The 57,671-nt window shown below is 44.5% G+C and carries 60 protein-coding genes and 1 pseudogene (2 of these 61 only partly in view); 35 read left to right on the top strand and 26 right to left on the bottom strand.

Going from position 1 to position 57,671, the window contains the following annotated elements; translation table 11 throughout:
• Positions 1-361 carry the 5' portion of an SLBB domain-containing protein gene (locus MC24_RS08235; protein ID WP_038054455.1) on the bottom strand. 2,618 nt of this gene lie to the left of the window's left edge, so 361 of the gene's 2,979 nt are visible here — the first part of the coding sequence; the start codon lies at positions 359-361; its stop codon lies beyond the left edge, outside the window.
• Between the two features lie 202 nt (positions 362-563).
• Between MC24_RS08235 and MC24_RS08240 the strand changes: the two genes are divergently transcribed.
• The 18 genes and pseudogenes from MC24_RS08240 to MC24_RS08320 all read left to right on the top strand — a co-directional run bounded on the left by MC24_RS08240 (position 564) and on the right by MC24_RS08320 (position 15,903).
• On the top strand, positions 564-758 hold the full coding sequence (locus tag MC24_RS08240) for a DUF1659 domain-containing protein (protein ID WP_038054457.1): 195 nt from the start codon (positions 564-566) through the stop codon (positions 756-758).
• A 14-nt stretch (positions 759-772) separates the two neighbouring features.
• Positions 773-982, top strand: a complete 210-nt coding sequence (locus MC24_RS08245; RefSeq protein ID WP_038054459.1) for a DUF2922 domain-containing protein — start codon at positions 773-775, stop codon at positions 980-982.
• An 18-nt stretch (positions 983-1,000) separates the two neighbouring features.
• Positions 1,001-1,234, top strand: coding sequence for a hypothetical protein (locus MC24_RS08250; protein WP_038054460.1), 234 nt, complete (start codon positions 1,001-1,003; stop codon positions 1,232-1,234).
• Positions 1,227-1,598: a sigma factor gene (locus MC24_RS08255; RefSeq protein WP_038054462.1), complete on the top strand. Its 372-nt coding sequence runs from the start codon at positions 1,227-1,229 to the stop codon at positions 1,596-1,598. The genes MC24_RS08250 and MC24_RS08255 overlap by 8 nt, the downstream gene beginning before the upstream one ends.
• A gap of 46 nt (positions 1,599-1,644) precedes the next feature.
• Positions 1,645-2,052 (top strand): glycoside hydrolase family 73 protein, encoded by a 408-nt coding sequence (locus tag MC24_RS08260; protein WP_038054464.1) that lies wholly within the window; start codon positions 1,645-1,647, stop codon positions 2,050-2,052.
• Between the two features lie 24 nt (positions 2,053-2,076).
• Positions 2,077-3,303, top strand: a complete 1,227-nt coding sequence (locus tag MC24_RS08265) for a sugar transferase (RefSeq protein ID WP_156105122.1) — start codon at positions 2,077-2,079, stop codon at positions 3,301-3,303.
• A complete protein-coding gene (locus MC24_RS08270; protein WP_038054470.1) occupies positions 3,300-4,445 on the top strand; it encodes a glycosyltransferase family 4 protein in 1,146 nt (381 codons plus the stop codon). The genes MC24_RS08265 and MC24_RS08270 overlap by 4 nt, the downstream gene beginning before the upstream one ends.
• A 28-nt stretch (positions 4,446-4,473) precedes the next feature.
• Positions 4,474-5,640: an EpsG family protein gene (locus MC24_RS08275; protein WP_235280357.1), complete on the top strand. Its 1,167-nt coding sequence runs from the start codon at positions 4,474-4,476 to the stop codon at positions 5,638-5,640.
• Between the two features lie 28 nt (positions 5,641-5,668).
• Complete coding sequence (locus MC24_RS08280; RefSeq protein WP_008192527.1) at positions 5,669-6,775, top strand: glycosyltransferase family 4 protein; 1,107 nt, start codon at positions 5,669-5,671, stop codon at positions 6,773-6,775.
• 30 nt (positions 6,776-6,805) lie between these two features.
• Positions 6,806-7,858, top strand: coding sequence for a CgeB family protein (locus MC24_RS08285; RefSeq protein WP_008192524.1), 1,053 nt, complete (start codon positions 6,806-6,808; stop codon positions 7,856-7,858).
• 9 nt (positions 7,859-7,867) lie between these two features.
• Positions 7,868-9,073 (top strand): glycosyltransferase family 4 protein, encoded by a 1,206-nt coding sequence (locus MC24_RS08290; RefSeq protein WP_038050726.1) that lies wholly within the window; start codon positions 7,868-7,870, stop codon positions 9,071-9,073.
• Between the two features lie 99 nt (positions 9,074-9,172).
• Positions 9,173-10,376, top strand: a pseudogene (locus MC24_RS08295) (glycosyltransferase family 4 protein).
• A gap of 205 nt (positions 10,377-10,581) precedes the next feature.
• Positions 10,582-11,028, top strand: coding sequence for a glycosyltransferase (locus MC24_RS09750; protein ID WP_081501877.1), 447 nt, complete (start codon positions 10,582-10,584; stop codon positions 11,026-11,028).
• A 29-nt stretch (positions 11,029-11,057) separates the two neighbouring features.
• On the top strand, positions 11,058-11,180 hold the full coding sequence (locus MC24_RS09995) for a hypothetical protein (protein ID WP_268745487.1): 123 nt from the start codon (positions 11,058-11,060) through the stop codon (positions 11,178-11,180).
• Between the two features lie 23 nt (positions 11,181-11,203).
• Complete coding sequence (locus MC24_RS08305; protein WP_038054474.1) at positions 11,204-12,055, top strand: glycosyltransferase; 852 nt, start codon at positions 11,204-11,206, stop codon at positions 12,053-12,055.
• Between the two features lie 12 nt (positions 12,056-12,067).
• Entirely contained in the window at positions 12,068-13,282 is a 1,215-nt protein-coding gene (locus tag MC24_RS08310; protein WP_038054476.1) for a polysaccharide pyruvyl transferase family protein, read from the top strand.
• The gene (locus tag MC24_RS08315) at positions 13,279-14,478 is read left to right on the top strand and encodes a Coenzyme F420 hydrogenase/dehydrogenase, beta subunit C-terminal domain (RefSeq protein WP_081953075.1); all 1,200 of its coding nucleotides are present in this window, start codon (positions 13,279-13,281) and stop codon (positions 14,476-14,478) included. Before MC24_RS08310 ends, MC24_RS08315 begins: the two co-directional genes overlap by 4 nt.
• Positions 14,479-14,484: 6 nt before the next feature.
• On the top strand, positions 14,485-15,903 hold the full coding sequence (locus MC24_RS08320) for a lipopolysaccharide biosynthesis protein (RefSeq protein ID WP_038054477.1): 1,419 nt from the start codon (positions 14,485-14,487) through the stop codon (positions 15,901-15,903).
• A 522-nt stretch (positions 15,904-16,425) separates the two neighbouring features.
• Here the strand turns inward: MC24_RS08320 and MC24_RS08325 are convergent.
• The gene (locus MC24_RS08325; protein ID WP_235280358.1) at positions 16,426-16,587 is read right to left on the bottom strand and encodes a DUF2922 family protein; all 162 of its coding nucleotides are present in this window, start codon (positions 16,585-16,587) and stop codon (positions 16,426-16,428) included.
• A gap of 483 nt (positions 16,588-17,070) precedes the next feature.
• On the opposite strand from MC24_RS08325, the gene MC24_RS08330 reads away from it, so the two are divergent.
• The 3 genes from MC24_RS08330 (at position 17,071) to MC24_RS08340 (ending at position 21,143) form a co-directional block, all read left to right on the top strand.
• Entirely contained in the window at positions 17,071-18,246 is a 1,176-nt protein-coding gene (locus MC24_RS08330; RefSeq protein WP_038054485.1) for a glycosyltransferase family 4 protein, read from the top strand.
• A gap of 1 nt (position 18,247) precedes the next feature.
• Complete coding sequence (locus MC24_RS08335) at positions 18,248-19,651, top strand: oligosaccharide flippase family protein (RefSeq protein WP_038054486.1); 1,404 nt, start codon at positions 18,248-18,250, stop codon at positions 19,649-19,651.
• 334 nt (positions 19,652-19,985) lie between these two features.
• A complete protein-coding gene (locus MC24_RS08340; RefSeq protein WP_038054487.1) occupies positions 19,986-21,143 on the top strand; it encodes an AAA family ATPase in 1,158 nt (385 codons plus the stop codon).
• 54 nt (positions 21,144-21,197) lie between these two features.
• Here MC24_RS08340 and MC24_RS08345 read toward each other — a convergent pair whose 3' ends face one another.
• Both MC24_RS08345 and MC24_RS08350 read right to left on the bottom strand, forming a co-directional pair.
• A complete protein-coding gene (locus tag MC24_RS08345) occupies positions 21,198-21,548 on the bottom strand; it encodes a nucleotidyltransferase family protein (protein ID WP_004081204.1) in 351 nt (116 codons plus the stop codon).
• Positions 21,499-21,759 carry a HEPN domain-containing protein gene (locus MC24_RS08350; RefSeq protein ID WP_012644930.1) on the bottom strand — a complete coding sequence of 87 codons (261 nt, stop codon included), beginning with the start codon at positions 21,757-21,759 and terminating at the stop codon, positions 21,499-21,501. The genes MC24_RS08345 and MC24_RS08350 overlap by 50 nt, the downstream gene beginning before the upstream one ends.
• Positions 21,760-22,286: 527 nt before the next feature.
• Between MC24_RS08350 and MC24_RS08355 the strand changes: the two genes are divergently transcribed.
• The 3 genes from MC24_RS08355 to MC24_RS08365 all read left to right on the top strand — a co-directional run bounded on the left by MC24_RS08355 (position 22,287) and on the right by MC24_RS08365 (position 24,776).
• The gene (locus MC24_RS08355) at positions 22,287-22,679 is read left to right on the top strand and encodes a hypothetical protein (RefSeq protein ID WP_156105123.1); all 393 of its coding nucleotides are present in this window, start codon (positions 22,287-22,289) and stop codon (positions 22,677-22,679) included.
• A 351-nt stretch (positions 22,680-23,030) separates the two neighbouring features.
• Positions 23,031-24,248 carry an AAA family ATPase gene (locus MC24_RS08360; RefSeq protein WP_038054488.1) on the top strand — a complete coding sequence of 406 codons (1,218 nt, stop codon included), beginning with the start codon at positions 23,031-23,033 and terminating at the stop codon, positions 24,246-24,248.
• A 9-nt stretch (positions 24,249-24,257) separates the two neighbouring features.
• Entirely contained in the window at positions 24,258-24,776 is a 519-nt protein-coding gene (locus MC24_RS08365) for a DUF4276 family protein (RefSeq protein ID WP_012644934.1), read from the top strand.
• A gap of 351 nt (positions 24,777-25,127) precedes the next feature.
• On the opposite strand, the gene MC24_RS09330 is transcribed toward MC24_RS08365, so the two are convergent.
• Genes MC24_RS09330 through MC24_RS08390 form a run of 5 tightly spaced genes read right to left on the bottom strand, consistent with a single transcriptional unit; the run spans position 25,128 to position 30,336 of the window.
• Entirely contained in the window at positions 25,128-26,528 is a 1,401-nt protein-coding gene (locus MC24_RS09330; RefSeq protein ID WP_052125272.1) for a glycosyltransferase, read from the bottom strand.
• Entirely contained in the window at positions 26,513-27,577 is a 1,065-nt protein-coding gene (gene wecB / locus MC24_RS08375) for a non-hydrolyzing UDP-N-acetylglucosamine 2-epimerase (RefSeq protein WP_038054491.1), read from the bottom strand. Before wecB ends, MC24_RS09330 begins: the two co-directional genes overlap by 16 nt.
• A 4-nt stretch (positions 27,578-27,581) precedes the next feature.
• Entirely contained in the window at positions 27,582-28,739 is a 1,158-nt protein-coding gene (locus tag MC24_RS08380; RefSeq protein ID WP_038054494.1) for a glycosyltransferase, read from the bottom strand.
• Positions 28,736-29,461: a queuosine precursor transporter gene (locus MC24_RS08385; protein ID WP_038054497.1), complete on the bottom strand. Its 726-nt coding sequence runs from the start codon at positions 29,459-29,461 to the stop codon at positions 28,736-28,738. Before MC24_RS08385 ends, MC24_RS08380 begins: the two co-directional genes overlap by 4 nt.
• Positions 29,461-30,336 (bottom strand): MBL fold metallo-hydrolase, encoded by an 876-nt coding sequence (locus tag MC24_RS08390; RefSeq protein ID WP_038033748.1) that lies wholly within the window; start codon positions 30,334-30,336, stop codon positions 29,461-29,463. The genes MC24_RS08385 and MC24_RS08390 overlap by 1 nt, the downstream gene beginning before the upstream one ends.
• Positions 30,337-30,453: 117 nt before the next feature.
• Here MC24_RS08390 and MC24_RS08395 point away from each other — a divergent pair, with 117 nt between their 5' ends.
• The gene (locus MC24_RS08395; protein ID WP_011942977.1) at positions 30,454-30,801 is read left to right on the top strand and encodes a hypothetical protein; all 348 of its coding nucleotides are present in this window, start codon (positions 30,454-30,456) and stop codon (positions 30,799-30,801) included.
• 25 nt (positions 30,802-30,826) lie between these two features.
• Here the strand turns inward: MC24_RS08395 and rpsR are convergent, their stop codons facing one another.
• From rpsR to MC24_RS08415, 4 genes are all read right to left on the bottom strand, one after another.
• Entirely contained in the window at positions 30,827-31,054 is a 228-nt protein-coding gene (gene rpsR / locus MC24_RS08400; RefSeq protein WP_011942978.1) for a 30S ribosomal protein S18, read from the bottom strand.
• 14 nt (positions 31,055-31,068) lie between these two features.
• Entirely contained in the window at positions 31,069-31,494 is a 426-nt protein-coding gene (locus MC24_RS08405; RefSeq protein ID WP_011942979.1) for a single-stranded DNA-binding protein, read from the bottom strand.
• Positions 31,494-31,880, bottom strand: a complete 387-nt coding sequence (rpsF, locus tag MC24_RS08410) for a 30S ribosomal protein S6 (RefSeq protein ID WP_011942980.1) — start codon at positions 31,878-31,880, stop codon at positions 31,494-31,496. Before rpsF ends, MC24_RS08405 begins: the two co-directional genes overlap by 1 nt.
• 76 nt (positions 31,881-31,956) lie before the next feature.
• A complete protein-coding gene (locus MC24_RS08415; protein ID WP_038054500.1) occupies positions 31,957-32,412 on the bottom strand; it encodes a metal-dependent transcriptional regulator in 456 nt (151 codons plus the stop codon).
• Between the two features lie 83 nt (positions 32,413-32,495).
• On the opposite strand from MC24_RS08415, the gene MC24_RS09705 reads away from it, so the two are divergent.
• Positions 32,496-32,804 carry a hypothetical protein gene (locus MC24_RS09705; protein ID WP_038054503.1) on the top strand — a complete coding sequence of 103 codons (309 nt, stop codon included), beginning with the start codon at positions 32,496-32,498 and terminating at the stop codon, positions 32,802-32,804.
• Here MC24_RS09705 and MC24_RS08425 read toward each other — a convergent pair.
• Genes MC24_RS08425 through MC24_RS08440 form a run of 4 tightly spaced genes read right to left on the bottom strand, consistent with a single transcriptional unit; the run spans position 32,792 to position 39,170 of the window.
• Positions 32,792-34,135, bottom strand: a complete 1,344-nt coding sequence (locus tag MC24_RS08425; protein ID WP_038054506.1) for an NAD(P)/FAD-dependent oxidoreductase — start codon at positions 34,133-34,135, stop codon at positions 32,792-32,794. The genes MC24_RS09705 and MC24_RS08425 overlap by 13 nt on opposite strands.
• Before the next feature lie 3 nt (positions 34,136-34,138).
• The gene (locus tag MC24_RS08430) at positions 34,139-35,779 is read right to left on the bottom strand and encodes a CehA/McbA family metallohydrolase (protein ID WP_038054509.1); all 1,641 of its coding nucleotides are present in this window, start codon (positions 35,777-35,779) and stop codon (positions 34,139-34,141) included.
• Between the two features lie 13 nt (positions 35,780-35,792).
• Positions 35,793-37,898, bottom strand: a complete 2,106-nt coding sequence (locus MC24_RS09710; RefSeq protein WP_038054512.1) for a carbohydrate ABC transporter permease — start codon at positions 37,896-37,898, stop codon at positions 35,793-35,795.
• Between the two features lie 9 nt (positions 37,899-37,907).
• Positions 37,908-39,170 (bottom strand): carbohydrate ABC transporter permease, encoded by a 1,263-nt coding sequence (locus MC24_RS08440; RefSeq protein ID WP_038054515.1) that lies wholly within the window; start codon positions 39,168-39,170, stop codon positions 37,908-37,910.
• Positions 39,171-39,264: 94 nt separating this feature from the next.
• Between MC24_RS08440 and MC24_RS08445 the strand changes: the two genes are divergently transcribed.
• The 5 genes from MC24_RS08445 (at position 39,265) to MC24_RS08465 (ending at position 44,133) form a co-directional block, all read left to right on the top strand.
• Positions 39,265-40,524, top strand: coding sequence for an ABC transporter substrate-binding protein (locus MC24_RS08445; RefSeq protein WP_038054518.1), 1,260 nt, complete (start codon positions 39,265-39,267; stop codon positions 40,522-40,524).
• A 123-nt stretch (positions 40,525-40,647) separates the two neighbouring features.
• Positions 40,648-41,964, top strand: a complete 1,317-nt coding sequence (locus tag MC24_RS08450; RefSeq protein WP_038054521.1) for an NCS2 family permease — start codon at positions 40,648-40,650, stop codon at positions 41,962-41,964.
• A gap of 38 nt (positions 41,965-42,002) precedes the next feature.
• Positions 42,003-42,743, top strand: coding sequence for a basic amino acid ABC transporter substrate-binding protein (locus tag MC24_RS08455; RefSeq protein WP_038054524.1), 741 nt, complete (start codon positions 42,003-42,005; stop codon positions 42,741-42,743).
• A 14-nt stretch (positions 42,744-42,757) separates the two neighbouring features.
• Positions 42,758-43,408: an amino acid ABC transporter permease gene (locus MC24_RS08460; RefSeq protein ID WP_038054528.1), complete on the top strand. Its 651-nt coding sequence runs from the start codon at positions 42,758-42,760 to the stop codon at positions 43,406-43,408.
• Positions 43,405-44,133 carry an amino acid ABC transporter ATP-binding protein gene (locus tag MC24_RS08465; protein ID WP_038054531.1) on the top strand — a complete coding sequence of 243 codons (729 nt, stop codon included), beginning with the start codon at positions 43,405-43,407 and terminating at the stop codon, positions 44,131-44,133. Before MC24_RS08460 ends, MC24_RS08465 begins: the two co-directional genes overlap by 4 nt.
• Here the strand turns inward: MC24_RS08465 and MC24_RS08470 are convergent.
• The 4 genes from MC24_RS08470 to MC24_RS08485 are packed head-to-tail and all read right to left on the bottom strand — an operon-like array spanning position 44,078 to position 47,722.
• A complete protein-coding gene (locus tag MC24_RS08470) occupies positions 44,078-45,751 on the bottom strand; it encodes a penicillin-binding transpeptidase domain-containing protein (RefSeq protein ID WP_038054534.1) in 1,674 nt (557 codons plus the stop codon). The two genes, MC24_RS08465 and MC24_RS08470, sit on opposite strands and share 56 nt — an antisense overlap.
• Positions 45,748-46,092 carry a hypothetical protein gene (locus MC24_RS09715; protein ID WP_038054537.1) on the bottom strand — a complete coding sequence of 115 codons (345 nt, stop codon included), beginning with the start codon at positions 46,090-46,092 and terminating at the stop codon, positions 45,748-45,750. The genes MC24_RS08470 and MC24_RS09715 overlap by 4 nt, the downstream gene beginning before the upstream one ends.
• Complete coding sequence (locus MC24_RS09720; protein WP_038054540.1) at positions 46,089-46,712, bottom strand: hypothetical protein; 624 nt, start codon at positions 46,710-46,712, stop codon at positions 46,089-46,091. Before MC24_RS09720 ends, MC24_RS09715 begins: the two co-directional genes overlap by 4 nt.
• The gene (locus MC24_RS08485; protein ID WP_038054543.1) at positions 46,712-47,722 is read right to left on the bottom strand and encodes a rod shape-determining protein; all 1,011 of its coding nucleotides are present in this window, start codon (positions 47,720-47,722) and stop codon (positions 46,712-46,714) included. Before MC24_RS08485 ends, MC24_RS09720 begins: the two co-directional genes overlap by 1 nt.
• 81 nt (positions 47,723-47,803) lie before the next feature.
• Between MC24_RS08485 and MC24_RS08490 the strand changes: the two genes are divergently transcribed.
• The 4 genes from MC24_RS08490 to MC24_RS08505 are packed head-to-tail and all read left to right on the top strand — an operon-like array spanning position 47,804 to position 52,059.
• Complete coding sequence (locus MC24_RS08490; protein ID WP_038054546.1) at positions 47,804-49,441, top strand: putative manganese-dependent inorganic diphosphatase; 1,638 nt, start codon at positions 47,804-47,806, stop codon at positions 49,439-49,441.
• Positions 49,438-50,343: a DMT family transporter gene (locus MC24_RS08495; RefSeq protein ID WP_038054549.1), complete on the top strand. Its 906-nt coding sequence runs from the start codon at positions 49,438-49,440 to the stop codon at positions 50,341-50,343. The genes MC24_RS08490 and MC24_RS08495 overlap by 4 nt, the downstream gene beginning before the upstream one ends.
• Positions 50,273-51,352: a Gfo/Idh/MocA family protein gene (locus MC24_RS08500; protein ID WP_038054552.1), complete on the top strand. Its 1,080-nt coding sequence runs from the start codon at positions 50,273-50,275 to the stop codon at positions 51,350-51,352. The genes MC24_RS08495 and MC24_RS08500 overlap by 71 nt, the downstream gene beginning before the upstream one ends.
• A complete protein-coding gene (locus MC24_RS08505; RefSeq protein ID WP_038054554.1) occupies positions 51,352-52,059 on the top strand; it encodes a rhomboid family intramembrane serine protease in 708 nt (235 codons plus the stop codon). The genes MC24_RS08500 and MC24_RS08505 overlap by 1 nt, the downstream gene beginning before the upstream one ends.
• Here MC24_RS08505 and MC24_RS08510 read toward each other — a convergent pair.
• The 5 genes in view from MC24_RS08510 to tilS are tightly spaced (each overlapping or abutting the next) and all read right to left on the bottom strand, a layout consistent with a single transcriptional unit that may run on beyond the window.
• On the bottom strand, positions 52,046-53,350 hold the full coding sequence (locus tag MC24_RS08510) for a nucleotide sugar dehydrogenase (protein WP_004081274.1): 1,305 nt from the start codon (positions 53,348-53,350) through the stop codon (positions 52,046-52,048). The genes MC24_RS08505 and MC24_RS08510 overlap by 14 nt on opposite strands.
• Positions 53,344-54,804: a B12-binding domain-containing radical SAM protein gene (locus MC24_RS08515; protein WP_038054557.1), complete on the bottom strand. Its 1,461-nt coding sequence runs from the start codon at positions 54,802-54,804 to the stop codon at positions 53,344-53,346. Before MC24_RS08515 ends, MC24_RS08510 begins: the two co-directional genes overlap by 7 nt.
• Positions 54,764-55,189 carry a thioesterase family protein gene (locus MC24_RS08520; RefSeq protein WP_038054560.1) on the bottom strand — a complete coding sequence of 142 codons (426 nt, stop codon included), beginning with the start codon at positions 55,187-55,189 and terminating at the stop codon, positions 54,764-54,766. Before MC24_RS08520 ends, MC24_RS08515 begins: the two co-directional genes overlap by 41 nt.
• The gene (gene ftsH / locus MC24_RS08525) at positions 55,186-57,018 is read right to left on the bottom strand and encodes an ATP-dependent zinc metalloprotease FtsH (protein WP_038054563.1); all 1,833 of its coding nucleotides are present in this window, start codon (positions 57,016-57,018) and stop codon (positions 55,186-55,188) included. The genes MC24_RS08520 and ftsH overlap by 4 nt, the downstream gene beginning before the upstream one ends.
• Positions 57,005-57,671, bottom strand: partial view of a tRNA lysidine(34) synthetase TilS gene (gene tilS, locus MC24_RS08530; protein WP_235280360.1) — the 3' portion only. Its footprint extends 593 nt past the window's final position; 667 of the gene's 1,260 nt are visible here — the last part of the coding sequence; its start codon lies off the right edge, out of view; the stop codon is at positions 57,005-57,007. The genes ftsH and tilS overlap by 14 nt, the downstream gene beginning before the upstream one ends.

Consider the following 57,671-nt stretch of genomic DNA (forward strand, 5'->3'; position numbering starts at 1 on the left):
GAGAGAGAAGCTCCGAAACGCTGAGATCTTCCATCCCCATGTCTACCACTCTGTTCACAACACCGGAGACATAAACATTCCTCGGTGCGATCTGCTGAAGAGACACGATCACCTCAGGTTCAGAAAAACTCTTGGAGAGCCTTTCTTTGAGAAGTTCTGTCACCTGATCCACACTGAGACCTTCCACCTTCACGCGCCCCACGTAAGGGAAGGTGATTGCACCTTCTATGTCCACCATGCAATTCCTTGTTAGATCTGGATATCCCACTATCTCGATCATTAGGACGTCTCCCTTCCTTATGGTATAGGACAGAGAAAACACCGTAGCTAAGAGAAACAGAAAGATCAGCGTTCTTTTCATCTCGAACCCTCCTCTTCACCTTATTCTGCTGAAAATTATACCTTATGTCCAGAAAAAATCGAATCAGAACTGATTCGCTAACCGTCTTTTATTCACTAATATGTTGAATATACAAAATTTTATAAGTTATTTAACATTTCTGTCAGGACTTATTTATTGGAGGGACTGCGCAGCCCACCAAAAATTCACAGGAGGTGTTATCATGGAAAAGGCCCTCAGGATCGTGTGGGCAACGGGTGAAGTGGACGAAAACGGAAGTCCCGTGACTAAAAGGCAGACCATCTCTATTAGTCCAAACGCGACAGTGCAGGATCTTGTAAACGCGGTGAACATTCTCGACTCCCTTTCGAGTTATACCTACGTTTCCGCTCAGCTCGTCACGTACGAAACCATTTGAGGAGGTGAAGTGGTATGAAGAGACTGTACATGGATTTTTACAACGAGGCAGAGGGAAAGAGAAGAAGAATCGTCGTGAACAGTCCAGCTGACGGACTCACAGCAGATCAAGTTCAAGAAGCCATGCAGACGCTTCTGGACTCAAAAGTCCTGGAAGGCTACGTGATCGACAGAGCAGTGATAGTTGAAACGAACTCCAATGAATTCTTCGATCTCATTCAGTGACGAAGGGAGGGCGTCTGTATGATGACAATACTTCCATTTCTCAAAGACGTCCTCCTGCTCGCCGTCTCCCTGGTCGAAAGGCCGGGGGACGGTGAGTCCAAGAAGGAGGAAGTGAAAGAGATCGTTTTCAGTCTCTTCAACAGCTTCGGAATCGACCTTCCTTTCGACGACGATATCCTGGATCACATCCTGGACTACGCCATAGACTTCGTGGTGGACTTCCTCAACGATCGGGTGTGGAACAATGCTTAATCACACCAGAAGAAAACTCGAGAACACAAAGGACGAAGACCTCTCCATTGATGAACTCTTCGAAAAATACCAGAACGAGATAAGAAAGAAGGCAGGATTCTTCTTCAAAAAGTTCAAGGAAAAGATCTCTTCTTTCGAAGATCTTTACCAAGCGATATGTTGTATCTTTTGCTATGCTCGTAAAACATGGAACAAGAACAAAGGTACCTTCGCCGCTCATTTGAAGTCCACCATAAACAGAAAAGTGATCGATCTCATTCAAGGGATTCCCCTTCCGGGATGCAGCAACGCTCCGTTCGACATTTTGAAAACAGAGTACAAATCTCGATGCAAACTGGAAGATTTCGAAGAGAAAGATCGTTGAACGAAAGCGGGGCCATCCTTGCTTTCTTTTTTCCGGAGGTGATAAAATGAAAGAAGAGTTTCTCGAAAGATTCAGCGAAACTGCTTTCCTTCTTGGAAAGCTCACCGGGATGGATCCAAAGATACTCCTTGCCCAGTCCGCCCTCGAAACCGGCTGGGGAAGACACATGGTGGGAAACAACCTTTTTGGCATAAAAAAACTTTCCTGGCTTGAAGGAGGAATTGAAGCGGAAACGAAAGAGTTCGATGGAGTGAAAATGATCGATATGTTTCAAACTTTTGTCAGCCCAGAAAACAGTATGATCGCCTATCTTATTCTTATGAAAGAGTGTTATAATAAGCCCTGGGAGTATAGAAGGGAACCAGAGAAATACTTCAAACTTCTCCAAAAACTCGGGTACGCTACGGATCCATCGTACGCGGAAAAGTGCATAGGAGTGTACAGGTGTTTCTAAAAACAGTGTTGAGGGGGAGGCAGATTGAACGGATTAATCCTCATAGATTTCCTGATGGTTTTCTCATTCAACCTCCTCTTTTTTAACTGGCTTTCAGCGCTTCTGTTCGCCACAAGTTTGACCCTCTCTTTTTTTGCCTTTAGACTCTACGATACGGAAAGCCTTCAAAGTTACAACGAACAGCTGATAAGAACCACAGTGGGAACGATAGCAAGTTTCATTATCGTGTTGATGTGCTATTCCTTGCTTGAAAACGAAATTAACAGATACCATTTCTTCGGGAACTTCCTGTTCTCCGTGGCAGGGGTTCCCGTTTTGAACGTTCTGGTGCACAGACTGTTCACAAAGAAACTACCCGTGAAGAAATATCTCGTTCTGGGAAGAAGAGAAGAGATCGAACCCGTCCTGAAAGAAGTCGAGGAGAAATCTCTTGGAAGATACAGGTTCGTTGAGTACATCAATCCTTCCGTCGAGACGGTGAAAGCAAAGCAAAAACTCTACGACGCAGTTCTCCTCGCAGATCCCCAGTTCGAACACATCCTGGAGAAAGTCCGCGTTGAGAACCTGGAATACCTTCCAAACCTGGTGGAAAAGACCCTCAAGAGAATTCCCCTCGTGGTCATGGAAAAGTTCAGAGAGTACTACGAAGTCGCGTTCAACAACGTGAAAGACGACTCACCCGCAAAGAGAATCCTCGATGTAGTTGTCTCACTTGTCGCCCTCGCTGTCTTCTCGCCGATCATGCTGATCGTTGCTATAATAATATATCTGGAAGATGGACTGCCGGTGGTTTTCAAGCAGGAGAGGGTGGGGAAAGACGGAAAGATCTTCACGATGATAAAGTTTCGAAGCATGAGAAACGAGAAAAAAGACTCACCAAAATTCGTGGATCAGGAAAAAGACAGGATACTGAAAGTCGGAAAATTCATCAGACCCTTCAGACTCGATGAGGTGCTTCAGTTTGTGAATGTGCTCAGAGGAGAAATGAGCGTTGTAGGACCTAGACCGGAACAGGTAGAATTTGTTAAAATATTTGAAGGGCAAATTCCTTTCTATCAACTGAGACACAAGGTGAAACCCGGTATCACAGGATGGGCTCAGCTCATGTTCAAGTACTCTTCCAATCTGGCTGAAACCAAAAAGAAACTCAGCTACGACCTCTGGTATGTGAAGAACAGAAACATCTTTCTTGATCTGAGGATCATCCTTCAAACACTGGAGGCTGTGCTGTGGAGGAGAGGGGCTAAATGAAGAAAAGAATTCTGCATATCATCACACGTTCAGACTGGGCTGGAGGTCAGAAGGTTCTTTACACCATCGTATACGGTCTTAAAAAGAACTATTCAGATAAATTCGAGGTTGAAGTTGCCGCTGGTAGAGAAAATGGAATGCTATTCGAAGAGCTTGATAAGATAGGTGTCAAGTATCATGTGGTAGAAAATCTTGTCCGTGAAATAGATCCGATAAAAGATCTGAAAGCGTATTTTGAGATAAAAAGACTCATAAAGCAGGGAAATTACGATATAGTCCATGCTCATTCTTCAAAAGCGGGGTTTCTAGCTCGAATTGCAGCAAAAAAGTGTGGAGTGAAAAAGGTTATCTACACATACCACGGTTTTTGGGGAATAGAGCAGTACAGGGGATTTAAGAAGCAACTTCTTATCTGGGCGGAGCGATTTGCAGCAAGATACTCAGATCATCTTGTGTTTCTTTGTAACAGAGAAAAAGAAAAAGCTGAAAGATACAGGATTGGAAAACCTTCCAAGTATGTGATAATTCCAAATGCGATTCTACCGATTGGTAACATCCAGAAGGGAAAACTCAGAAGAGAACTTGGCATACCAGAAAACGTAAAAATAGTAGGAAATGTGGCAAGACTTGATAGGCCGAAAAATCCTGTGCGATTTCTTCAAGTTGCAGAAAGAGTTGTCCAGGAAATGGATGATGTGATTTTTGTATGGATAGGTGGAAGTATAGTTGAAGACTTCTACGCCAAGCAAGTTCAGCAGTATCTTGATGAAAGACCCTGGTTGAAGGAAAAAGTCAAAATTCTTGGCTTCAGAAAAGATGCTATAGAACTAATGGCAGATTTTGATGTGTTTTTGTTGACATCGGACGAGGAAGGTTTTGGATTGGTCATCTTGGAAGCTATGTCCCTTGGGAAGATAGTTGTCTCAACTAGATGCGGAGGTCCTGAAGACATAATCGAAGATAAAATCAATGGTTTTCTCACAGGATTTGATTATAAGGAAATTGCCACAAAGATAAATTTTATACTGGAAAATTTCGAGTCAATAAAACAAAAAATCGGGCAAGCAGCTGTTGAGAGAGCAAAAGATTTTAAAATTGACAATCAAGTGGAAGGTTATGTGAGACTATACAAGAAGGGTTGAGAAAAAGGTTATGGGATTAATAGGTCTATTGCCATACCTTTTCATACTCGTCATAACTCTTGCAGTGACAGTGCTTGGAAGAAGGAGTCGTCTGCTGATATACTTTTACTCTCTTCTCCTAAGCATTTTTACCGGCTTTTCTGGTGAAGTTTCACCAGATAGGCACAGATATGCTTTAGCACATTCAAATCAAATTTATGTTTATGAACCTATGTTTAACATACTTTCAAAATTTTGTCATGTGCTATCTTTAGATGAACGTTTTCTATTTTGGTTATTCTCTCTATTAACCTTTACATTTATTTTACTTTCACTTGAGACTGTTGAGTCTGTTTGCAAGACTAAAAGATTTGTTTATGTACTTACCTTCGCTTTGTATATTGTAACTCCCGGGTTGTACTTTTCTCAATTCATAACTATTAGACAATCCTTGGCAATTTCATTTTCAGTATATGCTTCGATTCTGTTTCTTACACTAAAAGGGAAAAAACGAGGTCTTTCATTTATCTTCTTTGCTCTCGCTTTCATAACCCACTACAGCAGCATACTGTACTTTCTGGTTTTTATTTCTATCGTAAATATTTCTAAGAAGTTCTTCTCCAAAAGATTTTATCTTTTGGTTTTCTCCCTAATCACCCTACTGGGATTCACACCCATATTTAAAAACATAACTGAACAAATCCTTTTGATCGTCCTTAGTAATATTGACATATACGAAAGATACGCTTATTATGTATCCTTAAGCTCACAGTTTGGATTCAAAGAAGCCTTATCTGTGCTTGCAAAAGGAGGATATTATTTAATTCTGTTGCTGTTTCAAATTATTTTCCCAATCCGTATTGAAGATGAGTCAGTACGAAAGTTTTATAATTCATCGTTCAATATGTTCTATTTTGGGCAAATTTTTAGAAGTATTTTTGCGTTCAATCCAAGTCTCATCAGATTCACAAACTATTTCGTTTTCTTTGGCCTCATATCGTTTTCCATATGGTTTTTCGAGAGAGTAAAATCACTAAAATCGATAAAAGTGCATGGTTTTGGAGAACTGGAATTTAGATATCTTGTCTATTACTTCCTCATAATCTCAATTGTCATATTGTACATCTACAATGTTTCCATTTATGTTGGAGAAACTGATACGAGAATCTTTGTTGAACACGGAAAGAAAATCATGGAATTACTTTTTGGTCTTTAATGGAAGACGAATTTCAGGAGGTGTCCGAATGAAAACAATCTTCATAGATGGAACTTCATTGTGCTTTCCAGTTTTGAAGAGCATTGCAAATATATTAGAAAACACTTTGCCACTACTGTCAAAAACTTACAAAATAGTTCTGATCTTACCAAAAGAGATAGACAAAAGCTATATACAGCAATTAGGAATCTCAGATGTGGTTTTTAATTCAGGATTAAACAGTGATAATTTTTCTATCGTAGACTTTATTTTCAGATACCTTCCAGGAACCAGGCAAATCATAAGAAAATACAATCCTGATTTTTTTTGGAATCCATTAAGCTATTATCCCTTTCAACGAATAAATAGCAAAACAAAATTTATAACTATGATTCATGATTTGTTTACTCTACATCCAGTAAGCAAGAGATCTTTCTTAAAAAAGATAATTTTCAAAAAACTTATAGGTGATACTTTGAAAAATGTTGATGGAGTCATTGTTCCCTCAGCTTTTACACTAGCTTCATTAGAATTATTTTTTCCAAAAGAGATCAAAAAAACACGGGTAAAAGTTATATACAATGGCATTTCTCTCCCCTCTCATAGTTCATCTTATGCTGAATATCAAAAACCACAGGATGATTATATATTATTCATCGGAAGACTTTCTTATTGGAAAGGAACGGATATTTTGCTTGATTTGTATGATAGATACAACTACAACAGATACAAGCTTGTCTTAGCTGGTGTTATAGACGATAGGGCTATAGAAATCAAATTAAAAAAAGTCCTGCAAACAAACCCCAATGTTATTTACAAGGGATTTATATCGGATAGTGAAAAAGAAATGTTATACAAAAATGCCAGACTTTTTATTTACCCTTCACGTTATGACGGTTTCGGTTTACCGCCACTTGAAGCAGCCATTCGGAAGACACCGGTAATTATGAGTAACATACCTGTTCTTTATGAAATAACACATGGAAAGGGTTTGTACTTTGATGTAAGAACCGGGGTAAGTGATTTATTACAAATTCTGGAAAGTGTAGATGACACTACTTTAAAAAAAACAGCAGAAGAGCTTTATAAAGTTGCAAGGGGGTATAGCTGGAAGACGTTTGTTGAAAATTTTGTAGACTTTACAAATAGAATTTGATCATGAATTTGCTGATCAGGAGGTGGAAATTTGAAGGTAGCAGTAGTCGGTAAATTTACTACCGAAGAGATGGGATATCACATTCTTTATACGTTAAGAAAAATAGGGTACGATGCTTATGGTATAGAATTTGGCCCTAAGGTTCATGCAGATAGAAATTTCATGAGAATGTTTAGAACTTATCGAAGAAAATTATTTGAAATTGGAATTAACACTATTAGGACAGTAAGAAAGGTTCTTTTAAAACATATTCTGAACCATATATCGGAATTAAAAGAGATCGATTTGATAATAAGTACGTATGATTATTTTACATACGAAGAAATAAGGGAAATAAAGAAAACAACGAAAGCCACTATTGTTTTATGGTTTCCAGATGCCGTTTCTAATTTTGGAAGGGGCTATTTTATGACTGCGGGGTATGATTTTATGTTTTTTAAAGATCCATATGTAGTAAGATATTTGCGTGAATTTTATGGATTCAAAAACGTTTTCTACCTCCCGGAAGCGTTTAATCCAGATTTACATAAGGTTCCAAAGTACGATCCAAAAGATGAAGAGAGTTACGGCTGCGATATATCCGTTGTGGCGAATTTGCACTCTTTTAGAGTTCCTATTCTGGAAAAGCTGGTTTCAACGGGAAAGTATTCTATAAAGATTTATGGATCCCCTCCACCATATTATGTAAACACAAGCAATCAACTCTTGGGCATTTATACAGGTCGTTATCTTGCAAACGAGGAAAAAGCAAAAGCCTGGAGGTATGCTAAAATATCCCTCAACACCCTTCATCCGGGAGAAATAGAAAGTGTGAATGTTCGCGTTTTCGAAATCACGGGTGCTGGAGGTTTTCTGTTAACGCCTTATCGAAAGTGTCTTGAAGATCTCTTTGTAATAGGTGAAGAAATAGAGGTGTACTACTCTTTGAATGATATGATTGATAAGATAGACCACTATCTGAAAAATTCAGAAAAGCGTGAAAAAATCCGAGAGAAAGGACAAAAGAGAGCTCTCATGGAGCATACATACGAACAGAGATTAAGAACAATGCTTGAAATTATAGAAAAAGGAGGGCATGAGTAAGATAAAATTATGAGATTATTGGTTGTTTCAACAATTCCTCCGTTGAGGAACGTGGCTCCTTGGATCTACGTTTCAGGAGTTATTGAAAATATGCAAAAAGCTCTAAAAAATCTTGGCTACAATCCAGAAATTTCAGTTTGGTTCTCACTAAATAATGATGTTAACATTGAAGAAAAGCCTAGTTATGATAGTTTTTTTAATTATATCGACAATAGATTTTCAAAATTTCACGAATTAATTTTTCCTGCGAAAAATCCATATTGTGCACGTTATTATCGTCGAGATTTCGCCGATTCTCTGTGCGAGGTGATAAAGAACTTATCACCAGAATTTATCCTGTTTGCAAACCTCCCATCTGCTGTTTATCTAGAGGATATCCATAAAATTTTGCCATCAAAAAGCAAAATTATCTTAATAGAACACAATGTTGAATCACTAATCATGCATGAACTCGGTATTTATGGAAAAGACACCATTAGAAGGTTTATAAGCAGATTAAAGAAAAAAATTGTAGAAAATTTTGAAAAGCAAGTACTAGCACAAGTAGATCTTGTAATAAGTATATCTGAGTATGATAAGCAATATTTTGTAAAGCATTTTGGAATAAAGAATGATAAGATTCTCGTTATTCCCCCCCTCTTTGATTTTTCAACGGGTCTATTCAATAACCTTGATGAAGCACAAAACATCATTTCTTTTATTGGAAGTATGGATTGGTATCCCAATATTCTAGGTGTGCATTTCTTTGTGGAAAATGTTCTTCCTAAACTCATCGTTAAAATGGAAGATTTGAAGTTTTATATTGTCGGTCGAAATCCTGTTCCTAGTATTTTCAAACTTCAAAAGAAATATCCCCAAAACATAATAGTAACTGGTACGGTCGACAACGTAGAAAAATACTACAAAATGAGTGATGCCATAGTAATACCAATATTCACAGGTTCAGGCGCAAAAATAAAAGTGTTAGAGGCTATAGCAAGTGGAGTGCCTACAGTTATGACTTCATTTGTAGCTAAGGATTATGATTTTAAAAAAGAAAAGTTGCTAATAGCTGATACACCAGAAGATTTTGCAGAAAAAATAAGATGTCTTTTAACCAATAAGGATTTCGCTAAAGAAATTTCGAAGAATCAAGAAATAATTTATCAAGATTACATAACAAGAAAATCAAAAGAAGTACAGGAAATGTTGAAAAGATTTTTCCTCCAAAAATAATTATAGAAAATTTGAATTCTGGTGAAAATAGATTGTTTCTACTGATAAACTAAGAAAACTTTGCGGAAGGACAAATATAGCTGGAGCTAACTTCAAAATATGAACACTCTCCTCATCACCAATCTTTTTCCAAAGGTTTCAAATCCAAATTCTGGAATCTTCATTGTCCAAAGATTGAAACATTACAAGACTTATGGTGTGAACTTCGATGCTGTTTCACCAGCCTATGAGAATAGCAAATTGGTGGTTCTATTGAAGAAACTCTTGAAGAAGCAGAATGGAGAATATCCATTGGAAGAATATGAGAGAGTGAAGTTCAAACCTGTTCTGATTCACAGAAACTTGCATACAGTACTGATGAACAAAATCTCTCGAAGCTATTTTGTAAAGATTGCGAAGCGATTTGTCGGAGCGATTGAACAATCGTTCGATTTCAGAGAATACGATCTGATACACGCCCACGGTATGTACAGTGTTCCAGCAGGTTTAATAGCAAAGATCTTAGCGGAAAAGTACGGGAAACCTTTCGTTGTCACCTTACACGGAAGTGATGTTAATATTCTCATGCCACGGAGAAGAGAGATATACGTGTCTATCTTTGAAAGCGCATCGGCAACGATATTTGTTAGTAAGGCGCTTCTTGAAAAAGCAAAATCTTTAGGATTTTCCGGCAAAAACGCTGTTGTGATTCCAAACGGCTACGACGAGACAATATTCAAACCCATGGACAAAAAAGCTGTAAGAAAAGAACTTGGAATACACAGAGAAGGCTACAAGTACGTGGGCTTTGTAGGAAACCTCATACCGATAAAGCGAGCAGATAAACTGGGAGAGATATTCCATCTCATTGCAAAAGAGATACCAGAGATGTTCTTCATCATAGTTGGAGATGGGCCGTTGAGAAAAAAGATCGAAAAAGAAACGAAAGGCTTGAACATCATCTTTACAGGAAGACTTCCACAGAAAGATGTGGCAAAGTACATGAACGCAATGGATGTGATGATGCTTCCAAGCAGAGAAGAAGGTTTTGGTGCTGTTGTAATAGAAGCCCAAGCTTGTGGAACATGTGTGATTGGAAGTAGCAACGGAGGAATTCCAGAAGCGATAGGTTTTCCAGAGTACGTTGTCGAGGAAGGAGATAACTTTGAAGAGATGTTTGTGAAAAGAGCGGTAGAAGTTTTAAGAGTAAGTATATGATATGAACAGACTTCTGGAAAGGGCAAAAGGATTCACATGGGTGAAGGTCGTCGAAAGAGAGACCGAGCTTTACAGACAAATTATACAGGCCGTTCGGCGCGATTGAACGGCTGTTCTAAGAGCAAAAGAGTCTTCTGGTTGAGCCTTAAGTAAAATGAGTTCACGGGAGAGATATCAGTAACTAAAGAGAAGAAGAAGGTGTTGAATGCATGTTCATAAGCTTCGTAATTCCCGCTTATAAAGGATCAAGAAATACCTTTCATCCGTGATCCGGCACTGGTGTAAGAAGATCGAAACGGTTCTTCCGCAGGATGACAGCGGGAAGCAGTCGGGATGATAAAATTGTTCCGTGTGGTTCCCCTGCCGCAGGTGGTGTCGAAAAGTTAGTGACTGATCTGGCAGGGTTCTCAGATCGATCGAAATTTGAAGTCAGCGTGCTAAATGTCATCCAGGACACGTACTGGCCAGAGGAAGAGATGCTCACTGAAACAAGTATCAAGGTTTACACAACCGATATGACACTATCCGAATGCGTGGAAACTGATAGGTGGAAACGCTACTTGTATTACATCAAAACCATGTCACGGATCTGGAAAATTATCAAAAATCTGAAGCCATCAATTATACACACGCATGGCTATGTACAGCATCTCGTATTGATTCCGGCTGTTCTTCAAAATATTCCCGTGAGAATTCACACTATTCGCGGTGTTGTTGAGGAGGCTGGACTGCCTGGTAAGAATGGCTCTCAAGTTTAAAGTAAAAATAACCCGGGAGGAGGTTCCGTATGAAGGTGGCATTCGTTGTATTGAACTGGAACAAATCAGATATGTCCATAGACTGTGTGGAGAACGTAAGAAAAGTGGAGGGTGATGAACAAAAAGTGGTAAAACCAATTGGTATGTTTTAAAACAAAAGAACAAAGGTGTTTCCGTGGCAAGAAACGTTGGGATTTTAAAAGCTTCTGGGGATTACATTGTATTTGTCGATAGTGATGATACAGTATCTCCATATTTGGTTCAGCGGATAAAGGAAGTGTTAAGAAAATCAGAATATGAAATCATTGCATGGAAGTATGCTCGAAAAGATCATCGAGGAACAGAGCTAGTAGATACTGCTCAATTCCTAAGATTATATGATGATATTGAAACTACAGGTGTTGAATTTCTTCAGAGTATCTTATCAGGAAAAATGAATTCTTATGTTTGTACGGTTGCTATTAAAAGGTCTTTTGTTGTTAAAAATAACATACTTTTCACACCAGGAGCAAAGTATGGCGAAGATTTGGAGTTCTTGTACAAATGTTTTTTGCTTGCCAACAAAGTTTATTTCGTGAATGATTATCTTTATTACTATTTCATAAATACTGACTCCGTAACTAATCGACCGGCCGATCTTAGTATCTTACATCTATACGGCAGTACTAAAAGACTCGTTAGATTTATCAAAGGAATCGAGAAAATTAAAAATATTGGTGAGCAAAAAGAAACGTTGATCAGAATATTCGAATCGAAAGCTTATGAATCACTCATATTCTCTGTTTTCCGTATTTATATAAGCAATAAAGTGAACAACAATATAATGTTGCAAATTCTTAGTAACAATCGTATTCGCAATTATTTCCGAAACGCTAATTTAATGTATGCTAGCAGAGCCGTACGACTATTTAGAACTTTTGTGTTATTATTTCCACCACATTTGGCAATATTCTTAAGGCCCGCTCTACGAAGTTTTATGAAGAGTTTATATAGGGCGTACAAAAAAAAGAAATTGGTAATACCATAGGGAGGTAATATGATGCGATGTGGAATTTTATCGTTAGTTGGCAGGAAATACAACAACAATTACGGTGCTGTTTTGCAAGCTTTTGCCTTACAAACTTTTTTAAAGAAAATGGGAATAAAACCCGAGTACATCGATTATCACCCTAATGTTAAACCGCGGTCAAGCATAATTAAATATCGGTTAAATAAACTTGTGAAGCGTTTTCGAAACGATGGGGTGAAAGTTGCTCTCAAAAGTATTTTCGAATATATACAAATAAGAGTTAATAAACAAATTTTCAGAAATTTAGAAAAAATAAGACAACAAAAATTCGACAATTTTAGAGAGAAGTACTTGTCCTTCAGTGAGAAATCTTATACAAACATCGATGATCTACAAATTTCCATGGAAAAACTAACTGGATATCACTATCATTTTCTTCTAGTAGGATCTGATCAGGTTTGGAATCCTGCGATAGTTTCAACTAATGCACTTCGGGCTTACCTATTAGACTTTAAGATAAAGGTACCCAAAATTTCTTACGCATCAAGTGTGGGGCACCAGATCCCAACTACTCTCGAGGATTACTATAAAAAGTGCCTCAAAGATTTTGACTTTATCTCAGTTAGAGAGAAACAAAGTGCTCAGGAAATAGAGAAAATACTTGGTTACAGTCCTAAGATAGTAGTTGATCCGACGCTGTTACTGACTTCAGAAGAGTGGGCGAAAATCATCTCACCTCCAAATTTTCAGGTTAGAAGACCATATATATTTGTTTATGACATTTACAGATCAAAGGATATACTTGACGCTATGGAAGATTTGAAAACAGAATACGTAAATTATACGCCTATCATTCGACTTAAAAAACTTAGATATAGAAATTGCTCTTATACCTACTACACAGAGGGTCCGTCAGAGTTCCTCTGGTTTGTAAAGAACTCTGACTTTGTAGTGACATCTTCGTTCCACGGAACAGCATTTGCGATTATTTTCAAAAAGCCTTTTTACTCTATTCTTTGGGATAAACCAGAAAAACAAGGTCAAAATGGTAGAATTACCTATCTTTTAGATGAATTAGGATTGTCAGATCGTTACTTTGTAGATCCAAAAGAAATACTGAGAAGGGGTTTAGATACCGATATAGACTGGAACAAAGTACATGAAAAGCTAAATGCAATGAGAAGAGACTCTGTTAAATGGCTGCTAAATGCTCTTGAAAACATAAGGGAGAGAATAGTTCAATGAAATATTACCAAAAGAATGTATCATTGGTTGTTAATGAGGGCAAATGTGCTGGCTGTTATGCATGCTATAACATATGCCCTTTGAAAGCAATAGAAATGCGTTTGTCAGATGAGGGATTCTATGTACCTAATATTAATGATACTTTATGTTCCGAATGTGGTCTATGTTTAAACGTTTGTCCAGTTGTTAACATACCTTCTGGCAACAGATTTCCAAGTCCAATAGCATACACTGCTTGGTCTTTGAATGAAACAACGCGAATAAGTTCATCATCTGGGGGTATATATCCTGAACTTGCAAGAATGGTATTGGAAAAGAAGGGTGTAGTATTCGCAGTTGGGTGGAGTAAAGAATGGTTTGCTGAGCACAAGGAAGTTACTGATACTCAGAAAATTCCAGAAACGCTAGGCTCTAAATACGTCCAAAGTAAAGTTGGAGACTCGTACGAGAAAGTAATTGGATACATCAGCGGAGGGAAACAAGTTCTTTTTGTTGGAACGCCGTGCCAGATTGCTGGTTTAAGGAATGTTATCAAACAAGAGCGAATAACCGAAAACGATGTCATACTTGTGGATCTTGTATGCCACGGCGTACCATCGTTATTTGCTTTTAAGAAGTATCTCAAAGAGCATTTTGAGACGGACAAGATTGAATCCATACAATTTCGAAACAAAAGCAAAGGATGGACAAGGTTTCAAATCGTAATAGAGACAATAGACGGTAAGAAATATGAAGCTGTATATTACAAAGATTCTTTTTTCTATGGATTTTTAATAAATTTATATCTTGCGAGCATATGCTACAATTGTCCATTTTCAAAGATCCCTCGTCAAGGCGACATCACGTTAGGTGATTTCTGGGGAGTTCCAAAAGAGTACAAAGATGAGAGGGGAGTTTCTGTAGTACTTGTAAATTCGGAAAAAGGGAATGAATTTTTCTCCGAACTTATAGAAGGAAAAAGGATTTTCGCAGAACAGGTTCCTTTGGAGATAGCCGCCAAATCTAATCCAAGAATAATATCCGGCAGGCTGGAAATCCCAAAAGAAAGAGAACAAATCTTGAAGGCACTGAATAACAAAAGTTGGAAATATATAGCACGAAAATATATCAAACCACCTGTTGGTTTAAGAAGTATTATAATAAGAAGAGGTTTGAGCTTTGCAAAACGTATGATCAAAAAGATTTTTAAGGAGTGAAAAACATTGAGACAATACAAGAAACTGGCAGTGAATACTTTTCTTTTTGCTATAGGAAATATCGGTTCACAAAGTATAATTTTTTTGATGTTACCAATTTTTACCAGATACATGATCCCAGAGGATTTTGGTAAACTAGATGTCATAAATACAACTGTTTCACTACTAGCCCCAATTCTTTCACTCCAGATCATCGAAGCGGTTTTCAGGTTCACTGTTGAGTTTCGCAAAGAACAAAAAAGTGAAGATCTTCTATCTTCTGCTCTCCTTTTTTCAACAATTGCAATCGTTTTTTCTTTGTCTCTTCATCCAATTCTTACAAAAATAAGCATTTTCTCGAAGTACAGTACGTATTTCTACGCAATTTTCTATCTTACAATTCTCGGGGGAATTGTAAGACAGTACATCCGTGGCATCGCAAAAATAAAATTGTATGTAACCAGTGATATTCTTTATTCTATCATTTTTTTCACAAGTAATTTGATACTCCTTGTTGGACTTAAACTCGGAGTGGAAGCATATCTTCTGTCAAATATTTTGGCTTTGCTGATTTCTTCACTGTTCATAATAATATTTGCTGGTTTGCACAAGCAGATTCGTTTGAAATTGAACAAAAATCTTCTGAAAGAGATGCTCATCTACTCTGTCCCATTAATACCCAATGGCATTATGTGGTGGATCATTTCCGCAGCAGACAGATACATAATTGCGTATTTCCTCGGCTACGAATCGATAGGTATTTATTCTGTAGCAGCAAAATTTCCAGGTTTACTGACTGTGCTGTACAGAATCTTCTTTCAAGCTTGGCAACTTTCATCAATTGAAGAATATGGTAAAGAAAGCTATGGTGTCTTTTTCGGAAGGGTCTTTGGTGTAATTTCAAGTATCATGTTTCTCCTATCTTCGCTGTTCTTTTTGATTGTTAAGCCCTTCATGAACATGTTTGTTGGTGAAGCTTTCGTAGAAAGCTGGAAATATGTACCATTTCTTTTCCTTGGGGCAGTGTTTCACACTTTTGCTTCATTTTACAGTGTAAACTACACGGTATCAAAGAAAACTATTGGAGCCTTTTCAACTTCAGCTATTGCGGCAGGAGTAAAACTCACATCTATACTTACGTTGATAAGATTCCTCGACATCCAAGCGGCTTCTGTCTCTTCCTTTCTAGCGTATCTTTCCATGTGGATTGTAAGGGTTTTTCACACAAGGAAAATTGTAAAAGTGGAACTTGATGTAAAACATGTTGTAATCTCTTCTACTATAGTGCTTTCACAGGCGATCCTTCTACTGATGATCAAAAACACCTTTTTATTGTACGCTCTTCAAGCAGTTCTTTTGACAATCCTTCTATGGAATCAAAAAAAGTACATATCAAAAGTCGTCAGATTTGGCCGATCATTCGTTGAATCAAAAGCAAATAAATAAACCGAAAAGATTGAAATATACAAAATTCAAAGTTGGTCTCACAACCATTTTCACCGGTGTTCAGGGATAAATGTTTTTCTTTGTTGTTCAGAAATTTGGCAAATGAACTTATTTCGAATTTATAACAATGATTTTTCCAGAACTCTTTACAAATCTTTTTTAGCAAAGCTTGGTATTTTTCAAATACTCTTCAAAAGAGGAGGGATGATCCTTCCTCGTTTTTATGCTGTCTGCTTTTTCCATAAAGTTTGGTTCAGAAAATCTACTAAATTGTCGATCATGAAATTAAGGACAATGGCTGGTATAGGCAGCCTTATGTTGAAATCATTCAGAAAATCGAAAATCATTTTTTGGCTTTCTCTTTCTTGTTCACCTCATCCTTAGGTCTTTCCACAAAAAATACACCCAATGCCACGATTCTTCCAATAACTTGAAAAGTCTCAAACAGATTCATTCAATCACTTCCTCAGAGTAAGTTGAAAAATTCATAAGAGGTTGTTTCTACTATCGCTGTTCTGTCTTTTACATAAGTACCTGAGTACCTGGCACTACTTCTAGGCTTATGAACACATCCATTGCATTTGAAACTTGCCGGCTTGTTGGATCTTCTTTCGTTGATTGAATAGTTATCCTTCTTCTTTTACCTCCCACTTGATTCACAAAATCAAGAAACAACCTTTTCATTTCCCACTTCCACACCTTCTTACATAACCTGCGTGGTGACTATCAAGTAAACTTCCTGGACAGTGTAGTTTGTAAGAGTAGCTATAATCTGAGCTATTTGCGTAGTCTTTGTAGAATCTACAGTCTATATCGATGTTGTTTCTGTTTATGACAGGACTACCTGTTTGTGACAGTTCACCAGTGTTGTAAACAATTCTGAGTCGACTACCATAACACCTCCTTAAATTTTTTGGAGCACCCGGGTTTTTCTCCCAATAATGCATTATGTAGAATGCCCTTTCCTTTGAACATCACAGTAAAAATGACGTTTTTCTGGGGAAAATCCCTTGTTAAAGCTTGTTCTGGAACTTAGTTTAGACTAATAAAAGGTAATGATGTATTTGTTCTTTACTCATGCCTGTTTCAGCAAACGCACCAACTTGTGTTATCTATGTAGTAGAATTTATCCGGTAAATTTAATTCAAGTCTTGTTGGGGGGAAAAGATGAAAATTTTAGTGATCACAAACCTTGCACCAACCAATAGTAACCCTATGGCCGGGATATTTGTGGTGAAAAGGCTTGAGCAATTTATAAAATTTGGTGTTGATTATTTTGCCGTATCGCTTGGTTTTGAAGATGATTGGCCTGCAAAGCTGACAAGGAAAATACTGAGGAAAAATCCTGTCACACCTTTGAATCGAATGGGAAAAGTGGAATTTACACCAATTTTGATTCGGCGCAGCCTTGCAAAAACGATTTTGTTCAAAACAGGCTTGATATCCTATTATGGATTGAAATATTCAAATAGAATAAAATCACTCCTTGAAATTAGCAAATTCGACCTCATACATGCTCATGGTATGTACTCAATTCCTGCCGGAGAGATTGCGTATCTTCTAGCAAAAGAATACAACAAGCCTTTTGTAATAACATTGCACGGCAGTGATGTGAATTTGCTAATGCCAAAAAGAAAAGAAAGATACATTGAGATCCTTGAAAATGCCTCAAGATGTATCTTTGTAAGCAGAGCACTCCTTGAAAAGGCAAAATCTTTTGGATACTCTGGACAGAACGCTGTTGTGATACCAAATGGGTACGATCCAGATGTGTTCAAACCCATGGACAAAAATGCCGTGAGAAAAGAACTTGGAATATACAAAGAAAACACACACTACGTGGGCTTTGTTGGAAATCTTATCCCCATAAAAAGGGCAGATAAACTTCCTGAGATATTTGGGAAAATAGCGAAGGAACTTCCCAACACCAGATTTTTGATCGTTGGAGATGGAGTGTTGAAAGATAAAATACTAAAAGAGATGAAAGGACTCGATGTTGTCTTTACTGGAAGGGTGGTGCAGACAAAGGTTGCAAAATATATGAACGCAATGGACGTGATGGTGCTTCCAAGCAGAAATGAAGGCTGGCCTTGTGTTGTCCTTGAAGCCCAAGCTTGTGGAACGTGTGTGATAGGAAGCAGCAATGGAGGAATTCCAGAAGCAATAGGCTTCGAAGAGTATGTGGTGGAAGAGGGAGAAAACTTCGAGGACAGATTTGCCAGAAAAATGGTTGATGTTCTAAAGAGTGGCTACGACAGAAACAAATTGATAGAAAGAGCAAAGAGATTCACATGGGAAGAGATTGTGAAAAGGGAAATAAAAATTTACAACCAGGTGGGATGAAATGAAACAGTATATAAAGGGATTCCTTTCGTTTTCTGCTGGCACATGGATCCGTGCTATTGTTAGCTTTTTTTCTACTCCCGTCATAAGTTATCTGATTGTTCCTGAAGAGTTCGGAAAAGCAGCCATGTTCACACTCGTTTATAACATCGCTCTTCTTGTTTCTCTAACAGGGCTCGATCAGAGTTTTGTGAGATATTATTACCAAGAAGAGAAAAGGAATGAGTTGTTCTGGAGTTGTGTATTTTTACCTTTTACTTTTGGTATTTCTGTATCCCTTATTTTCATTCTTTTCGAGTCTCATCTTAGTCTGATTCTTTTCGGAAAAGACTATCAAGGAATAGGACTTATTTTCTCCATCTCTCTTATGACGGGCATCTTCCAGAGGTTCAACCAACTCTCTATCAGAATGCAAAAGAGAGGAGTTCTCTATTCTATACTTGATGTAGTGAATTCTCTTGGAAACGTGGGAGGAACCATAGTTTTTGCTCTGACTGTTTCAAAAAGTTTTTATGCTGTTGTCTGGGGACAGATCTGTGGAAACGTATCAGCTCTGGTTTTGGGTTTTATCACCGACAGAGAGTCACGGAAGTTCGCGAAGGTAAATTTCAAAAAAATAGGAGAGTTCCTAAAGTACGGTTTGCCGCTTCTTCCGAATTCTCTCCTATTCTGGCTTTTTTCTTCAATAGACAGAATTTCCCTGAGACAGTACTCAAATTTCACAGAGATAGGACTCTACAGTGCGGCTTTCAAGATAGTCTCTGTGATGCAGCTGTTTCAGGCAGGTTTTACCACATTTTGGGTACCACTTGCTTATGAAAAATATGAATCCCAGCCCGATTCCAGAGAATTCTTTAAAAAGGCAAATCAAATGGTGAGCCTCACCATATTTTTATTTGGTCTTCTTGTTCTTTCCTTCAAGGATGTGATCTTCTTGCTCTTTGCCAGAAGTTACAGAAATGCATCTTTCATTGCTCCTTTTTTGATTCTACAGCCGATCATGTACGTTATATCGGAGACAACGGTTCTTGGGATAAACTTCACAAAAAGGACATACTGGCACATCGTTGTGACCGGACTTTCTGCCCTGGCCAATTTTGCAGGAAACCAGCTTCTTGTTCCATACCTTGGTGCAAAAGGTGCCGCCATATCCACAGGTCTTTCATATGTTCTTTTCTTCACCCTCAGAACACTCATAGCCGAGAAACTTTATCCGATCGGTTTTAACCTGAAGAAGATCTACGCTGGTGTCCTTGTTGTCTTACTGATAGCATTTTTTGGAACTTTCCTGCAAAATTCCCTGATCTTTCCTCTTTTATCCGTCGCAGGGATGTTTCTTATCTTGCTTCTGTACAGAGACGAGATGATCTATCTGAAAAACCATTTCAAAAACCTGCACAGGTAAAAAATCTCAATCAGCCTCCACCAGGGCCAGAAACAGCCATGCGGGAATACCTACGATACCTTCGTCTTTGAAGATGGTATCCTGGGTGATGAGAATTTCCCTTCAACTATACCAAACCGTTCGAATTTATCGAACACATTCGATAAACTCGTACGAATTTATCGATTACGATCGATAAATATCTACAGGTTAAAACCAGTCCGAGCATCGAAAGTGTTTTCTGAAGTCTGTCGAACCTGTCCGGTGTCTGTCGAGTTTGTCGAGGGTGTCGAGACGGTAACAGGAATTTGTAGTATAATCTAAACAAAACAGAAAATAACACAGGGGTGATTTTGTGAAGCAAACAGTGGCCGATCTTTTGAGTGTTCTGGTGGACAGACCGCTCAGAGAAGGCGAATCAGAATATCTGGTGGACAGGGCCAGGGAGATAAACTATCTGAACTCAATAGCACTCCACCAACCTTTTGGGATCGTGGGTGTTTCTGGAGAAACGGGCATTGGAAAAACGACGGTACTCAACTTCGTGAACCCGGAAGGAGTCTTCACGGTCAGGGTGAACATCTCGCTCAGAGACTCCATGGAGAGTATACTCTACGATCTTCTGCACAGTCTGGCGCTTTCCCTGGAGAAGGTGGAGGGAGTGTCGGATCTTGCAAAAGAGGTTAGAAAGTGGATAACGGATGAAGTTTCAACCATAAAAGGCTTTTCCCTCGGTGTTTCCTTTGGTGTGAACGCCAGCCTGACACATGAAAAATCGATCAGACCGAGGTTCAATTTCTTCAAAGCCAGAGAAAAGCTCGGAGAACTGATAAAACAGACGGTTCAGAGAAAAGGAAAATTCCTTCTGATCATAGACGAACTGGACAAGGAAAAGAAAGAAGACGTTCTCAGGGTGATAGATTCGATAAAGAACTTCATCATCATGGAGGACTTTGTCGTCATACTTTCTCTTCCCTTTTCTATATACCGAGAGTACGCTGCCGACAGACTGAGATGGAACGAAGCAGGAAATCTGGAAAACATATTCACAGACATCGTTTTTGTTGAGCCTCTGAAGAAACTTGAGATCAAAGAGTTGATCATCAAAAGGCTTGGATCTTACATTGAACTCATCGAAGACGGAGTGCTCGATATAGTGGCCGATTTTTCCGATGGAAACCCAAGAGACGGCCTGTGGATACTGACAAAGGCGATCTACGACAACATTCACAAGGAACTGTTGAGTAAAGAGGATCTGATCAACACGATCAACAGGACGATATCAGAGTACACCGGGCTGACTCTGAACCTGACAGAAAACCAGAAAAAGGCCATTCGAATCCTGAGAGGTTCTGTCTACACCAGAGAAAAGATCATAGAAACACTTCAGAAAGAGGGCTTCAAGCGAACAACGGCGTACTCAGTCATGGATCAACTCATTCAAAAGCGAATACTCCTTGTTGAAAAAGAAGGCTACAGGATCTCTGGAAAGTTCAGTTACATGGAGATCTGACGGTTCGTCGAACCCGTTCGGCGTCTGTCGAGCCTGTCGAGGGTGTCGAGATTTCTATAACGCTTTATAAACAACCACTCCACCCTCGATCATCTTCGAGATGGTCTTTTCCATCTGTTTGTATTCACTCAGAGAGTAGACGTGCGGTTCCAGTCCTTTCAATTTGATGGTCCTTTTCACTATTTTATAAGCGTCTTCTCTGAACGGGTCTTCGTACACGACAAGAAGATCGACATCGCTGAAGACGGTGAAATTTCCCTTCGCATAAGAGCCGAAAAGTACCACAAGTCTCACAGGAAGTTTCTTCAGGAGTTGTGGAAGGGAATTCCTGATGATTCCCAGGACCTTTTCCCTTTTATATTCTGGATAGAAGATCTTCGCAGAATCGGATGATCTTTTCAGCATAGTTCACCAGCCTTTCGGCTTCAATTCTGGAATACCTGTTTCTGGGGGAGCCGGAAGGAAGGGCATCCGGATACCTTGTGGGGATACAAGCTTTGTCCAGTTCAAGGGCATGGTCCATGAGTTCTTCAGGGATTTCAAAGTGTCTGGAAAGTTCTTCGAGCAGATCTGCTATGGAACGTTCCCATGCCTGTGCTCCCATTTTCTGGAACACGGCTTTTACGGCTTTTTCTGCTGCCTGTTGTGAAGAAAAGTAAGTAGAGATTTTCTCGTGATTATTATAACCCCACTAGTTTGGAGATTTTGACCTATATGTAGGTCAAAATTGGGAAGATTTGACCTTTTGATAGGTCAATATGTGTTATAAAGCGGGAAAAGAAATACCCAGGGGTTGTTTCGGATGCCCGAAAGATATCTTATAACCTGGGATTTGCACACCGAACTCTCCCTGGATGGTGTGAAAATAAAAGTTCTGCCTGCCTATCTCTTTTTGCTCGACGCGGTTTGATGTTTGTTTCAATATCTTTCAAATAGGTAATATACGTTGAGATGTCAGTGTTTTTACTTTTACACATTGTAAAATAAAATTTTCCGTTAATTAAAGTGAGAACTGTTGTTTTAATGCTCTTCGGGGTGGCTCTTCTGGGAAACGAAGTGTGGTTTTTCTTCGATCCTGTATTTTCTGTCCTTCCATGAATCATTGAAGGAAGTGGTGGTTTCACCGGCGGTGTGGAGTTCTCTGTGTCAAACACGGACACTGTTCTCATCCGCGGAATTGGATACACAGCGTCTATGTCTGATCCTTCGAACATCGAAATCTTGGCTTTTGGAGGGGAGATTTCGTACAATCGATATTTCAAAGAAGTTTTCAACGGAGGATATGTTGGTGTGTCACTTGGTTATTCTTTGATAACATACAAACTCAACGACACATCTCTTAACATTCACGCGCCTGTTTTTGGTGGATCACTTGGTTACAAAATAAGATTCAACCATGTGTACATCAACCCTTACATCGATTATAGTTACTACTTCCTCATCTGGAATGAATCAGACCTGGAAGAAGACATTTCTCTTCCAAATATTTTCATGGAAGGCTTTGGATTTGGTATAAACCTGGGAGTACAATTTTGAAGGTTAGATCAGTATCCTTCGCCTCTGTCTGAATTAAACATAGGGCATTCGACCCCCTGGCATCTGTCAGGGGGTTTTTGTTTACCTGGAGATGGGCTTTTCACAGTGGACGGTGAAGATCCAGAGCGTTTCTCATGCCAGCAGGGTACGCTAAAGACCCAACCACCAGATCTCTTCCCGCATTTCTCGTCACCTAGCAAGCATGAAACTGCTACTTCAGCCTGATTACTCTGAAAGGTTATAGTTCAGACTATTATATTTTGAACTATAATTCCTATAAGTTGAGTTCTGCGGTTTGTTTTACCGACAATTGATTTATGTAGTAATATAGTGTTGAAGGGAGGAGGAAATATGTTTATTGAAAAGATAGAGGGGAAAAACTTCAAGAGTTTTGATGAACTAAAAGTCGATCTTGGGAATTTCAATGTTGTGATTGGCCCTAACGCTTCAGGAAAGTCAAATTTCATTCGCATTTTTGAGTTTCTAAGAGATATTGCCAACTTTGGCCTGGATAACGCAATATCCCTGCAGGGAGGGCATGAGTACATAAGAAACATGAAAATAGGTTCAACCCAGGATCTATCGCTAAAGGTAACTTCTTCTGAATCACAGTCGCAAAACAAAGAAATACCATCTTTTCTAGGGAACGGAGAAGTTTTAAAGATAGTAAAGATTGAGTACGAATTTTGCTTGCGGTTTGACCAAAAGACATGGTGTAGAGTAACAAAAGAAGAATTGAAACAAGATCTTAAAATTTTTACAAGAAAAGATCAGACAGATGTTTTTTTAAAAGTTCTTCGGAAAAACGGAAAATTGAACTACCAGATAGAGGTACCAGATTCTAATTACAAAAAGATGGTCGAAAATACGCTCTTTTTATTGAAAGAAAATATACCAGAAAATTCTCTTTTGATGGAAACTCCTTTATTCAGGTTCCTGACCCCACTTGGTGATATATTCAGAGAGATCGCAATTTACGACTTCGATCCAAAACTGTCAAAAAAGGCTATTCCTATTACAGGGAAAGCCGAACTGGAAGAGAATGGCCAGAACTTACCAATAGTGGTTAAGAAAATACTGGAAAACGAAGAAAGCCGAAAAAAGTTTTTCAATCTTGTAAAAGACCTTCTTCCTTTTGTGGAAAGCCTTGATATAGAGAAACTTGTAGATAAATCTCTGCTGTTCAAGATACGAGAAAATTACTTTGAAGACTACATACCGGCACCTTTGATTTCTGATGGGACAATCAATATAATTGCCCTTGTTCTCGTTTTGTATTTCGAAAAGAAACGTGTGGTGATCATAGAAGAGCCAGAAAGAAACATTCACCCCTACCTTGTTTCCAAGATAGTAGATATGATGAAAGATGCTTCTCGTCAAAAGCAGATAATAATCACCACACACAATCCGGAGTTTGTGAAGTATGCAGGTCTAGAAAACTTGCTCTTTGTCTTTCGTGATGAAAAGGGTTTTTCGAGGATTGAAAGACCCGCAAATAAAAAAGAGGTAGAGGTATTTCTCAAGAACGAAATAGGTATAGATGAACTCTATGTCCAGAATTTACTGTGAGGTTCAAGCATGCTCCTGATCATATTTGTTGAAGGAAATGATGATGAAAGATTCTTTGAAAGAATTGTGGTGCCAGTTTTGAAGAAAAAATTTGATAGTGTGAAATTGGTAAAATACGCTCAGATGAAAAAAGAGCGGCTTGAGAGTTATATACGTTCCATCACAAGTGCTGGATGGGATTACATTTATGTAACTGATATGGACGATTCACCATGTGTAACTGCGAGAAAGCAACAAATACAGAATTATTTGCCCAATATAGATCCAAAAAGGGTTGTCGTTGTTATCAGAGAGATAGAAAGCTGGTATCTTGCTGGATTGAACAAAGACAAATCTCGAGATTTAAAAATCAAAGAAAGAAAATTAAAAAACACCGAAAATATAACAAAGGAACAATTCAACCGTTTGATCCCAGAGAAATATTCTAGAATAAACTTTATGATCGAATTGCTTGAAAACTTTTCCATAGAAACAGCCAAACAAAAAAACAGATCTTTCAAGTATTTTGTCGAAAAATTCTGTTCCTAACACCTATGGGGTACACTAAAAGCCAGGTCATCAGGTTTTCGTTCATATATTTCCCATCGCCCAAGCATATTGTGTATCGTTGTTTCATAACAGTATCCCGACAGAGTGGATGATTGGACTCTGCAACACGGTCATTGAATAGCAGCACTAACTTTTTCCGTTTTCAAGCGTTTTGATTCATTCTTCTCCAACAACTGTGCTGATATTTTCTAGCTTTCAAGGCCGATGGCTTCAAGGTTGGAGAGATCCTCTTTTAAGTCCTTAAACTGGATCGAAGGGTGGTCGAAACACTGAAACTCCTTGTGGAAAGGAAAGATATCGTTTCCCGGTTGAGAGAACTGGCTTTTGTAGTCAGAGAAACTCTATGAATTCTTCGAATTTCTCTGTCTGATGTTCCAGTGTCCAGTTTCTTTTTAAGACGTATTCTCTGTACTTTCTGGAGTCATAATCATCGCTGATGATTTTTTCTACGGCCTCTTCAACACTTGTAAAAAGAAACTCCTCATCGTAGAACTCCTCTGCACCTGGAAAATGATGGATCACAGGCTTGATCCCTTTTGCCATGGCTTCAACGATGCTGTAGCCGAAACTTTCGTGAATGCTGGTGGAGAGAATATAATTTTTGTCTTCCCACCATTCGTCCATATCGTCCACCCAGCCATAGAAGATCACGTTCTTCTCCAATCCCATTTTTTTCACCAGATGTTTTATATAAATCTCATAGAGATCATCTTTGAACTCCCCTGCCACGTGGAGTGTGTATCTGGAATCGATCTGAACGAGTCGTTTCATGACTTCCAGTGCCAGATGAAGATTTTTTCTTGGAATGATCCCGGCCACCCATCCGATGTCGAAGCCCTTTGATCTCTCTTTCAGAATGAATCTTTTAAGATTCAAACCGTTGTGAATCACCACTGTTTTCTCCGGAAGTTTCACTCCCCTTCCTTCCACAACCTTCTTAACAAACTCTGAAACAAAAATGGCTCCATCTAGGTTTTGCCAGTTTATCAGGGAACTGTACTCTCTCAAAAAATGGTACTCTCTGAAAGCCTCGTATCTGTGAAGTCTGACGAACATCCTTTTCTTTCTCCTTAAGAGGCTGGCCACCACAGCCACTGGGGATGCCCACTCTATCCAGACGATGTCAGCCCATCTCATCGCTCTCTTGAGGGTGTTGGGAAAAAGAGAACAAACGATCCTGACAACCCATGGTCTTGCGATGCCTTTATCGTAAAGGATGGTAAGAACACTGAAGAAAAAGTAGTACTCTCTTCTGGGAACAAGGAATTTTCTCACCCAGAACTTCTTCGAAAGTCTTTCAATCAGATCATCGGTGAAACTGTCCGCTCCTTCTGCAACAACCAGAGCCAGTTTTTTCCTGCTCACACACTCTCTGAGTTTTTTCATCGCACTCTTGATTTTTCCCTGAACACGCTCACTATCTTCCAGTTGAGCGTTCTTGAGAGATCTCCTGTACCACTTCAATGCTGCCTTGAAATCTCCCTCGAAGAACAGAACATCCCCGAGGATTTCTTCCATGGAAGAATCCGGTCCGAAGAGTTTGAGATAGCGAAGTGCGAATTCTTTTGCACTCCTCCATCTTCCAAGCCGATGCAGAACAACAGCGGAGTTATAGATGGATTCTGCATCTTCCGGGTTTTCAGAGAGGATTTTTCTGAACAATCCAAGTGCCTTGTTGTAGTTTCCCTTATTCATATGTTCCATCGCTTCTTTTTTCAGGTCTGATACCATCTTTCTATCACCTCAACGATCCTTCCGGCAGCGTTTCCGTCACCGTACAGTCCATCTGGATAGTCAGGTTCGTCTTCTTGCATCAGTACGTCAGAGAGGTTTTCTTCACTTGCCAGTTTGTTCCAGCCTGCCTCGACGAGTTCCCTCCAGCCTGTGTCTGGCATCACCACAACCGCCTGTTTTCTTGCAAAGTACGCCTCCTTCTGAAGACCGCCGCTGTCTGTCACAACCTTCCAGCACTTCTTCACAAGGCCCATCAGGTTCAGATAATCCACAGGATCTATCACTTCGATCCCTTCAAGAAGTCCTTCCAGTCCGAATTCTTTCACCCTCTTCTTCGTTCTGGGATGTATCGGAAAAACGACTCTCTTTTCTCTGGAGACTTCTTTCAGATGAGAGAGGATCTTTTTCAGTTTCACGGGATCGTCCACGTTGAAATCTCTGTGGAGTGTGACAAGAACGTAGTCGTTTTCCTTCAGGTTCAACTCTTCAAACACGTCGTATCTGAACCTGTTTTCCATCTCAAGAAAGAGGTCGTACATCACATCACCGGTGAAATAAACACCTTCTGTAATGCCTTCTTTTCTCAGGTTCTCCACGGCAAGTTCACTGGGACAGAAAAGGATCTGAGAGACATGGTCTGTGACCACCCTGTTGATCTCTTCTGGCATGTCCTTTGGTTTCTGTCTGATACCTGCCTCAACGTGGGCAACGGGTATCTTCAGTTTTGCAGAAACAAGAGCACCAGCAAGTGTTGTGTTCGTGTCACCGTACACGAGAACAAGATCTGGCCTTTCCTTCAAAAGGACCTTTTCGAACTCTATCATGATCTTTCCGGTCATTTCACCGTGGGTTCCGGATCCCACGTTGAGGTTGTAGTCTGGCTTTCTGATTTGAAGGACCTCGAAGAACACGTCAGACATGTTGTAGTCGTAGTGCTGTCCGGAGTGAACGAGTACTTCCTTGATCCCCTTTTCTTTGAACCTTCTGTGAAGCACTGCTTCTTTTATGATCTGAGGCCTTGCACCAACCAGTGAGAGTACTTTCATTCGATCACCTCATCTCCATGATCCTTTCAACAAGTGGTTTCATTTTGATTTCCCAACTGAGGTGCTCTTCCGCGTATTTTCTCATCAAAAGAGGATAGTCAGGATGTGTCTTTTTCAACTCTTCGTAGAAGGATATCACTTTCTGGATATCAACGGGTGACTCATCCGAAGGAATTCTCAGCAAGAATGGAAAATCTTCGGGAAAGTCCACATCTTTGTATCCAACGACGAATGGAATCCCCCTCGCACAATACTCTCTCACCTTGAGAGTGCTTCCTGTTTTCAAATTTGAACGGTGCATGCCAAGGCTTGCCACTGCAACGTGCGATGAATCAAACAACCTGTCCAGTTCCCCACCGTGTTTTGGTCCATGGAAAACAACGTACTCTTCCAGTTCCAGTTTTTTGGTGAGTTTCTTCAGCCTGGGAAGTTCCGGCCCGTCACCTACGATGTGAAAGTACACCTTCCTTTCAGGGGTTCTCCTATAATATTCCCAAAGCCCTCTTACCACCCGATCGTATCCGTGCCAGTATCTAAGTCTTGCCACACCGATAAGATTCAAAACATTTTCGTCAGGAACAGGCTTTCTTAAGGTCACGTCTGATGGATCTATTCCGTTGGAAATCGTGATCAACTTCCTTCCAGAGAGCTCTTTTTCACCGAAGACCACAACAAGATCAACAAGATCGTTTATTCGTCTGTATCGAGGGTAATACACTAGAAAAAACAGGGGCCCGTAAGTTCTGAAAAACTCGTACCTGAAAGGATAGGTCGGATATTCAAGGATTATCTTTGTGTTTTTTCGTCTGATTTCTTCCAGAAATTTGATCGATTCTTTCACGGGAAGAAATGCTCTGGTGTATACAACATCAAAATCCTTCAATTCTTCACCTGTGGTTTTAAAGAACCACTTCGTCCTTCTGAGTACTCTGATGGCTTTCACCATGAAGTTGTCAGAATCGGTGAACAGGAACTCTTCTGACAACGGTATGCGTTTTTCAACCTTCCATTCCTTACCGTTATAGAGAACAACATCGTTTCCTTCCAGCGTGAGGAGGTATGAGTCAAAATATCTGGAAAAAACCTTCATCTGTGCTATGAGTTTTTTTCTAACACCGAGGTTTCTATCAAAAAAGACGTACGCTACGTAAACGAGTTTCATGACTCATCCCCCAGATAAGAGAGTTCTTGAGGGTGATCTTTTTCCATCATCCACCTCACACCCTTCACTACGACCCAGGTGTCCAGATAGTCGAAGAGCCATTCAAAGAGCGTTGTCCAGATGAGAAAAACGGTGATTGTTCTCAGGGAGAAGTACCCGGTGAGGGCACCGTAGAAGAAGATCACGTTGTCCACAAGTTGAGCGAGTTTCGTCGCTGCGTTGTCACGGAGCCACAGGTGTTTTCCAAAAAGACCTTCTGTTCTCTTCAGAAAATCCTGAAAGCGCGCCTTGAAGACACCGGACACAACGAAGGCAATCCAGCTGAAGATCGTGGTCCTCCAGACGGGAAGAAAGAGAGCCTTCATGTGTTCGTGCGCCCAATCTTCGCTGGAAGGGATGTAACCAAGCGCGATCAGCATCCCCACCAGAAACACGACCTGGGCAAAGAAACCCACCGCCACCAGCTTCTGCGCCTCTCTGTACCCGTACACTTCGGTTACGATGGCGATCAACGTGACAAAGAAAGGTCCAAGGAAAACCCCGGCATACAGTTGGACACCCGGAAGCAATTCGTAAGCCTTCAAAACGGCGACGTTCATGTAGAGAACAAGAATCGCCCCAAGGGCGTACATTCCTTTCAGATCGAAAAAACGTATCGCAAAGAAAACAAGGAGAACTCCCACGAGATACTCGAGCCCAAGAAATACCCAGTTCACCAGCATCAGCACCGCCTCCACACAAGAACGTTGTCTCTGAATTCTCTTTCAATCTCTTTCCTATCCAGGAGAAAGCTGAGGTACGCGTGAACGGTGGATCTGTAGAGTACGTACTGAGTAAGGTTTTCCAGAGTGATTTCGAATCTGTTGAAGAGCTGTTTCATCAGTTCGTCTGTGCTCACAGGATTTACTGTGATTTCCAGAACAGCGTTGATGATGTTCTCCACCGTCTTTCTGTTTTTCTCCACAAGTTCACCGATATCTCGAGTCACCTCTCCATGAGACGGAACGTAGCAGCTGTAGTTTGTCTTTTCAAGAAAGTCGAGCGTTTCAAGGAACTTCTCCACGCTGTAGATGACGAATATTCTGTGTTTTCTCAGTGTTTCTTCAGAAAACACGGCGTCTGCACAGAAAAGGACACCATCCACAGCCACTCCGATCTGGTTCGGTGAGTGTCCAGAAAGAGGTACTATCTCAAGATCCACGCTCTCAATCGTGATGGTTCCCTCTTCGATCGCCTCATCGACAGCGGAGGGGTCTGCCATGAGAAACTTGTTTCTGAGTTCACCTGGAGGATGAGCACCGTACAGGTAGAAAGGCTCAAAGACGGTGTTTTCTATGATCTCTTTTTCCATCTTTGGGGCGAACACGCGGGTGGAGAAGCGCTTTTTCAGAAAGGCGTTCCCACCGCAGTGGTCGGCGTGAGAGTGGGTGTTTATGAGATACAAAGGAGGCTTTTCCAGAAGTCGAGAAATCTTTCTTGGCACGCTCTCATCGAGCCCGCTGTCCACGAGAACGGCGGTGCTTTCTGTGTACACAACACCTATGTTCACCGGATTTGGAACGTAGGCCACTCTCTCTGTGAGACGCTTTATTTCCACGGTTTCAGGACCTCCCGAAGATCGAGTCTTTGGAAGACCATACCGGCTACTTGATTTTATCCTCCACAAATGGTAGTATTTCTCAGAGCCCAGTTTTTTGTCAAGGAGGTTTTTATTATGAGTATGCACGAACATGAGCATGAACATGAACACGAACACACAACGGAAGTTTTCAGCCTGATCGATCAGGATGGAAACGAAGTCTTCTTCCACAAGCTGGGAGAAGTGGAGGACGAAGGAAATCTCTTCTGGGTCTGCGAAGAGGTCTTTCTGAACGACGCAAGAGACATGATCGAAGACCTCGGTGAAGTCTACATCTTCAAAGCGGAAGAAACCCCCGAGGGTGTTATGCTTGAAGGAGTAGAATACGCAACGGCTCAGAAAGTCTTCGAAAAGTGGCAGAACAGCATACCCGATATCGAAGAGATCTTCTTCGAAGAAGACACTGAAGAGGACGGAGAATGAAGAAGGGCGCTTCAGCGCCCTTCTTTCATATCTTCAGGTATGGAAGGAGTCCCATCTGTCTTGCCCTCTTGATAGCTACCTTCACCATTCTCTGGTGCTTTGAACAGTTTCCGGTGAGCCTCTTTGGTATGATCTTTCCCTTGTCGGTGAGAAATTCACTGAGAAGCCTTGTGTCTTTATAATCAACGTAGTCCAATTCCATTTCACAGAGTCTGCACTTCTTGACCTTCTTTCTTTTTCTCTTGTAAGCCATCAAACACACCTCCCTCAAAATGGTGGTTCATCTTCACTGAAAGTATCGCTGGAAAAGTCTTCCTCCGGTATCTCCAGTTCCTCTTCAGTCTCGTTGACCGTTTCAGCAGGTTTTCTGTCCATGAATCTAACAACGTTTGCGACAACCTCCGGAGATACCCTTTTTTCTCCAGACGGTGTTTCCCATCTTCTCATTCTCATTTCACCTTCGATGAGAACAAGCCTTCCCTTGGTGAGATAGGTTCCCGTGAATTCTGCGAGTCTTCCAAAGGTAACAACATTGAAGAAATCCGTTGTCTGAGCATCGTCCGGCGCGTTCTTTCTGGGAACCCTGTCCACCGCTATCGTGAAGGTGGTGACGGGAGTTCCGCTGAGCGTGTATCTCTTTTCAGGATCTCTCACGAGTCTTCCTATGAGTATGATCTTGTTGAAGAAAGACATTAAGCTTCGGATCCTCCTTCACCTGTCTCGACAGCTTCAGCAGCTGCCTTTTCTCTCTGCGCCTTTCTCTCTTTCTTTTCCAGATCGAACCTTCTGAAGGTCTGCCATCTGATGATTTCGGGTGTCACTCTGTAGAAATTCTCCAGCTCCTGAAGGTTCTGACCATCGCACCTGAAGTAAATCACCGTGTAATCTCCTTCGCTGAACTTCTTGATCTCGTAGGCGAACTTTCTCATACCCATCCTTTCCACTTTTTCGATCTTTCCCTTGACTCTTTCTTCGATGATCTTCTTGACTCTTTCGACGAGATTTTCTCTCTCTTCCTCTGGAACGTTCGGTGCGATGATGAACATGCTCTCGTAGATCCTCTCTTTCACGTAAGCCACAGAAACCCACCTCCCTCGGACGTTCGGCCCCACCTCCGGATGGGTGGAGCGGGATTTCACTTTCACGATTATACCATCATCTTCTGAGTCTGCAAAGAGTCGGAAACTTTCCTGTTTCCAGATATTCTTTGAAGCCTTTTATGCATATCGGAGTTATTTGCGGACAGTATGTGAGAAAGTTCATGAAATCGACGACCCTGTCGGCGATGCTCTCCTCGAGGTTGAAAAAGATCTCCCAGGCACCTTTTTCTGCCTCTTCTTCGTTGAGGAAGAGGATCTTCTTCAGAAATTCTTTCAGGTTGTTGAATCGCTCCATTTCTTTTTGAGCGAGCTCCATTCCCTTTTTCGTCAAAGAGATAGGGCCTCTTCTCACGTAATTTATGAACTTTTTGGTTGCGAGGTCCTCCAGAATCTGCTTTGCGGAGGGCATTTTCACTTTCAGGAAGTCCGATACTTTCTTCAGTCTCGTGCTTCCCTCTTCAGTTGTTAAAAGAACAGCGAGGAGATACCTTTTTTCGGTTGGTGACAACATATTTCTACCTCCCTTTAAGGTTATTCTAACACAGATTTTAAAGTGGTAGAATATTCTCGAGTTCGGATGAGGGAGGGATAGACTTGAGATTCTTCGGAATGGTTCTGATACTTCTCGGTGTGCTCATCCTTCTTTCCGTCTTCAACGTGTTCGATGTCTCGTTCGGAAAGTTTCTTGGAATCGCCTTCGCTGCTCTCTTCGGGTACGCGGGGGTCAATGCGCTCGTGAAAAAAGGCTTTCCAAACGGCCTCGTCTCCTGTGCCATAGCTACCGTTCTGTTTCTTCACGTCTTCAACGTGCACAGGTTCACCTTCTGGGAAGGTTTCGTCGTTTTCTTCTCCGTTCTTCTCATAGAGTGGGGCTTTTTCGCTATCCTGTCTCACAGGGATTGAATCTTCATTCCGAGAGCTCTCATGTACCCCATCGAGGTGGCGTACTGGATCGATCTGGTCCATCCGGAACAGTCTCCCACCACGTGTAGTCCTTCCACGATGTCGTTCAGGAACTTGTTCGTGTAGAACTTCACCTCGACGGCGTAGAGCAGGTTGTCGAAGTAGGAAGCCCCCGGTATGACCTTCTCTAAGTTCTCAATGAAATCCACAAGGGATTCTCTGATCTTCGATGGAAAGACGAGGTTCGCGTCTCCCAAAATGTAACTTTCGGGATCCAGAGTGGGATGAACCCTTCCGAGCCTCTTCGTCCTTCTGAACTCTTTGAAATCCCCGTACGTCTGCAGAATCACCTTCTCTCTGTCGCCGGCTAAGATGTTCGCGAGTTTTGCGAGGTTAACACCGTATCCCGTGGGATCCCTGAACGGCTCTGTGAAACGTGTCGTGACGAGAATAGCGAAGTTCGTATTCTCCGTTTTGTGAAGGCTGTCAGAATAGCCATTCACCGTTGTGAAGTCTTCGTACTTTTCCAAGGTCACTTTTCCCGCCGGATTCTGGCAGAAGATTCTGCAGATGTAACCAGTTTTAGTTCTGTACCGAACCTTCACCTCGTACATATCGGAGAACGGATCCATCACGTGGTTTGGAAGTTCGTACCTGACACCGATGTCGACGAACTGGTTCGGTCTGACAAGCTGTGGATACTTCTCTTTGAGGCGCTCCATGAGTCTGTGCCCGCTTCTTCCAACGGCGATCACAAGCTCATCGAACTCGTATTCTCCCCTGTTCGTGTGCACCCTGTGGGGAGGACCGAACTCCACGTCCTCCACGGTGGTTCCAAAGAGAAACTCTATGTTCTCGAAGGAAGAGAAGTACTTGTATATGTTTTTGTTGGTCTCCTTCAGGATGTCCGTTCCCAGATGGAAGAAATAAGATTTCACCGGCTCGAAGCCGTGGTGATAGAAACGCTTGTAGATATCCTCGTCCGAGAAGGACTCTCCGAACTCTATCTTTTTGCCATCCCTTTCGAAAGACTTCAGGTAGCTCACGATGCCCTCTCTTTTATCGGCGGTGGGAGTGTAGCCGGAGAACTTCAGATAGAACTCCACTGTCTTTGCCTGTATCTCAAGGGGAATGTAGATCTCCCCTCCCATGCCGTGGGAGATGAAGATCTTCCCGTCCATTCTCACACCGGAGATGGTGTTGTAGGAGTAATCTTTTCCTCTTTCTAGAACTGTGATCCTGTAGTCTTTCACCCTTCCGCTCTCTATGAGTCCGTTGATGAACCCGATAGCGCTCGCTCCAAAGCCGACTATTCCGAGTCTCTTCAACATCCATCACTCCTCGAGCAGTTTCTTTCTCAATTCTTCGAGTGTGACAACCTCCCCTTTTATCTTCTCCAGATAGATCTTCCTGTACTCCTCGTCACCACCCGGGACGATGTATATCTTGCCCTTGAAATTCTCAATGGCCTCGATCTCTTTGTCCGAAAGCTTCTTTGCAAAGCTCAATCCACCTTCTTTGGGAGTTGAGACGATGAGGATGTCCACACCCTCCAGGTCTTTCAGCATCACTTTCGGGTACTTCACGTTGTATCCTCTCTTTTCCAGTTCTCCCGCGAGCGCTTTGAGTTCCTCCAGATAGTCGTTCTCGTGAAGGGTGTCGATCATGATCACACCCTTCAGCTTTTCTTTCACGAAGAAAACGCTCGACTGAACGAGTTTCCCGTCCACAAGGAAAGAAACACGATGGTAGCCTTTCTCCAGCGATCCTGTGGGAACGACGAATCTTTTCACCTGGTACGGTGAGAACTTCAGCTCTACCTCTCTCAACGAATTCCCATCGAGAAGAACGGAAAGCTTCACATTCTGGTCTTCACCGGTCACGTTGTAGATCTCGAAGTAGACCTTCGCCGATTCACCGTCGTGTATCTCTTCTGGAGAGATCCTCACACTGTTCACGTAGACAGAAGAAGGAATCTGAAACCAGATCGGTGAGGTGACTATCTCGTCACCGTCGAACTGTTTCATGTAAACGAAGTACCACTCGTATCCATCGGGAGGTATGACTGAGAGAGTCAGATTCAATCTCTCTGTGTTCGGTCTGAGTTCCAAAACGGTCCCGCTCTGAGAGATGACGGCAAGGTAGAGGAGTTTTTCTGTGTCTTCGTACTCGAGGTTGATCTTCTGGGGAGAGAGATCTTCCACAAAAACGATGTCTCCCATCAGATGGGTATCGCTCTTCAAAAGAACTTTGACGTTCTTGTCTTCGCTTCCGAAGGTGTGCCTCTTCCAGAGGGCGTCCATTATGTCGTCGTAGGTCAGAGCGTCCGCCACGATGCCGGTTCTTCCCTCGTTCGCGCTTCCCCAGTTGGGCTTGTGGTTGTCCTGTCCCACGGTGGCACCGAGGTGCCATCCTTTGTTCAGCGCGAGGATGTAGTTTCCGAACATCTCCTCGTTTATCACGTCTCCTGAGGCCCAGTTCCCGTTTCCTACCTCGATCAGGTTCACGTACTGGTCCGCTTCCGGGAAGTACCGGAACGAATCGAAGGTCCCAAAGGTGCTTATGGGATGGTTGAACTGGGCGAGCTTTTTGTGTTCGGCGAGCCACCTGTAGAAACCTTCGAGGGAACTTTCCTGGTTTCTGTCGATCCACTCGAGAGACTCGTACACGTTTATGTGTCCCACTCCCGCGATCCACTCGAAACCCTGAAGTGCGACGAACTCACCGTCTTTTGTGTGCCTCTCCGCGGCAAGCTTCGTCAGATAAGGCTTCGTATTTCCATCGATCTTCTGGGTGAAGTAGTAGGCGTGGTCCGTTATTGCGAGAACGTCGAGATAACTCTTCGCATACTCGTAGGCCTGGTCTGGTGTTCCAGAACCATCTGAATAGGAGGTGTGTGAGTGAAGGTTTCCATAGTATATCCCTCCAAAGACCACACAGGAGAGAACGAGCAACAAGAGAACGAGCTTTTTCATGCTATCACCTCTTTCATTTCAATCCGGTCCTCGCGATTCCCTGGATGAAGTACTTCTGGGTGAAGATGAAGAGTATCACCACGGGAAGAATCGAGAACGTAGCGGCCGCCATGAGCAGGTTGTACTGTGTTCCAACATCGGAACTGAACGCCTGAAGTCCCACGGGCAGTGTTCTGTACTTTTCGCTGTTTGTGACGATGAGGACCCACAGGAACGCGTTCCAGCTTCCGACGAATTTGAGAAGTGCAGAGGTGATGACGGCAGGCCTGCTGAGAGGCACCACCATCTGCCAGAGAAACCTCCAGTGAGAACATCCGTCTATCTTTGCAGCATCGAAGAGTTCCCTTGGTATGGTCAGAAAGTGCTGCCTCAGAAGGAATATCGCGAAGACACTGACGATCCAAGGAATTATGAGGGCGTAGTAGGTGTCAATCCAGCCGAGTTTCGAGATCGTGATGAAGTTGGGAACGAGGAGCACCTCTCCCGGGATCATCATGGTCGCAAGGAAGAGACCGAAGATGAAGTCTCTTCCGGGAAAGACCATCCAGGAGAAGGCGTACGCGGCGAGAGATGCGGTAACCACCTCGAGCAGAGTGGTTATCGTCGCCACAAAAAACGTGTTGAAGTAGTACCTTGGGAAGGGTGCTGCGTTCCAGGCATCAACGTAGTTCTGGAAGATGTTAGCCAGCACTTCGGAGAACGAAAATCTGAGTTTCACAGAGTCGATGGGTTCATCACTCAGGAAAACGGAAGGGACACCCTCCAGAAGGATTTCTATCACTTCGCCACCCTTCACACGGACTTCCTTCACAAAATCAGGAGCGTCCACAATCTTCCAGGAGCTCATCGCGTCTTCGTAGGCTTTTCTGAGGATCGCAACGCTTTTGAGATAACTGGCCACTTCGTTGAGAAGGTTTTCATCCAGATCGAGTTGAGAGAGTTTCGACTTCAACACTCTGTAGGTGCTGCTTTCAGCGAGTTTGATGTCCATCTCAGCGACCATTTGAGAGAAATTTTCTGTTTCGATCCCGTTTTCCTGTGCGAGAGAGATCAGAGAAGAGACAACCGGCTTCGTCGAAGCGATGGTGAGGAGATCCACTTGGTACTTCTCCGAGAGCTCTTTCTCCTTCAAAGAGACATAGCTTTCAACGGGATTTTTTGACTCTCTCAGTAGTCTTTTTACAAGCTCTCTGTCAGGGAAGTCTTCGATCTTTTTCAAAAAGAGCGCTTCTCTTTCATCCTTTTTCATCGAGCGGGCGACGATGTCTTTTTCCACGGTGAGGTTCTGAACACTCTGGAAGAAGTCGCTGACCTCGAGATAGTAAGAAACGTTTCTCTTCACCTCTTCGAAAGGAGAGACTACGTTCTTTCTGTAGACAGGAACGAGCGGATTGTCTCCAGAGTATTCGAGCCGTAAACCATCGAGAAGCTCATAGAGTTTCTCCACTTCTTCGTCGGAGAGAACGAGAGTGGTACCCGATTTCATGCTGAGCACTTCATTCTGGAAAGAAGAAAGATCTCCACTCACGGTCTCGAGAAACGAGAGATATCTTTTCCTTTCTTCCTCATCTTTTATCCTGACGTCCGCAAATCGATTCATCTGAGAGATGGTCCGCAGAGCACCCTCTACTGAACTCAGAATTTCGTTCACCAGTTTTGCACGTTGAAGGTACGGATCCGCACCGCTCTTGTAGTAGATGAAGAACTGCTCGAAGAATTCTTCCGGGGTGTTCCAGGAGAATTCCACCGGGGATTTCGAGGAGAGTTCTTTGACTTTTTCAACATCTACCCCCGTTGTGTATCTTGCCCCTTTGAGAGGGATCACCATCGTTCCTCTTTGGAACGGGTCGTCGTTCACCGTGATGGTGAGCAGATTTTTTTCGGCCGTTTTCAAAGCGTACGCTTCTCTCAGGCTGACTCCCTTTGCGACCCTCTGAACACCAGGTTTCAGGATCGTTTTCACGTCGCGCGAAAAAGCGAAGTTCTTCGTGTAGAAGCTCGGGGGCCATTGCTGAACCTCCGAAGGTGCTTTGAAGGAGGTGAGCAGCATCCAGATGAAAGGTCCCAGCATGACAACGGCACCGAATACGAGGAGAATGTATATGACCAGCTTCTTCACACTATCACCTCACGAAACATATTCGACCGCTCTTTTTCCAACCCTGTACTGGATGAAGGTGAAGATCAGAATGATCGCAAAAAGAATATAGGCTGCCGCCGAAGCAATTCCCATTCTCTGTTGTCTGTAGAACAGATCGAACACGTAGTAAACGAGCGTCATTCCGCTGTTGTTGTACGGTCCCGGAAGCCCATCGTAGAGGACGTAGACTTCCGCGAAGACCTTGAAGGCTCCTATCAGGGAAACGATGAGCAGAAAGAAGGTCGTCGGTGACAAAAGCGGCCAGGTGATGTAGAAGAACTTCTGGAAAGAATTTGCGCCATCCACTTCTGCCGCCTCGTAGTAGGACCTGTCTATGTTCTGGAGTCCCGCGAGGAAGATCACTGCATCGTACCCTACGGTCTTCCAGACGGAGACGATGGCTATCGTGGGAATAGTCCATCTTTCGTCTTTCAACCAGGAGATGGGCTCCATGTTGAACAGAGAGAGGATGTAGTTCAAGAGACCGAATTCGTCGTTGAAGATCCACTTCCAGACAAGAGAGATTGCAACAACTGATGTGACGAAGGGTATGAAGTAGGCGGTCCTGAAGAACACCCTGAACTTCACGTTGCTGTTCAGAAGAAGGGCGATCACGAGAGAAAGGAAAATCTGCGAAGGAACGCTCAGTATCACGTAGTACAGTGTGTTGGTGAGCGACTTCAGGAAGAGATTCTTGTCCTTCGCGTCGAGCAGGAAGTTCACCAGCCCAGGAAGAGACGAGCTCAGCTCCACGAAAACGAAGACCGCAAGAAACAGAATGAACCAAAGCCAGGTGTTCTTGAGTTCCACCCGTTTGAAGTCGTACAACAGCCAGCTCCAGGAGATAGCCGCAGCCAGAAAAGAGAGGATGGGATTTTCCGCGTTGAAGAGGTTCAAAACGATGTAAATCAATACAATGAGAGTGTTGGAAACGATGCCTGAGAGGGTTCTTTTCCTGATCAGATGGACGATCAGCATCACAATCGCACCGGCAACCGCGAGATGAAAGAAGGTGTTCAGAACGGTGAAAACGAAAGAGTACTTCGGAGGATAATCAAACTTGAAGATCTCGACATAGTTTTCAAGCCCTGTGAAATAGGGATTCTTCATGTTTCTGAAATCCCACTTGAAGAAGCTCAGAACGAAAGAGAATCCAACCGGCCAGAAGACGAACATTCCGAGGATCACGAGTGATGGAAGAAGAAAGAGGTACGCAAGAACTGCTTCTCTCAGCTTCTTCGATGGTTTCATACTCAGACCTCTCTTTCCTTGAGTTTCTTCACATTCAAATTATAACCTATGCGGTATAATTCAAGGGGAAATCATTGAGAAAGGAGGGATTCCTGTGAAGAAATTTCTCGTTGCTCTCATGGTGGTTCTCAGTGTTTTTGCCCTCGCGAAGGTGAAAGTCACGTTCTGGCACGCCATGGGCGGGGGACACGGCAAAACTCTCCAAGAGATAGTGAACACCTTCAACGAACTTCACCCGGATATCGAGGTCGAAGCGGTCTATGTTGGAAACTACGGTGCACTCTCTCAGAAGCTCCTCGCAGCAGCGCAGGCAGGAGAACTTCCCACGATCGCACAGTCTTATTCCAACTGGACGGCAAAACTCATCCAGAGCGGTGTCGTGCAGCCTCTGAACGAGTTCGTGAACGATCCGAAGATAGGGCTGACCAGGGAAGAGTGGGAAGATGTCTTCAAACCTCTGAGAGACAACTGTATGTGGGGAGACACCGTCTACGCGGTTCCGTTCAACAAGAGTCTCTACATACTCTACTACAACGCGGACGCCTTTGCAATGTACGGTGTGGATGTGCCCAAAACGATCGATGAACTCTACGAGGCGGCTCGAATCATGACTGAAGACCTCGACGGAGATGGGAAGATCGACCAGTACGGTTTTGGCTTCAGGACGACCGTTGACTTCTTCCAGATACTCCTCACCCTCCGCGGTGGTTCCATCCTGAAACAGGTCGACGGAAAGTGGGTCTCAAACATCGACAGCCAGGAAACAAGAGAGGTCCTTGCCTTCGTGAAGAAGATGGTGGACGATGGTATCGCGTACTTCCAAGGTGGATACCTCAACGATATCTTCGGTCAGCAGAAGATCATGATGTACATCGACACAATAGCGGGAAGGCCCTACGTGGAAAGCTCCACAAAGGGTAAGTTCACCTGGAGCTGGGCGCCCGTTCCCACCTGGGTGACGAACAAGGTGCCGTTCGCCGGAACGGACATCATCATGTTCAACACGGCGAGTGAAGAGGAGAAGAAAGCAGCCTGGGAGTTCATGAAGTACCTCATCTCTCCTGAGGTGACCGCCTACTGGGCGATCAACACAGGGTACATACCTGTGAGAAGAAGCGCCCTCGAAACGTCGATCTGGAAGGAAGCGGCAAAATCCGATCCTCTGCTCGAAATACCGCTGAAACAGATAGACAACGCCGTGTTCGATCCGCAGATCGGTGTATGGTACGAGATCAGAACGGTGGTTGGAAACATGTTCTCTGATTTCATCAACGGAAAGGTGGATATGGAAACGGCGATAAAGACGGCGGATCAGAAGATAAGGGAGTATCTAATGGAAGAGTACGGCGAATGAGCGGGAGGCTGTTCCTCCCGCTTTTCTTTTGTTTAAAACTCCTTTAAAGAAAACATGAGAAAATCAAAACAAAGTACGGGATCCAACGATCCCCTTAAATTTTTTATATCGGAGGTGAGCTGTGTGTTCCGTCTCAAAGAGAACGGGACGAACGTGAAAACGGAGATTTTCGCGGGTATCGCAACTTTCCTCACCATGGCCTACATAGTTTTTGTGAATCCTTCCATCCTCGTTCAGGCGGTCGGTGTGGACGCGAGCAGTCCCCTGTACCAACAGTTCTTCGGCGCCTTCATGGTCGCGACGATACTGGGATCCGCCACAGCCACTCTCGTCATGGCCTTCTTTGCGAACTATCCTTTCGCACTCGCACCCGGCATGGGATTGAACGCGTACTTCACCTACACCGTGTGTCTCGGCATGGGAATAGATTGGAAAGTAGCCCTCGCTGCCGTGTTCGTTGAAGGTCTGATCTTCATAGGACTGACACTCGTTGGATTCAGAAAGTTCGTCGCCGGGATCATACCCGAGTCCATAAAAGTGGCCATCTCTGCGGGTATTGGTTTCTTCATCGCGTTCATAGGGCTGAGGAGCGCGGGAATCGTCGTGTCCAATCCCGCCACTTCCGTTGCCCTCGGCGATCTCACGAATCCCGGTGTGCTCGTGACGGTCGTGGGGCTCCTCGTGATCGTGGCGTTCTACCACAGGAAGATCCCGGGAGCGGTGATGATAGGGATTCTCGTGGCCACACTCGTGGGTGCCATCCCCGGCATAGGAGTCACGAAGTACCAGGGAATCGTCGGTCCCGTTCCGGATATATCTCCGACGTTCATGAAGCTCGACTTTTCTGGATTTTTGAACCTTGACTTCTGGATCGTTGTTCTTACCTTCTTCTTCGTTGACTTCTTCGACACACTCGGTACCATCACAGGACTCGCTCAAAGTGCTGGTTTTGCGAAGAACGGAGAGCTTCCGAGGGCAAACAGGGCGTTCCTCGCAGATGCGATAGGAACCTCTGTAGGAGCGCTCTTCGGAACTTCGACGGTGACCACGTACATTGAAAGCGGTGCTGGAATTGCGGAAGGAGGAAGAACTGGACTCACGGCCCTCGTCGTTGCCCTCTGTATGCTCGCCATGCTCTTCTTCGCCCCTCTTGCCCAGACGGTTCCTGGATACGCAACCGCTCCCGCTCTGATCTTCGTTGGAGCGCTCATGATCGGAAACCTTGGAAGAGTGAAATGGGACGACATCACAGAAGCGCTCCCTGCGTTCATCACCGTCATAACTATGCCACTCACATACTCCATAGCCAACGGAATAGCACTCGGTATCATTTCCTATGCACTGGTGAAGTTCTTCTCTGGAAAATCAAAAGAAGTACACTGGTTCACCTGGATCCTTGCTCTTGCTTTCGCCCTGTGGCTGCTCTTCATAAAGCATTGATATGCAGAACTGTGTTATAATAAATCGGAGGTGATAATATGAAAAAATTACTCGTGGTTTCGATTCTTCTGGTTTCGATCGTGATCTTTTCTGGAGTCATCGACGAGATCAAGAGCAGAGGATATCTGCTCGTTGGACTCTCCGCGGATTTTCCTCCGTTCGAATTCGTTGATGAAAGCGGCAACATCGCGGGTTTCGACGTCGATCTTGCAAAGGAAATCGCGAGAAGACTCGGTGTTGAGCTGAAGATCGTCGATATGACCTTTGACGGACTCATTCCGAGCTTGCTCACAAAGAAGATCGACGTGATCATCTCCGGTATGACGATCACAGAGGAGAGAAAGAAGGTCGTGGCCTTCTCCGATCCGTACTTCGACGCGGGACAAGTCATCGTGGTGAGAAAGGACAGCGACTTCCGACCGAAGACCTACGAAGACCTCATAGGGAAAACCGTGGCCGTTCAGATCGGTACCACCGGAGACATAGAGGTTTCAAAGTACGAAGGCATCAAGGTCGTCAGGTTCGATAAATTCACGGACGCGTTCCTCGAACTGAAGAGAAACCGAGCAGACGCGGTGGTGCTGGACTCTGCCACGGCAAGGGCCTTTGTGGCGAAGAATCCGGATCTTGTCATCTCGAGTGGAGTGCTCTCCAGCGAGCAGTACGGCATCGCCGTGAGGAAAGAGGACACGGATCTTCTCGAGTTCATCAACGGCGTGTTGAGAGAACTCAAAAAGAGCCCGTACGACGTGCTCATAGAAAAATGGTTCTCAGAGTGATGGAGGAATGAAGGATGCCAGAATGGTTGAGAGTGATTGTGGATAATCTGCCGCTCCTTCTGAAGGGTGCCCTGCGCACCCTTCAGCTCACTTCTCTGGCCGTCCTCATGGGACTAGCCATAGGGATCTTCGTCGGCATGGGAAGACTCTCGAAGTACCGGATCATTAGGTATCCGTCTTCTGTCTACGTGGAGTTTCTCAGGGGAACACCCCTGATGGTCCAGCTGTTTCTCGTGTACTTTGGACTTCCCGAGCTGGGACTCGAGTTCGACAGGTTCACAGCCGCTGTCGTTGCGCTCGGAATAAACAGCGGTGCGTACGTCGCCGAGATCGTGAGGGCGGGGATACAATCCGTTCCAAAAGGACAGTACGAGGCGGCGAGATCTCTCGGTATGTCACACGCACAGGCGATGATCTATGTGATTCTTCCTCAGGCTTTCCGGCACATACTTCCAGCCCTCGGAAACGAATTCATCGCCCTCGCAAAGGACAGTTCCCTCGCCATGGTGATAGGAACCGTGGAACTCATGAGAAGCGCTCAATACATCGTGAGCAGAACCTTCATGAGTTTCCCCATATACGGTGGTGTCGCGCTGATCTACTTTGCCATAACTTTCTCCGTTTCCAGACTGGTGAAGTTCGTGGAAGGAAGGTTGAAAGTATGACCGTTTTAAAAGTCGAAGGTCTTCACAAGTACTTCGGAAAACTCTACGTGCTCAAGGGAATAGATCTCGAGGTGAAAAAGGGTGAAGTGATCTCCATCATCGGCCCGAGCGGCAGCGGAAAGAGCACCCTTCTTCGCTGTATAAACCTGCTCGAGGAGTATCAACAGGGGAAGATCTATTTCAAAGGTGAACTCATCACCCACAGGAACATAAACAGGATAAGGAGTTCCATAGGTATGGTCTTTCAGCAGTTCAACCTGTTTCCGCACCTTTCCGTCCTGAACAACCTCATACTCGCTCCGATGAAGGTGAAGAACATGCCGAAAGATGAAGCTGTAGAAAAAGCGAGAAAGCTCCTGGAAAGGGTGGGTCTCATCGAAAAGATAAACGAAAAGCCCGGAAACCTCTCCGGTGGACAGCAACAGAGGGTGGCCATAGCGAGGGCCCTCATGATGGACCCGGAGCTCATGCTCTTCGACGAACCCACCTCCGCTCTCGATCCTGAGCTCGTGAAAGAGGTGCTCGACGTCATAAAGGACCTGGCCCAATCGGGTATGACCATGCTGATCGTGACACACGAAATGAGATTCGCCCGTGACGTCTCCGACAGGGTAGTTTTCATGGACGATGGACGAATCGTCGAGATGGGACCTCCCGAGAAGATCTTCTCTAATCCTGAGAACGAGAGGACGCGGGAGTTTCTTGAGCACTTTCTTTCAGTTTGAAGTATTCTTCCAGAACCTCTCTTGCTATCTGGGACGCTACACCGGAACCGTATCCCCCGTGTTCCACCATCACCACGATTGCAACTTCTGGATTTTCCGCGGGAGCAAAACCTATGAACCACGAGTGAGGAGCACCGCTCCCGGTCTCGGCGGTACCCGTTTTCCCAGCCACTCTGTACGGAAAGTCTCCGAACACGTGGTATGCCGTTCCGGGGTCTTCCTCCTCGTTTCCTTTGAAGGACGTCACGTCGACCATGGCGTTCCTGAGAAAGGTCCATATCTTCTCATCGATCTGAACCTGTGTTTCAATCTCCGGTTTCATCACCTTTGAACCGATCTTTTTCACCACGTGTGGTCTGTAGAATATTCCTTCGTTTGCCACAAGTGAAACAAGCTTCAAAAGCTCCAAAGGAGTCACTGTGAGATATCCTTGGCCGATGGACATCAGGATGGTGTCACCAGGATACCAGGGTTCTCCTATCTTGGACATCTTCCACTCGGGGGTTGGAAATGTACCGCTCTTCTCACCTGGAAGGTCTATTCCTGTCTTTTCGAAGATACCCAGTTTCCTTGCAACCTCCGCCATTTTGTCCACACCGATCTTCAGTCCCAGCTGATAGAAGTAGACGTTGCAGGAGACCCTGATCGCCTTTCTAAGATCGGTGAGGCCGTGACCTTCCTCTTTCCAGTCCTTGTATCTTGCCACCACTTCTCCCTTGCTGTTTCTGTAATCGAACACTCCACGGCAGTTGATCTTCTCTTCTGGATCGACTCCGTTCAGCAAAGCAGCTATGGCCCAAAGGACCTTTATGGAAGATCCCGGGCTGTACGCGGACGATATCGCTCTGTTGACCAGAGGAGAAGGTGAATTTCTGGCGAGCCTTTCCCACTCTCTTTTTGTGAAGCCCTCGTAAAAATCCTGGGGATTGTATCCTGGAAACGATGCGAGAACGAGGATTTCTCCTGTTCTGACATCAGAGAGGATCACAGAGCCCGGATTTCCAGTTTTTTCAAGAGATTCTTCGGCGACTTTCTGTATCCTGGAATCGATCGTGAGTGTTACGTCTTCGCCGGGTTTCGGAGGACTTCGAAGGACTTCGGAAGATATCGCGCCAGACGGCTCCACGAAGACCATCTTCATGCCGTCCGTTCCCGTCAGCAATTCGTCGTACACACTCTCCACACCGTACACTCCCGTCCTGTCGGCGTTCACGTAGCCAACCACATGTGGTGCGAGTGGTTCGTACTTTCTCCTGTAATCCATGACAACTCGCACCCCAGCCTTCGAAAGCACATCCGCTCTCGCTTTGTCGATGACTATGGATTCGCCTTTGACGAGTGAAAGAATCTCCTCGGAAGTGAAGAGCTCTGTCTTTTTCAATTCATCTATGCTGTTCAGCCACGGATCGAGAACGTACACCACTTCATCCTTCGCAAGTACTTTTCCATCACTGGAGATGATCCTTCCCCGTGGAGCTGGGATCTTCACGAGCCTTGTCTGGAGAAGGTCTATGTATTTTTTGTGTTTCTCGTGTTCGAGGATCTGCACCTGAAAGGCTTTCATGATGATCAAAACAAACGATAGGGCCATCAGGATCAGAATCAACCTGTTCTTCACCGCTTAGATCCTCCCAGAATGAACACAATGCCAGCAGTGGTGGAGAGCAAAATCGGCAGTATCTGGATCTCACCGACAAGACAGCCGACGGCCACGAGAACAACAGCGGGGAGCATCACCGAAGAGAAATGTTCTCTCAGGGCGTCAAAGATCAAAAATACGATCAAAACAAAGATATACCAGTATCCTGGAAGCGCAAAGAGCCTGATCAAAAGCACAAGAAACAAAAGGGGAATGTTTCTCCTGTAGAAGGCAAGCCCCAGAAAGGCGGGAAAGAAACTCAAAACGTCCTGAAAGACGTAGTCCCAGAAGACGCTGAGAAAGGCAAGAGCGTAAATCATTCTACCACCCCGATGACGATCACCCTGTCCGGAATGTCCCGTGTCACGTTCAACAGAAAGTACTCCTCACCCCGTCCCGCCACGGTTCCTATGAACAGGTACTCTTTGAAGGCCACGTTCCATTTTTCGCTTTCGAAGTACACCTTCCAGCCCGTCACATCAATATCTTCAATGATGGAAAGTCTGGGAACGTGTCCCCCCTTGACAACCCCCACAACAGACTCGCGATCGTTTACCACCCTCACCTTCTCCACGAATTCGTCAGAAAACACCCTCATAACCTTTGAAATAGGGCCTTTTTCCACAACTATCCCAAGGAACCTCTTCTCCAGCGGGTCAAGAACAATGGCACCTTCTTTCGCTTCACCCAGAATGTAGAAATAATCCTCTCCTTCTCCGGTCACGAAGAAGAGGTTTCCCACAGTACTGTATCCCAGATAAACATCACCCGGATAAACTCTGTTTTGAAGCCTCAAAATCACCTCCTGAGCTGTGGCTCTCAGCTTCAGGAAGGGAAAAGTTAACCTGTAGAAAAAGGGCTTCAATTTATCGGACACGTTGAAAGTCTCGTTCAGAAAGAAAACGGTGAGGAAGAGAAGAAAAAGAATCAGTCTTTTCATCACCCAGCACCCTGAAGTTTTTTTAGAATATTCACTTTATCCAGAACCATTCCTGCCCCTTTGGCTACAGCGGTGAGTGGTTCTTCGGCCCTGATGACACTGATTCCCGTTTCCTTCTGAAGCAGAGTGTCGAGTCCCCTCAGGAGAGATCCTCCACCGGTGAGAAAGATTCCGCGCTCTATGATGTCGGAAACGAGCTCTGGAGGAGTTTTTTCCAGAGTGGTTCTCACACTCTCCACTATAGCCACCACCACACTTCTGAGAGCTTCCCTCACCTCTCCTCCTTTCAGAGTAAGTTTCCTGGGCAGTCCGGTGGAAAGGTCTATCCCGGAAACCGTTGTTTCGAGCTCGTCGTTTTCTTTGGAAGGAAAGACGTTTCCTATCTCTATTTTCACCCGTTCGGCCGTTCTCTCACCGATCGCCACCCGGTAGGTCTCTCTCACGTACTGAACTATGGCTTCGTCCATCTCGTCTCCCGCGATACGTATCGATTCCCATGTGACAATACTTCCAAGTGAGATGACAGCGACCTCCGTTGTTCCTCCACCGATGTCCACCACCATGTTCCCGGAAGGTTCTTCAACGTTGAGATTTGAACCTATCGCAGCCGCCATGGGCTCTTCTATGAGAAAGACCTTACTGGCACCCGCCTCGAGACCTGCGTCGAGAATGGCCCTTCTCTCAACATCCGTTATTCCTATGGGAACTCCTATAACCACACGGGGTTTGAACAGGTTCACGCCGCCCTTGGCTTTGTTTATGAAATATCTGAGCATGACAAGAGCCACGGTGTAATCTGCTATTACACCATCCTTCATGGGTCTTATGGCCTTGATCGTGGCGGGGGTTTTTCCTATCATGTTCTTCGCCTCGAGACCGACTTTCAGTATCTCACCTGTGCTCGAATCTATCGCTATCACAGAAGGCTCGTTCACCACGATGCCTTTCCCTCTGAGAAAAACGAGCGTGTTCGCCGTACCGAGATCTATTCCTATGTCTTTTCTCAACACCGTATTCCTCCTCCCATGGTCACGTTCTCGATAAGGATTATATCATCTGATAGAATCTTTTTAGTAGTGGAGGTGAAAGCATTGGAAAGAGTGTACGTGATAGGCCACAAAAACCCGGATACCGATAGCGTGTGCTCTGCAATAGGGTACGCACACTTCAAAAACAATGTGGAAAAGGGAAAAACATTCATTCCAGCTCGGAGCGGCGATCTCACGAACGAGTCCCTCTTCGTGCTCAAATATTTCGGAATGAATCCACCCCTCCTCATTGAAACGCTCGAACCTACCGTTGAAGATCTCGAGCTGAAAAATCCCATTTTCGTCCCTCCGGACACTTCCGTCTACGACGTGGCCATGCTCATGGAAAGCAAAGGAATAAAGAACGTCCCGGTGGTTTCAGAAGAGAAAATGATAGGGGTGGTCACCGAGAGTAACCTCGCCAGGGTTTATGTGAGGAGGTTGAAAATCGAACCACTGGTTATTCATCCTGTTCCATTCGATCAGCTCGTCAGGGTGTTGAAAGCAGAGGTCGTGTGTGACTACATGAAGGAAAAAATCGTGGCCGGAAAGGTTCACATAGCGGTGGATGCACTTCACGTACTCCTGGGAAAAGTGGAGATAGGTGACGTGGTGATCGTGGGAGACAATGAACCAGCCCAGATCGCACTCCTGGAAAAGGGAGCGAGACTCATGATAGTCGTGAACAACGCTCCAGTATCAAACAGGGTGCTTGAAATAGCAAAGGAAAAGAACGCTGCCATTGTGAGAGTAAAATTCGACGCGTTCGGCGCGGCAAAGCTCATAAACCTTTCACTTCCTGTGACCCTCGTGATGAGCAAGAAATTCCCCACAGTGACGAAAAAAGACACGCTTGAGGAAGTAAAAGAGATCGTCTTCACCTCGAAGATAAGAGCAGCGTTCGTAGAAGACGAGAAAGGGAAACTCTGTGGTGTTATAACGAGGACGGATCTGCTCAAAGATGTGAAGAAAAAGGTGATTCTCGTGGACCACAACGAGATCACCCAGGCACCCGAAGGAGTCGAGAAAGCGGAAATCCTCGAGATCATAGACCATCACAGACTCGGTGGTCTGAGCACGCTGAATCCTGTGTTTTTCTACAACGAACCCGTCGGAAGCACTTCAACAATAGTGGCAGAGTTCTTCTTGAAAAACGGTGCGAAGATGGAGAGGGAGATAGCCGGAATTCTGCTTTCAGGCATAGTCTCCGATACGCTCTTCTTCAAACTTTCCACGACTACAGAGAAAGACAAGAAGATGGCGAATTTCTTAGCTGACGTTGCCAAGCTCGATCTGGAAAAATTCGCGAAGAAATTACTGAAAGAAGGGATGAAAATACCGGAAGACGTCGACCCTGTTGAACTCTTGAAACGCGATGTGAAAGTTTACGAGATAGGCGAAGAATCCTTCGCCGTCTCTCAAATAATGACGTCGGACTTTTCAACGCTTTTGAAAGAAAGAGAACGTTTCATGAACGCTTTGAAATCTCTCAAGGGAGAATTCGGTGTTAATCACTTCTTTGTGCTCTTCACGAATCCAGTGGAAGAAGCAAGCCTTGTTATGGTGGAGGGAGATCAAAAACTCGTGGAAAAAGCCTTCAACGTGGAAAGAAAAGACGACCTCTTTCTTTTGAAGGGGGTTATGTCCAGAAAAAAGGACTTCGTTCCCAAGATCGGTGAGGTGCTGAGAAAGGAGAGATGACCTTGGAAAGACTCTTCGCGTGGCTCGTGGTGGTGTTCTGGGGGATCTCTTTTCTTGCCACTAAAGTGGTTGTTCAGGTTCTGGATCCGTTCTTTGCGGGTTTTCTGAGGTTCAGCCTTGCCTTTTTCTTTCTTTTTTTCATATCAGGTGGAAAACCGAGGCTTTTCAATCGAAATATCGTGATGGCTGGTTTCTGGGGAGTGTTCAGTTACTTTGCGTTTGAAAATTCCGCTCTCATGTTCACAGAGCCCACCAACGCAGCGATCATAGTGTCTTCAGCTCCTGTATTCTTTCTCCTTTTCTCGCATCTCGTTCAGAAAAAGAAAACCACTTCGAAGATGTACCTGGGTGTGATCCTGTCCTTTCTCGGGGTGGCCCTCGTCGTTTTGAACGGCAGGTTCGTTCTGAAACTGAATCCCCTCGGAGACCTTCTCGCTTTCGGTGCAGCTCTGTCGTGGGTTTTCTACACTCACCACATAGAAAGACTCGGAAGTCTCTCTTTCAGAGAAAACGCGGGGATCATGTTCTGGGGTGTTGTGTTCTTTCTTCCCTTCTCAGTCGGGAAGTTCTGGCGGATAAACGAGATGGACCTTTCCGTTGCGATTTCACTTCTGTATCTGGGACTCGTCTGCTCGGGCCTTGCTTACTTTCTCTGGAACAGAGCCATAGAGAGATTGGGAAGCAGAACGACAACGAACATGATATACTACATACCAGTTGTAACGGCCGTGGCGGAACACCTGTTGAAACTGAAACTTCCCTCCGCTCTCCTTGTGGGAGGAGTTGTGTTTGTAATAATTGGTCTTTTGATCTTCGAAAGGGAGGTTCAGTATGAAACTGAGAATAGCGCTCGTGGGATGCGGAAGAATCGGGCAGAAGAAACACGTCCCAGCGTTGATTGAAGCACGAGATCTGTTCGAAACGGTGGTGGTGTGTGATCTTGTGGAAGAAAGGGCAAACCGCGCCGCTGAACAGTTCGAAAGATCGGGCTTGAGAAGACCCGAGACAACGACGAATTACAGAGAGCTCCTCAAAAGAGAAGACGTAGACGTGATCTCCATAGCCACCGAGAGTGGAAAACACTACCAGATCACCATGGAGGCGCTCGAAGCCGGAAAACACGTCCTCGTGGAAAAACCCATGGCCCTTTCGACAAAGCACATGAACGAGATGGTAGAACTCTCGAAGCGAAAGAATCTAAAACTCGGTGTTTTCTTCCAGAACAGATTCAATCCACCCGTTCAGGAAGTGAGGAAAAAACTCGATTCGGGGGCGTTTGGAAAGATCTTCTACGCGTCTGTCGCCGTGAGGTGGAACAGAAACGAGGATTACTACAAACAGGCGAGCTGGAGAGGTACCTGGGAGATGGACGGCGGGGTCCTGATGAACCAGTCCACGCACGCCATAGATCTTCTTCAGTGGTTCCTCGGAGGAGAGATAGAGGAGATCTACGGGCACATAGCGAACACGAATCACCCGTACATAGAGGCGGAAGACGAAGGTTTCGCCATCGTGAAGTTCAAAGGCGGGAAGACGGGCCTGATAGAAGCAACGAGCAACGTGTTTCCGAGAAACCTAGAAGAGACACTCGCTATCTTCGGTGAGAAAGGAACGGTGGTCATCGGCGGACTCGCCGTCAACAGGATCCTCACCTGGAGATTCGAAGGGGAAGAGGGTCATCCGTTCATGAATCTACCGGATCCGGACACGGTGTACGGAGACAGTCACAAGTACGTGTACAGAGATTTCTACGAGGCCGTGACGAACGACAGGAAGCCTTACATCTCTGGAGAAGACGGCAAAAAAGCGGTGGAGATAGTCCTTGGAATATACAGGTCTTTCCTGGAAGGAAGACCGGTGAAGTACCCCTTCGACTTCTCCACAGAAGAGATGAAAGGAGTAAAGCTTTGATGAGAAAACGGGCTGTCTATTTCATTCTGCTCTTCAACGCGTTCATATTCGTGATGATGACTTTCTCTGGTGTTTTCTCAAACAGGGATCCTATCCTTCAGATGCTTCTTCTGTTGAGATACGGGGCCCAGTACGGTCCCAGAGTCGATGCGGGAGACTGGTTCAGGTTGATCACCGCCCTGTTCGTCCACGGAGGAATACTCCACATACTGTTCAATTCATACGCGCTTTACTACTTTGGCCTGATCGTGGAGGATATATACGGAACGGAGAAGTTCCTGGTCGGTTATTTCTTCACCGGAATCGTGGGTAATCTGGCAACGCACGTGTTCTACCACGACACAATCTCCGTCGGGGCTAGTGGTGCCATCTTTGGCCTCATCGGAATACTCTTCGCGGCGGGTTTTCGAAAGGACACACCCTTCTTCATGAAACCTGTGACCGGCATGTCGCTTCTTCCCATCATTCTGATCAACGTTGTGTACGGATTTCTCCCGGGCACGAACATCAACAACGCGGCTCATCTTGGAGGTTTCCTGTCTGGAATGCTTCTTGGATACACGATGAGACCCTTCTCGTGGAAAAGGAGGACCCTCTGGAGGGTCCTCGCGATAGTCGTCGTTTCGCTCGTCGTTCTCTCTTACGTTTTCCTGATTAGACAGATCCCGGAGATCGACGAAGCGATCAGAAGGTTCAAAGCAGGATGATCTTGTCTCTGTTTTCTTTCACGTCTTTTGTGATGTTTTTGGTGTCGAAGACCACGGGCGCGTTCTTCACAACGAAGTCGTAATCAACTCCGTTCTTGTGGGCGGTCGTGATCACCACGATGTCCACGCCTTTCAGGTACTCTTCAGTGAGTTCGACCCGTCGGTGAATCCTGTCTCCTCTCTTCACTTCCGGAACGTAAGGATCGAAGAATTCAACTACCGCTTTCTTCTTTTCGAGGTGGTCCCAGACCTTCAGCGCAGGCGACTCCCTCGTGTCGTCTATATCACCCTTGTACGCGACTCCAAGAAGAAGCACTTTCGAGCCGTTCAAAGGTTTCTTTCTCTCGTTCAGGATGTCCTGAACTCTCATCACCACGTACTCGGGCATGAAGTCGTTTATTTCACCGGCCATCTCCACGAGGTCGAGCCTCACGTCGTACTCCTTCGCTTTGTAAGCGAGGTAGAAGGGATCTATCGGGATGCAGTGCCCTCCCGCACCAGGTCCGGGATAGAAGGGCATGAATCCAAAGGGCTTTGTTGCAGCAGCGTCTATCACTTCCCAGATGTTGATTCCCATTCTTCGCGCGACGATGGCCACTTCGTTTATGAGGGAGATGTTGACCAGTCTGAAGGTGTTCTCGAGCACCTTCGCCATCTCCGCCGCCCTCGGTGAAGAGACGGTGTGAACGGGTGCCTCGAGTACGTTTTCATAGAGGATCTTCGCAAGCTCCGTGCATTTTTCCGTCACACCACCGACCACCTTCGGTGTGTTCTTCGTTTTGTAAATTTTGTTTCCGGGATCCACCCTTTCAGGACTGAAGGCGAGATAGAAATCCTTCCCGACTTTCAGCCCGGTGGATTCCAGTATGGGCAAGACGACTTCTTCGGTGGTTCCCGGGTAGGTGGTGCTCTCCAGAACGACCAGCATTTCTCTGTGGAGGTACTTTGCAATCTCCTTTGCAGTATTTATGACGTAGGTGAGGTCGGGTTCCTTGTACTTCCCGAGCGGTGTTGGAACGCATATCGTGACGACGTCGCAGTTCTTCATCTCGGAAAAATCTGTGGTGGCCCTGATCATACCTTTTTCCACGAGATCTTTGAGGTCTTCGTCGACCACGTCTCCTATGTAGTTTTCCCCGCGGTTCACCATGTCGACCCTCTTCTTCTGTATGTCGAATCCAAGCACTCTGTACCCCGCTTTTGCCTTTTCAACGGCGAGCGGGAGTCCCACGTACCCGAGGCCGATCACTCCGAGAAGGGCCGTTTTGCTCAGAAGTTTTTCTTTCAACACAGTCTTTTCCTCCCCTCTTCGTAAATCAACTTACCAAGTAATTTTTTATCCGATTTTTCGAAGAATTTCAGCCAGCTTTCTATCTCTTCCTTTCTGGCGTGTGCGATCGTGTACTGAATCACAGATTCTCTGATGCTCTCAAAGTCGACTCTGAAGTTCTTGAGCAGGTTCTTCAGAATTTTTTCTTTTTCTCTCAGAACATCAACCGGTTCCATTTTTCTTTTTTCGAATTCCGTTCCCGGCTTTGGAATGAGTGGATTGAAACTCATGTGGACCTCCCTGTATCCGAGCCGAACCGCGAGATCTCCGAGTTTCTTGAAGGCTTCAAGATCTTCCTCCGTTTCTTCTTCGAGTCCGTAGATGAAGTACATCTTCACCCTGTCGAACCCCAGTTCCTTTGCCAGTTTCAGGGCGTCCTCTATCTGTCCATCGGTGATGTCCTTTTGCAGAATATCCCTGATTCGCTGCGATCCCGCCTCTGGGGCGATCGTAAAAGATCTCTGACCGGAGTCTTTGAGAACCCTGAGCAATCTTCCCGAAAGACGGTCGAGTCTCAGGGAAGAAACTGAGATCCTCAGTTGATATTTCTCCACTATATCGAGGAGATCCTCGAGCCAGGGGTAATCGGTTATGGTGGCGCTTATAAGGCCATATTCTCTGTATGGAGTGTTTCTCACCAGCTCTTCGAACCTTTCAGGTTTCACGAACCTTGCCGGCTTCAGATTCTTTCCAAATATGCAGAAAGCACAGCGCCTTATACATCCCCTTCCCACCTCGACCAGAAGTTTTCCGGGAAAGACACCCAGCGATGGAACAACGCTGGAGTGAGGCAAAAAATCGTTCAGATCGACTCCTGCTGCTATTTCGGTGTGTTCTTTCAGAGAGGGAACCTCCACGGCGGGGATCCCGGAAAGAGAACTCAAGATTTCCTGCTTCGTTTCTCCCGTGAGGGCTTCCGTGAACAGATCCAGGTATTTTTCCAGCTCACCGTAGTAGACGGCATCCGCCACCGGAATGAGGAATTCTTCGTTCAAATAGGTGACCGCCCCACCAGCTATTATGAGAGGATGATAATCTTTTCTTTCTTTCCAGAGAAGGGGAACGTCTTTTTTCTTCAAAATATCGAGGAGATTTAAAAAATCGTTCTCGAAGCTCACGGAAAAAAGCCATATGTAGAACTCATCTATCGGAGTTTGCGTTTCGAGAGAGTAGAACTTCTTGAAAGCCTCGTCGTAGAAGAATCTCTCACACCTGATCCTTGGATGGGAGTTGAGGAGTTTCTGGATGTAGTGGAAAGCGAGTCCAGAGGTCGCTACTTCGTAGCTGGAGGGAACAACAAGGGCGACTCGAATGTCGCCCTTTGTCTCTGTTTCCTCAATTTGTCTCTCACTTTCTCTGAATTTCAACACCTTCTCATATTCCAAAAAGTCTTGAGGTCTTCTCGGCCTTCTCAAGGGCTAACCTCCGGAGCTTTTCCCTGGGAACTATCGCTCTGACGAATTCAGCCTCCAGTATCTTTTCGTCACCGCTCATCACGATTCCTCTGAACTTCACCCTGTTTCCCACAACTCCAATCACCCTGACTCCAACAGCGACTCTCGTCCCCGTTGAGACGGCCTTTACGTGTCTTACCAGGCTCTCCACCACAACCGCCGTGTAATCGTCGGGAAGATACCTGCTCAAAAGCTCGTACGACACCCTGTGAACTACCCCTATCAAAGCTGAAGTCGCGACGAGATGGAGATCGAGCATCTCGATGTCTTCGTTCCACACCATAGTTTCGTCGAGAGCCACATCTTCTGTGATCCTTTTCCCCTCAAGGAAATCAAAATCCATCATTCCACCACCTTTTCGAACTCTTCAGACAGAATACTCCTCAGCTCGTCTCCCTCTATCGTTTCTTTCTCCAGCAGTATTTCCACGATGTTGTCCAGCTGTTTTCTGTATTTCCTTATTATCTCCTTCGCCCTCTCGTAGCAGTTCGTCACTATCTTTTTCACTTCTTCGTCGATTTTGCTCGCTACCTCTTCACTGTAGTTTCTGAGCCGTGTGATCTCTTTTCCAAGAAAGACTTCCTGCTCTTCCTTCCCCCAGGCGAGGGGTCCGAGTTCTTCACTCATTCCCAGCTGACAGACCATGTTTCTCGCAATTTCCGTGGCCCTCTCTATGTCGTTGGCTGCTCCACTCGTCACATCGCCAAAGACCACCTCTTCCGCTGCCCTGCCTCCAAGCAACGCCGTGAGCTTGTCGAGAAGTTCACTCTTCGTAACGAGGTACTTATCCTCTTCAGGGAGATGAAGCGTGTATCCGAGTGCTTTGTATCCCCTGGGGATTATGGAGATTCTGTGAACGGGTTCCCCGTTTGGAACCACGGTGGATACCACGGCGTGTCCCGCCTCATGGTACGCTATGATGCGCTTTTCCTTCGGGCTTATCAGCTTCGACTTTCTTGCGGGTCCGGCTATCACCCTGTCTATGGCTTCCTCGAAATCCTTCATTGTTATCTTGTCTCTACCCTCTCTCGCCGCAAGAAGCGCCGCCTCGTTTACGAGGTTTTCCAGATCCGCCCCGACGAATCCCGGCGTTCTCTTCGCTATGATCTCCAGGTTCACGTCTTCCGCGAGTGGCTTGTTTCTCGTGTGAATCTCGAGTATCTTCTTTCTTCCGAGCATGTCAGGTGGATCGACCACGATTTTCTTGTCGAATCTTCCGGGCCTCAAAAGTGCAGGGTCCAGGATATCGGGCCTGTTTGTGGCCGCCATGACTATGATGCCCTCTTTCGAATCGAATCCATCCATCTCCACGAGGAGCTGGTTCAGGGTCTGTTCCCTCTCATCGTGTCCTCCTCCAAGTCCCGCTCCCCTGTGCCTTCCAACGGCATCGATCTCATCGATGAAGACGATGCAGGGAGCGTGAGCCTTCGCCTGTGCAAACAGATCTCTCACCCTCGCGGCACCGACTCCGACAAAGAGCTCCACGAAGTCAGAACCGCTGATGTGGAAGAACGGTACGTTCGCTTCGCCCGCAACTGCCCTCGCAAGGAGCGTTTTACCGGTACCCGGAGGCCCTACAAGGAGGATCCCTTTGGGCATTCTTGCACCGATCCTGTTGAATTTAGAGGGATCTTTCAGAAATTCAACTACCTCTCTGAGTTCCTCTATAGCTTCTTCCGCTCCTCCAACGTCCCTGAAAGTGATTCTCTTGTTCCCAGAGGGTTTGTACATCGTTGCCCTGCTCTTTGTGAAAGTGAACGCCTGATTGTTCCTTCCGGAGAGGCTCCTCATGATGAAGAGCCACACGACAATGAAGAGAATCGTCGGTATGAGAGTGCCGAGGACGTTTATCCAGAAAGAACTGCTTCCGCTTCTCTCTCCCGAGACTTTTATTCCCTTCGAAACCAGTTTTTCTATGAGCTGCGAATCGTTCACAGCCCACGGAGCGTCCACTTCGTAAACTCTGCCGTCTTTGGTGTAAACTCTCAGCACCCCGTCGTCTCTGATCACAACTTCTGAAACCACGCTTTTTTCGTCCTCGACCATTTGAGCAAAACTCGTGTAACTCAGTTTGGACACAGGTGAGCTTTCGACGTAGAAAAATCTGGCGAGCCAGAAGAGTGTTACTATTATGAGAATCGTGAACAGTAGATTCCAGATGTTAGACCTGTTCAAAATACGTACCTCCTTTCACATAACCGACAGGGTATTCCAGGAGTTCCACAACCACATCTTCTGGCAAAAAGTCTGATCGGGCGATTCCCGGGACCCAGAGAATCCGATCTCTTTCATCGACGAGGAGAGGAACCCTGTCTCTGTAGAAAGTTGGGACTTTCTTCTCGATGAAAACATCTTTCAATTTTCTCTCTCTGCCGTTGACTATTATTCTATCACCTTCTTTTCTGTTTCTGACCCAAAATTTCATAGTGTCTCTGTTCTTCACCACTCTTATTTTAAACCCTTCTATCTCCAGCGATTCATCTTTCACCTCAACCCGGTATTTTTTCCTGAAAACGGTCTTCCCTACGGCCGTATAACCGAAAGATCGCTCGACGAAAGTCCCGCTCCAGAGATCCACTCTCTTCGATTTCAAAGTTTCGATCAGCTTTTCATATTCCGGAATTCTTCCGTACATCTCTTTCAACACCCATCTTGTGACTTCGAGGAAGAGAAAAGGATCTTCCGGTTCATTGAATACAGCGTAATCTTCGTAGAAACAGACATTTTTTTCGACAAAATCCTGCACGGTTCTTTCAACGAAATTTCTCAGCAAATGGGTGACAGAAACCAGTCTATAGACAGCATCCTCCACGGTGGGGTTCAATTCT

Origin of the sequence: Thermotoga sp. Mc24, assembly GCF_000784835.1 — a bacterium.
Lineage (GTDB): Bacteria > Thermotogota > Thermotogae > Thermotogales > Thermotogaceae > Thermotoga.

Coding starts and splice junctions, on each gene's coding strand:
- MC24_RS08360 (WP_038054488.1), top strand. CDS start 23,031: ATGTTTATTGAAAAGATAGAGGGGAAAAACTTCAAGAGTTTTGATGAA.
- MC24_RS09715 (WP_038054537.1), bottom strand. CDS start 46,092: ATGATTTACGCTCTTGCCTTTCTCAGCGTCTTCTGGGACTACGTCTTT.
- MC24_RS09720 (WP_038054540.1), bottom strand. CDS start 46,712: ATGAAAAGACTGATTCTTTTTCTTCTCTTCCTCACCGTTTTCTTTCTG.
- MC24_RS08335 (WP_038054486.1), top strand. CDS start 18,248: ATGAAACAGTATATAAAGGGATTCCTTTCGTTTTCTGCTGGCACATGG.
- MC24_RS08255 (WP_038054462.1), top strand. CDS start 1,227: ATGCTTAATCACACCAGAAGAAAACTCGAGAACACAAAGGACGAAGAC.
- MC24_RS08365 (WP_012644934.1), top strand. CDS start 24,258: ATGCTCCTGATCATATTTGTTGAAGGAAATGATGATGAAAGATTCTTT.
- MC24_RS08425 (WP_038054506.1), bottom strand. CDS start 34,135: ATGTTGAAGAGACTCGGAATAGTCGGCTTTGGAGCGAGCGCTATCGGG.
- MC24_RS08500 (WP_038054552.1), top strand. CDS start 50,273: ATGAAACTGAGAATAGCGCTCGTGGGATGCGGAAGAATCGGGCAGAAG.
- MC24_RS08440 (WP_038054515.1), bottom strand. CDS start 39,170: ATGAAACCATCGAAGAAGCTGAGAGAAGCAGTTCTTGCGTACCTCTTT.
- MC24_RS09330 (WP_052125272.1), bottom strand. CDS start 26,528: ATGGTATCAGACCTGAAAAAAGAAGCGATGGAACATATGAATAAGGGA.
- MC24_RS08385 (WP_038054497.1), bottom strand. CDS start 29,461: ATGCTGGTGAACTGGGTATTTCTTGGGCTCGAGTATCTCGTGGGAGTT.
- MC24_RS08465 (WP_038054531.1), top strand. CDS start 43,405: ATGACCGTTTTAAAAGTCGAAGGTCTTCACAAGTACTTCGGAAAACTC.
- MC24_RS08495 (WP_038054549.1), top strand. CDS start 49,438: ATGACCTTGGAAAGACTCTTCGCGTGGCTCGTGGTGGTGTTCTGGGGG.
- MC24_RS08455 (WP_038054524.1), top strand. CDS start 42,003: ATGAAAAAATTACTCGTGGTTTCGATTCTTCTGGTTTCGATCGTGATC.
- MC24_RS08290 (WP_038050726.1), top strand. CDS start 7,868: ATGAGATTATTGGTTGTTTCAACAATTCCTCCGTTGAGGAACGTGGCT.
- MC24_RS08330 (WP_038054485.1), top strand. CDS start 17,071: ATGAAAATTTTAGTGATCACAAACCTTGCACCAACCAATAGTAACCCT.
- MC24_RS08395 (WP_011942977.1), top strand. CDS start 30,454: ATGAGTATGCACGAACATGAGCATGAACATGAACACGAACACACAACG.
- rpsR (WP_011942978.1), bottom strand. CDS start 31,054: ATGGCTTACAAGAGAAAAAGAAAGAAGGTCAAGAAGTGCAGACTCTGT.
- MC24_RS09750 (WP_081501877.1), top strand. CDS start 10,582: ATGACAGCGGGAAGCAGTCGGGATGATAAAATTGTTCCGTGTGGTTCC.
- MC24_RS08260 (WP_038054464.1), top strand. CDS start 1,645: ATGAAAGAAGAGTTTCTCGAAAGATTCAGCGAAACTGCTTTCCTTCTT.
- MC24_RS08240 (WP_038054457.1), top strand. CDS start 564: ATGGAAAAGGCCCTCAGGATCGTGTGGGCAACGGGTGAAGTGGACGAA.
- wecB (WP_038054491.1), bottom strand. CDS start 27,577: ATGAAAGTACTCTCACTGGTTGGTGCAAGGCCTCAGATCATAAAAGAA.
- MC24_RS08430 (WP_038054509.1), bottom strand. CDS start 35,779: ATGAAAAAGCTCGTTCTCTTGTTGCTCGTTCTCTCCTGTGTGGTCTTT.
- MC24_RS08250 (WP_038054460.1), top strand. CDS start 1,001: ATGATGACAATACTTCCATTTCTCAAAGACGTCCTCCTGCTCGCCGTC.
- MC24_RS08405 (WP_011942979.1), bottom strand. CDS start 31,494: ATGTCTTTCTTCAACAAGATCATACTCATAGGAAGACTCGTGAGAGAT.
- MC24_RS08380 (WP_038054494.1), bottom strand. CDS start 28,739: ATGAAACTCGTTTACGTAGCGTACGTCTTTTTTGATAGAAACCTCGGT.
- MC24_RS08245 (WP_038054459.1), top strand. CDS start 773: ATGAAGAGACTGTACATGGATTTTTACAACGAGGCAGAGGGAAAGAGA.
- MC24_RS08310 (WP_038054476.1), top strand. CDS start 12,068: ATGCGATGTGGAATTTTATCGTTAGTTGGCAGGAAATACAACAACAAT.
- MC24_RS09995 (WP_268745487.1), top strand. CDS start 11,058: ATGAAGGTGGCATTCGTTGTATTGAACTGGAACAAATCAGATATGTCC.
- MC24_RS08415 (WP_038054500.1), bottom strand. CDS start 32,412: ATGTTGTCACCAACCGAAAAAAGGTATCTCCTCGCTGTTCTTTTAACA.
- MC24_RS08345 (WP_004081204.1), bottom strand. CDS start 21,548: ATGCTGAAAAGATCATCCGATTCTGCGAAGATCTTCTATCCAGAATAT.
- MC24_RS08325 (WP_235280358.1), bottom strand. CDS start 16,587: ATGAAAAGGTTGTTTCTTGATTTTGTGAATCAAGTGGGAGGTAAAAGA.
- MC24_RS08315 (WP_081953075.1), top strand. CDS start 13,279: ATGAAATATTACCAAAAGAATGTATCATTGGTTGTTAATGAGGGCAAA.
- MC24_RS08270 (WP_038054470.1), top strand. CDS start 3,300: ATGAAGAAAAGAATTCTGCATATCATCACACGTTCAGACTGGGCTGGA.
- MC24_RS08460 (WP_038054528.1), top strand. CDS start 42,758: ATGCCAGAATGGTTGAGAGTGATTGTGGATAATCTGCCGCTCCTTCTG.
- MC24_RS08280 (WP_008192527.1), top strand. CDS start 5,669: ATGAAAACAATCTTCATAGATGGAACTTCATTGTGCTTTCCAGTTTTG.
- MC24_RS08520 (WP_038054560.1), bottom strand. CDS start 55,189: ATGATGGATTTTGATTTCCTTGAGGGGAAAAGGATCACAGAAGATGTG.
- MC24_RS08505 (WP_038054554.1), top strand. CDS start 51,352: ATGAGAAAACGGGCTGTCTATTTCATTCTGCTCTTCAACGCGTTCATA.